Source organism: Halomonas campaniensis, assembly GCF_002211105.1.
In the GTDB taxonomy this organism is placed as follows: domain Bacteria; phylum Pseudomonadota; class Gammaproteobacteria; order Pseudomonadales; family Halomonadaceae; genus Vreelandella; species Vreelandella campaniensis_A.
Map to the genome: position 1 here is coordinate 378,623 of NZ_JPUA01000037.1, position 51,184 is coordinate 429,806.

General features: G+C 55.5%; 44 protein-coding genes. 13 read left to right on the top strand and 31 right to left on the bottom strand.

The features are described 5' to 3' along the window. The 12 genes from JI62_RS19135 to JI62_RS19190 form a co-directional block, all read right to left on the bottom strand. Nucleotides 1-1,211, bottom strand: a 1,211-nt coding sequence (locus JI62_RS19135) for a DUF4347 domain-containing protein (protein WP_205737553.1), incomplete at its 3' end; no start/stop codon positions are given. 337 nt (nt 1,212-1,548) lie between these two features. Then, complete coding sequence (locus JI62_RS19140) at nt 1,549-3,090, bottom strand: class I SAM-dependent methyltransferase (RefSeq protein ID WP_088701685.1); 1,542 nt, start codon at nt 3,088-3,090, stop codon at nt 1,549-1,551. A 58-nt stretch (nt 3,091-3,148) separates the two neighbouring features. Further along, nucleotides 3,149-4,039: a hypothetical protein gene (locus JI62_RS19145; RefSeq protein ID WP_088701686.1), complete on the bottom strand. Its 891-nt coding sequence runs from the start codon at nt 4,037-4,039 to the stop codon at nt 3,149-3,151. A 408-nt stretch (nt 4,040-4,447) separates the two neighbouring features. Beyond that, complete coding sequence (locus JI62_RS19150) at nt 4,448-5,074, bottom strand: glutathione S-transferase family protein (protein WP_088701687.1); 627 nt, start codon at nt 5,072-5,074, stop codon at nt 4,448-4,450. 210 nt (nt 5,075-5,284) lie between these two features. Further along, nucleotides 5,285-6,178, bottom strand: coding sequence for a 3-hydroxyisobutyrate dehydrogenase (gene mmsB, locus JI62_RS19155; protein ID WP_088701688.1), 894 nt, complete (start codon nt 6,176-6,178; stop codon nt 5,285-5,287). Between the two features lie 37 nt (nt 6,179-6,215). Then, nucleotides 6,216-7,331, bottom strand: a complete 1,116-nt coding sequence (locus JI62_RS19160) for an enoyl-CoA hydratase/isomerase family protein (RefSeq protein ID WP_088701689.1) — start codon at nt 7,329-7,331, stop codon at nt 6,216-6,218. A gap of 53 nt (nt 7,332-7,384) precedes the next feature. Then, nucleotides 7,385-8,539, bottom strand: coding sequence for an acyl-CoA dehydrogenase family protein (locus tag JI62_RS19165; protein ID WP_088701690.1), 1,155 nt, complete (start codon nt 8,537-8,539; stop codon nt 7,385-7,387). A gap of 211 nt (nt 8,540-8,750) precedes the next feature. Next, complete coding sequence (locus tag JI62_RS19170) at nt 8,751-9,743, bottom strand: branched-chain amino acid ABC transporter permease (protein ID WP_088701691.1); 993 nt, start codon at nt 9,741-9,743, stop codon at nt 8,751-8,753. A 2-nt stretch (nt 9,744-9,745) separates the two neighbouring features. After that, nucleotides 9,746-10,633, bottom strand: coding sequence for a branched-chain amino acid ABC transporter permease (locus tag JI62_RS19175; protein ID WP_088701692.1), 888 nt, complete (start codon nt 10,631-10,633; stop codon nt 9,746-9,748). A 101-nt stretch (nt 10,634-10,734) separates the two neighbouring features. Then, nucleotides 10,735-11,958 carry an ABC transporter substrate-binding protein gene (locus JI62_RS19180; RefSeq protein WP_088701693.1) on the bottom strand — a complete coding sequence of 408 codons (1,224 nt, stop codon included), beginning with the start codon at nt 11,956-11,958 and terminating at the stop codon, nt 10,735-10,737. A 157-nt stretch (nt 11,959-12,115) separates the two neighbouring features. After that, nucleotides 12,116-12,859, bottom strand: a complete 744-nt coding sequence (locus JI62_RS19185) for an ABC transporter ATP-binding protein (protein WP_088701694.1) — start codon at nt 12,857-12,859, stop codon at nt 12,116-12,118. Further along, on the bottom strand, nt 12,856-13,647 hold the full coding sequence (locus JI62_RS19190) for an ABC transporter ATP-binding protein (RefSeq protein ID WP_088701695.1): 792 nt from the start codon (nt 13,645-13,647) through the stop codon (nt 12,856-12,858). The genes JI62_RS19185 and JI62_RS19190 overlap by 4 nt, the downstream gene beginning before the upstream one ends. A 367-nt stretch (nt 13,648-14,014) precedes the next feature. Here JI62_RS19190 and JI62_RS19195 point away from each other — a divergent pair, with 367 nt between their 5' ends. From JI62_RS19195 to JI62_RS19235, 9 genes are all read left to right on the top strand, one after another. Further along, on the top strand, nt 14,015-14,482 hold the full coding sequence (locus tag JI62_RS19195) for a MerR family transcriptional regulator (RefSeq protein ID WP_088701696.1): 468 nt from the start codon (nt 14,015-14,017) through the stop codon (nt 14,480-14,482). A gap of 97 nt (nt 14,483-14,579) precedes the next feature. Beyond that, a complete protein-coding gene (locus JI62_RS19200) occupies nt 14,580-15,749 on the top strand; it encodes an isovaleryl-CoA dehydrogenase (protein WP_088701697.1) in 1,170 nt (389 codons plus the stop codon). 11 nt (nt 15,750-15,760) lie between these two features. After that, nucleotides 15,761-17,368, top strand: coding sequence for a carboxyl transferase domain-containing protein (locus JI62_RS19205; RefSeq protein WP_088701698.1), 1,608 nt, complete (start codon nt 15,761-15,763; stop codon nt 17,366-17,368). Between the two features lie 12 nt (nt 17,369-17,380). After that, entirely contained in the window at nt 17,381-18,205 is an 825-nt protein-coding gene (locus JI62_RS19210; RefSeq protein ID WP_088701699.1) for an enoyl-CoA hydratase/isomerase family protein, read from the top strand. Further along, on the top strand, nt 18,202-20,265 hold the full coding sequence (locus JI62_RS19215) for an acetyl/propionyl/methylcrotonyl-CoA carboxylase subunit alpha (protein ID WP_088701700.1): 2,064 nt from the start codon (nt 18,202-18,204) through the stop codon (nt 20,263-20,265). Before JI62_RS19210 ends, JI62_RS19215 begins: the two co-directional genes overlap by 4 nt. A gap of 12 nt (nt 20,266-20,277) precedes the next feature. Next, nucleotides 20,278-21,183, top strand: coding sequence for a hydroxymethylglutaryl-CoA lyase (locus JI62_RS19220; RefSeq protein WP_088701701.1), 906 nt, complete (start codon nt 20,278-20,280; stop codon nt 21,181-21,183). A gap of 86 nt (nt 21,184-21,269) precedes the next feature. Next, on the top strand, nt 21,270-22,973 hold the full coding sequence (locus tag JI62_RS19225; protein ID WP_088701702.1) for an AMP-binding protein: 1,704 nt from the start codon (nt 21,270-21,272) through the stop codon (nt 22,971-22,973). Between the two features lie 6 nt (nt 22,974-22,979). Further along, nucleotides 22,980-23,804: a class I SAM-dependent methyltransferase gene (locus JI62_RS19230; protein ID WP_088701703.1), complete on the top strand. Its 825-nt coding sequence runs from the start codon at nt 22,980-22,982 to the stop codon at nt 23,802-23,804. A gap of 79 nt (nt 23,805-23,883) precedes the next feature. Further along, nucleotides 23,884-24,447 (top strand): hypothetical protein, encoded by a 564-nt coding sequence (locus tag JI62_RS19235; protein WP_088701704.1) that lies wholly within the window; start codon nt 23,884-23,886, stop codon nt 24,445-24,447. On the opposite strand, the gene JI62_RS19240 is transcribed toward JI62_RS19235, so the two are convergent. After that, nucleotides 24,444-26,336 carry a monovalent cation:proton antiporter-2 (CPA2) family protein gene (locus JI62_RS19240; protein WP_088701705.1) on the bottom strand — a complete coding sequence of 631 codons (1,893 nt, stop codon included), beginning with the start codon at nt 26,334-26,336 and terminating at the stop codon, nt 24,444-24,446. The two genes, JI62_RS19235 and JI62_RS19240, sit on opposite strands and share 4 nt — an antisense overlap. Nucleotides 26,337-26,432: 96 nt before the next feature. Between JI62_RS19240 and JI62_RS19245 the strand changes: the two genes are divergently transcribed. The 3 genes from JI62_RS19245 to JI62_RS19255 are packed head-to-tail and all read left to right on the top strand — an operon-like array spanning nt 26,433 to nt 28,806. Then, nucleotides 26,433-26,705 (top strand): Trp family transcriptional regulator, encoded by a 273-nt coding sequence (locus JI62_RS19245; RefSeq protein WP_088701706.1) that lies wholly within the window; start codon nt 26,433-26,435, stop codon nt 26,703-26,705. A gap of 2 nt (nt 26,706-26,707) precedes the next feature. After that, entirely contained in the window at nt 26,708-28,129 is a 1,422-nt protein-coding gene (locus JI62_RS19250; RefSeq protein ID WP_088701707.1) for an anthranilate synthase component I family protein, read from the top strand. After that, a complete protein-coding gene (locus tag JI62_RS19255; RefSeq protein WP_088701708.1) occupies nt 28,126-28,806 on the top strand; it encodes an anthranilate synthase component II in 681 nt (226 codons plus the stop codon). The genes JI62_RS19250 and JI62_RS19255 overlap by 4 nt, the downstream gene beginning before the upstream one ends. A gap of 18 nt (nt 28,807-28,824) precedes the next feature. Here JI62_RS19255 and JI62_RS19260 read toward each other — a convergent pair whose 3' ends face one another. The 8 genes from JI62_RS19260 to cysM all read right to left on the bottom strand — a co-directional run bounded on the left by JI62_RS19260 (nt 28,825) and on the right by cysM (nt 39,020). Then, on the bottom strand, nt 28,825-29,100 hold the full coding sequence (locus JI62_RS19260; protein ID WP_088701709.1) for a DUF1294 domain-containing protein: 276 nt from the start codon (nt 29,098-29,100) through the stop codon (nt 28,825-28,827). A 26-nt stretch (nt 29,101-29,126) separates the two neighbouring features. Then, nucleotides 29,127-30,206, bottom strand: a complete 1,080-nt coding sequence (rluF, locus tag JI62_RS19265; RefSeq protein ID WP_088701710.1) for a 23S rRNA pseudouridine(2604) synthase RluF — start codon at nt 30,204-30,206, stop codon at nt 29,127-29,129. 36 nt (nt 30,207-30,242) lie between these two features. Continuing rightward, nucleotides 30,243-30,788, bottom strand: a complete 546-nt coding sequence (locus JI62_RS19270; protein ID WP_088701711.1) for a DUF924 family protein — start codon at nt 30,786-30,788, stop codon at nt 30,243-30,245. Between the two features lie 32 nt (nt 30,789-30,820). Continuing rightward, complete coding sequence (ppc, locus tag JI62_RS19275; RefSeq protein ID WP_088701712.1) at nt 30,821-33,469, bottom strand: phosphoenolpyruvate carboxylase; 2,649 nt, start codon at nt 33,467-33,469, stop codon at nt 30,821-30,823. 38 nt (nt 33,470-33,507) lie between these two features. Further along, on the bottom strand, nt 33,508-34,362 hold the full coding sequence (gene mazG, locus JI62_RS19280) for a nucleoside triphosphate pyrophosphohydrolase (protein ID WP_088701713.1): 855 nt from the start codon (nt 34,360-34,362) through the stop codon (nt 33,508-33,510). Then, nucleotides 34,362-36,638: a GTP diphosphokinase gene (relA, locus tag JI62_RS19285; RefSeq protein WP_088701714.1), complete on the bottom strand. Its 2,277-nt coding sequence runs from the start codon at nt 36,636-36,638 to the stop codon at nt 34,362-34,364. The genes mazG and relA overlap by 1 nt, the downstream gene beginning before the upstream one ends. Nucleotides 36,639-36,711: 73 nt before the next feature. Beyond that, nucleotides 36,712-38,109 carry a TRAM domain-containing protein gene (locus JI62_RS19290; protein WP_088701715.1) on the bottom strand — a complete coding sequence of 466 codons (1,398 nt, stop codon included), beginning with the start codon at nt 38,107-38,109 and terminating at the stop codon, nt 36,712-36,714. A gap of 2 nt (nt 38,110-38,111) precedes the next feature. Continuing rightward, nucleotides 38,112-39,020, bottom strand: coding sequence for a cysteine synthase CysM (cysM, locus tag JI62_RS19295; protein WP_088701716.1), 909 nt, complete (start codon nt 39,018-39,020; stop codon nt 38,112-38,114). A 90-nt stretch (nt 39,021-39,110) separates the two neighbouring features. On the opposite strand from cysM, the gene JI62_RS19300 reads away from it, so the two are divergent. Beyond that, entirely contained in the window at nt 39,111-41,867 is a 2,757-nt protein-coding gene (locus JI62_RS19300) for an ATP-binding protein (RefSeq protein ID WP_088701717.1), read from the top strand. A 13-nt stretch (nt 41,868-41,880) separates the two neighbouring features. Here JI62_RS19300 and acpS read toward each other — a convergent pair whose 3' ends face one another. The 10 genes from acpS to JI62_RS19350 all read right to left on the bottom strand — a co-directional run. After that, nucleotides 41,881-42,270: a holo-ACP synthase gene (acpS, locus tag JI62_RS19305; protein ID WP_088701718.1), complete on the bottom strand. Its 390-nt coding sequence runs from the start codon at nt 42,268-42,270 to the stop codon at nt 41,881-41,883. 33 nt (nt 42,271-42,303) lie between these two features. After that, on the bottom strand, nt 42,304-43,140 hold the full coding sequence (gene pdxJ / locus JI62_RS19310; protein WP_088701719.1) for a pyridoxine 5'-phosphate synthase: 837 nt from the start codon (nt 43,138-43,140) through the stop codon (nt 42,304-42,306). A gap of 44 nt (nt 43,141-43,184) precedes the next feature. Beyond that, nucleotides 43,185-43,880 (bottom strand): DNA repair protein RecO, encoded by a 696-nt coding sequence (gene recO, locus JI62_RS19315; RefSeq protein WP_088701720.1) that lies wholly within the window; start codon nt 43,878-43,880, stop codon nt 43,185-43,187. An 8-nt stretch (nt 43,881-43,888) separates the two neighbouring features. Continuing rightward, on the bottom strand, nt 43,889-44,788 hold the full coding sequence (gene era, locus JI62_RS19320; RefSeq protein WP_035578621.1) for a GTPase Era: 900 nt from the start codon (nt 44,786-44,788) through the stop codon (nt 43,889-43,891). Then, nucleotides 44,785-45,477, bottom strand: coding sequence for a ribonuclease III (gene rnc, locus JI62_RS19325; protein ID WP_088701721.1), 693 nt, complete (start codon nt 45,475-45,477; stop codon nt 44,785-44,787). Before rnc ends, era begins: the two co-directional genes overlap by 4 nt. 67 nt (nt 45,478-45,544) lie before the next feature. After that, on the bottom strand, nt 45,545-46,348 hold the full coding sequence (gene lepB / locus JI62_RS19330; RefSeq protein WP_088701722.1) for a signal peptidase I: 804 nt from the start codon (nt 46,346-46,348) through the stop codon (nt 45,545-45,547). Between the two features lie 15 nt (nt 46,349-46,363). Continuing rightward, on the bottom strand, nt 46,364-48,181 hold the full coding sequence (lepA, locus tag JI62_RS19335; RefSeq protein ID WP_088701723.1) for a translation elongation factor 4: 1,818 nt from the start codon (nt 48,179-48,181) through the stop codon (nt 46,364-46,366). 196 nt (nt 48,182-48,377) lie between these two features. Further along, nucleotides 48,378-49,802 carry a DegQ family serine endoprotease gene (locus tag JI62_RS19340; protein ID WP_088701724.1) on the bottom strand — a complete coding sequence of 475 codons (1,425 nt, stop codon included), beginning with the start codon at nt 49,800-49,802 and terminating at the stop codon, nt 48,378-48,380. A gap of 82 nt (nt 49,803-49,884) precedes the next feature. Then, a complete protein-coding gene (locus JI62_RS19345; RefSeq protein WP_088701725.1) occupies nt 49,885-50,352 on the bottom strand; it encodes a SoxR reducing system RseC family protein in 468 nt (155 codons plus the stop codon). Continuing rightward, nucleotides 50,349-51,184, bottom strand: an 836-nt coding sequence (locus JI62_RS19350) for a MucB/RseB C-terminal domain-containing protein (RefSeq protein WP_088701726.1), incomplete at its 5' end; no start/stop codon positions are given. The genes JI62_RS19345 and JI62_RS19350, both read right to left, overlap by 4 nt.

The window sequence follows — 51,184 nt, forward strand, 5'->3', positions numbered from 1 at the left end:
TTGGCAGTCACTTCCACCGTGTAAGTGTTGTCGCTGTTGCTATCCGCCGGGGCTTCAAAATTGGGCGCACTCTTAAAGCTCAGCGCACCGCTGTTGGCATCCAGCGTGAACAGGGCCTGGTCGGCGCCACCGGTAAGGCTGTAGGTGAGCAGATCGCCGTCCGCATCTGTGGCTACCAGCGTCGTTACCGCGGTGGTGTTTTCGGCCACACTTGCTTTATTGGAGGTGGTAAACACGGGTGTGCTATTTACAGCCGCATCACTGGTAACGAAGTTTAGAAAATCGAGGTTGATTGGCGGCCCCTGCGTAACACCTTGATCCAGAAACCTAACCGTGAAGGAGGTAATGGAATTCAGGTCGACAGATATTATGACTGTTTCATTCGACTGATTTTCAATCGTAGGCGCTGTGACCTTTCTGCCTTCATCTCCATCGGGCAGAATTTCAAGATAATAAGGGTTACTCGTATCGAATGGTCTTACAGTAATACTGTCTAGGTTAAACGGCGTATTGGAAAGGCTTTCGATCGTGAATTCAACAGGGTAAGTAAGCTGCGGATTTTGACTCTCAATATCTATATAAATGGAATCAGGGGTTCCACCCAGATCTCCACCACTCTGATTGTCTGAATAGATCCAATCGTCGGTATTGTCTGTTAACCATGAAGAGTTCAGCGCTACAGTCGAGCCCAGTGTCTGCATAAATTCGCTGCGTACACTCCAAAGCCAATCGCCGACGGGTAAGATATCTCCATGCTGATACTCTAACTCCCAGTCCCCACCCAAATCTCCATGCCCTGTCAAATCATCCGACGCAGCCATATCTGCATTCAGCACTTCGGACAATGCTGCAACAAACTGCTTGCCTTCCTCACTCCCGGCCACATTACAACCATAAATCAGCAGATCACCACCCTCGACCAGGCTGAACTTGATTGTTTCCAGCACATCTGCATATTTATTCAGATTATTGTTATTTAATTGCGCTTGCCCAAGCTGGATTGAACCTTCGCTTCCGTGAGAGAACAGATGTATGCTCTGAATATCTGACCTGCCCGCTATTGCCTGCCCTAATTCAAGAAAGCCGTCGCCTTTGCCAGACAACAGTATCACCTCATGCCCCCCTGCTGTGGCCGCTTCGAGCAGCGACAGGTAACCATTAATGGATTGATCAATCACAACTATGTGGGCGGATTTCATATTAGCAGGCATGAATTCGCTTCCTTTCAGAATAAGCAAGCTTAGAGATAGCAAAATAGGGTTGTTGGGTGTTCAGGTCGCACCAGAAATCCATGATTGGAAGGCGCAAAAAAAGTTGAAGGTGGGCATGTGGCACTCAACCAAAGCGGTATAACGACACTTGTCATGGAGCCACTCGCTTATTGCTGGCGCAGGAATTTCTGCACCTAATAATTGTTATCTTGCGGATAAAAAAGACTTATTACAGAAAAAACTAGAAATGTCAATACATAAAAACGACAAACCTACTTAATTAGTGTTGTTCATCATGGTACTTCTTCGTGGAATAGCAACAACTTCTAAAATACACCTAAACAATCTGCAATTTTTCCAACAGCGGTAGTCGTGCATGCATGAAGTGCCTAGCTTGATCAATGAGAGCTTGGCGATTCTCTTCCTCAGAGGTCAGCGGTTTACCATTCCGCATTAACCGTTGCCCTTGGGTCATGAAAACACTCCATGCAGCCTCTGCCCACTGCTCAGGCTGCACCATCCCCGCACGGCGCGCATCAAGGAAGCGCTGTTCAACTACTCCAACACTTACCCCACCGCCAGTAACAGGACTGGCAAGATAACCCATTTCAGCACCAAGCATCGCCTGACGGCACAGGTGTTCATTAAGACGCTCACATTGATTATGCACGAGCGCAGACATCCTGGGTGATTGCGCTGGCATGACCACCCCCTTGCCGATCAATACCATCAATGCTTCACGTAGCTGGTTAAATGTTACTCCCGACTTATGCAGCTCTTTTTCAAGCTCACCTATAGTTCTAACGCGCTGGTCGCTCAGTACTTCAAGCAGCGGTTGGTAAATAAGTCGCTGCAGCGCCGCAACGCCGTGCACGCCTCTCACCTCTAGGGCTACTTCATCAGCAGGCTGCAATAGCACAATATGTTCACGGCGAATAAAGTCGGCTATTTCCAGGGAATTGAGTCGACGAGCACCTTTTAGCCAGTAATCACGCCGAAAACGTTTATTCGTCATGATGTCCCGGGTGGCGGCCTGAAGTAATGGATGGCTGATCTCTTTTAGCAACGCCTGTTGAGACGAACTAAGCTGCAACCCATCTAGATCATCAAGTGGCTGTGCAGAGCAAGCATAGTTAAGACGCGCTTCACTCAACCAGTTGCCTAGTTGAGTTACGCTCATCGGCGTCCAATCACGATTAAGTAGCTCATGAGCTAGATAACGGCGATCCTGTGATTTGAACTGTGCCAACGCCTGCTGAAGCTGCGGATGAGCACGAGCAAAAACGGGGTCGCTTTGCCACAGCCTTTCAATAAAGGCGAGCGCTTCCTCCAGCTGTGTGGCTGTACTGCCAACAGGTGACCCCATCACATCGGCATGCGCCCTAATCAAATCACGTACTGGCAGCATCGCAGCCCAACCCGGCGAAGTGTTGTAACTGATATACACCGCTCCGCCTGGGTTAAGGCGACGGCTAATAAAGTCAATTATCGTACGCCGGTTAGCATCCCCTACCCAGCTCCAAATACCATGCAACGCTATATAATCAAACATGGGCAGATCATCACGTGCGCAAAATGCAGCAAAGTCGTCGTCCGCCAAATGAATATTTACATCGCCCGCTCTCGACATTTCACGGGCATAGGCTACGTGTGCAGCATTAAAGTCAGTACCCTGCCATGATACTGATGAAGCAGCAGCATGCAGGTTTACACTTACCCCCTGACCAAAACCTAGCTCACAGGCATGTTCAATAACAGGAGGTATCCATCCTGCATTGAGTAGCAGCAAGCGAAGGCGCAATGGATTTAACTCAGCATAATAGCCGCGAGTATATTCCTGATCGGTGACGTAACCTGCATCTGTTGATGTTGATGCCATTTCTGTGCTCCTAGGGAGGTTTCAGCAACAATTATGAGTTGCAGGATTCTGACACCTTCTACTTTATTTTGATTCGGAAACGCGCCAATTCAGCATTTATGTGTAACACTTCCCTCACTGACCTATCGCGCTGCTTCAAAGCTTCAACTTCCCTTTGTTCTCGGTAGCAAGCACACATTGCTAAGGCCTCAGTCTGCCCAATTTTAGGTTCAGCAGCCAGCGTGACAGAAAGCGCGGCCAAACGGCCATGCATAAAATTGAACAGATTCTTCGCCATCAACGCCTGCTTCAGCACAGATTCAGAGGGATAAAAAGCACCTGCCTGCGTGAGAGCAATCATATAGTTGCTAGCAGATTGAACCTGAACAAACCCGTCAGCAGTCAAGCTAATTAACGGAAAGTAAGGTGCCAGCGATGGGATAAGATGATTAGGATAAACGCAAGCTTGCCAATAGCGCGCAGCCACCATTGAGAAATGATAAAAATCGTTAATCGGTGCAAATTTCGCCTCAGCGAAAGGCAGTATTTCAACCGGCTGTTTATAGGGGTTTACAGTATCGTTTGCCACATCCACATACAGCGTGCCAAGCAATAAAGCATTTTGAAAGTATTCACCGCGCAAATCCCCCCACACCTGGCGTACTGAACCTCCCACGCGCACAAAATTCCTCAATGCGTTAAACCCACAGGCGGCTTCAGGTTTGAGCGTGCAAGGATTAAGGTTCCGCAAATGCTGAAAAATAGCCTCGGAAATTTCCAGGCATTGTCCAAGTGGGTAGGGCTTATCCTGCTTTAGCGGTCTCAGTTGACTAAGTTTAGTATCCAGCGATTGGCGCAGATCTACAAACAAAACCATAAGCTCACCAATTGCTGGCATCAGGAACTGTTCCGTCAGCGCTTGCTGCACCGTTTCATCAATTACTCGTGGTTCGTTTGGTAACAGTGGCATTAAGACTCCCACATGGAACATGCACTAAAAACTAAGAGCATATAACAACATCTGCACACTTATAAGTCGCTAAGCGAAGTACATCAAAATTCAAAAGCTACCGCTACTATTATGTCTTTATTCTTTTAAGAAAAGATTGATATAAAGAAAACCACACGCCTGTGACTAGCTTACGCGGCCGCTGGTAGCCCATGCCTGCATCGTAAAAACAAGCAAATATTGATATGTTAGCTTTTCAATATAAAGCCCCACTTTATAATAGAAGCTGACGTATTATACTGGTGGTTAAATAACGTTTTCTGTCAGTCCGCTCTTTTACCCACACTGCAACTTTACCCAATGAGCACCAAAAATCAGGCACGTCAATTTGGGACGTACAGCATGAACTATTACACCGACGCCCAATATTTAAGTAACCGGAATCACCACCACTTTTTGGTAGGCGGGGCGTTCAGCGATTTGTTGGTACCAGCGCTCTAGATTGGGGCGCGGCTGCCAGGTTAGGCCGATATGCCACAAGTTGTAGACAAAGGGTGCAACGGCAATATCGCCCAGGCCAAACTCATTGCCCGAGAAGAACGCTTGTTTCGCCAGCACGTTATCCATCAATTCGAACAGCTCTTCACACGCCTGCATACCCGCTTCAATGGCAGCATTATCGCGTTTTTCGGGTGGGGTTCTGACATAGCCCATCAGGATCGTGCGGTGCCTGGGTGACAGGGTGCTGTTCGACCAATCCATCCACTTTTCTGCCTGCGCCCGTTCGGCGGGGGCTTCGATCCATAGCTTGCTTTGCCCATACTGGGCGGCAAGGTAGCGAATAATCGTATTGGATTCCCACAGCACGCTGTTGGTAGCGTCATCTTTGAGTAGCGGCACTAGTCCGGTGGGGTTCATAGCCAGGTATTCCGGCGTATTGTTAACCCCGTGCTCAAGCCCCGCCTGTATCTGCTCGAACGGCAAATCCAGCTCTTCTAGCACCCAGCGCACTTTTTTGACGTTGGTGGAGTTGTTGCGGCCCCAAAGCGTGATCATGGTAGTCCTTGTATATGAGCAAAGAGAGGAAGTTGAGTTTGCCTCGCTCGGGTTGGAGTGGCAAGTTGAGGCGAGCTTGGTGGCGACTCAGGGGCGGCTGTGCCGCCCTCCCGCGGGTGCCTCGTGTTGCTCGTTCCTCGCAAAACTCGTTACCACGCGCTACATAACCCCGCTCCTCACCACTTACGATTCACACCTCACACCTTACCCTCACTCTTTATCCTGATAAAACTGCATCAGGCTAGAGAAGTCGAGTTTACCGTTGCCTTTGGCTTTATGCAGGGTGAACAGTGAGCGGGCGGCGGAGCCCATGGGGACTGCGGAGGCGCTTTGTTGGCTGACATCCATGGCGAGGCCTAAGTCTTTGACCATCAGGTCGACCTGGAAGCCGCCTTGGTAGTTTTTTGAGGCCGGTGCGTTTTCCATGACGCCTGGGTAGGGATTGTAAACATTTAGCGCCCAGTTACCGCCGGAGCTCTGCTTCATGATTTCTGAAAGCACCGCGGGGTCCAGGCCGTTTTTAACCCCCATATTGATCGCTTCGCAGGTACCCGCCATCAGGATAGAGAGCAGCATGTTGTTGCAGACTTTGGCCACCTGCCCTGCGCCATGGCCTCCAGCATGGAAGATGTTTTTGCCCATGGCTTCCAGCACCGGTTTGGCCAGCCTGAACTCGACCTCGCTGCCCCCCACAATAAAGGTCAAGGTGCCCGCTTGAGCGCCGCCCACGCCACCGGAAACCGGCGCATCGACAAAGCCGATACCCAGCTTCTCGCCCTCTTCAGCAACGCCTCGGGCAGTGGCACCGTCAATGGTAGAGCAGTCGATAACCAGCGCTCCACGTTTGATCACTTCAAACAGTGGCGCATCGTCTTCAATATATAGCCCGCGTACATGCTTTCCGGCGGGCAGCATTGAAATGATAAAGTCGGCGTCGGTGGCAGCTTCCTGGGCCGAGAAAGCCACTTCACAGCCATTCGCTTTGGCGGTCTCTTGCGCCTCTTGAGAAAGATCAAATGCGCGCACGTCAAAGCCTGCTTTTACTAGGTTGGCAGCCATGGGGCCGCCCATATTGCCCAGGCCGATAAATGCGATGGTGTTCATTTTATTATCCTTATTAGCCGGTAATGGGAAGATTATATTAGCGTAGATCCGCCAGCGGATTTTGCGACCATGCAGAAGATAGTAGCTCGTTGATAAAGCCCTCCTCTACCGAGGCCACGTCTGGATACGTCCAGTTCGGTTGACCGTCTTTATCAACCAGCAGTGCGCGCACGCCCTCGGGGAACTCACGGTGGCGGCAGCATTGCACCGAGAGCGACATTTCGGATTGGAACACCTCTGCCAGCGACATATGCTTGGCGCGCTTTAGCTGCTCATCGATTAACTTAACAGAGACAGGGCTGCCGTGGGCCAGCGTTTGTTGGGCTTTGCTAAACCACTTATTGTCGCTTTTTACCGCCGTAATGGCGGCGACAATTTGTTCTACGCTGTCGTGATCCATCAATTCACGGATCAGTGGAGAGTGTTGGTAAACGGGCGCTTCCAGCTCGGCGAATACCGGCTGCGATGTTTGCTCAAGCTCCCGCATAATTCGGTTAACCACACCGCTGGCATCGGTATTTTCACCGGCACCCCAGCGCGCGTCGGTCAACTGCTGCAATAGGGCATCACGGTGGTGGCTGGCGATACAGCGGTCAGCCAAGCCAAGGTGAACAGCATCTGGGGCATTGATTTGGCCGCCGGTCATGGCCAAAAAGCGCCCTGCGCCGTTGGGCAGGCGGTTCAAAAACCAGCTGGCGCCTACATCCGGGTAGAGGCCGATAGTGACTTCCGGCATGGCCAAACGCGAGGTCTCGGTCACGACACGGTGGCTACTGGCGCTTAACAGCCCCATGCCGCCGCCCATCACAATGCCGTTGCCCCAGCAGATCACCGGCTTGGGGTAGGTGTGCAAAAGAAAATCGAGCCGATACTCGGTCTCGAAAAAGCGCTCGGGGAAGCTGGGGTCGCCCTCTCCGGTAATCGTTTTATACAGATTCACCACGTCGCCACCGGCACAAAACGCTTTTTCGCCTGCGCTATCCAACAGCACCGCCACCACCCGATCGTCAGTGGCCCAGGCGCGCAGGCGGGGCAACATCTCTTCACACATCTCAAGCGTTAACGCGTTCAGCGAGCGCTCGGCATTGAGCTTAACCTCAGCAATTACGTGGCCGTCTTGGGTGGCGTGTTCAGTAAACAGTACGCTGCTCATTGGCATTCCTTATCCGTCGCTATCGTTTCCACCGTTACCTTATTCATCGTCATTTACAGCTCGGTGGCGCCGTCTGCCAGCACCCGGCGGGAGATGATCAGCCGCATGATTTCGTTGGTGCCTTCAAGAATCCGGTGTACCCGGGTATCGCGAACGTAGCGCTCCATGGGGTACTCCTTGATATAGCCATTGCCGCCGTAAAGTTGAAGCGCTTCGTCGCACACCTTGAAGCCCACATCGGTAGCAAAGCGCTTGGCCATGGCACAGTAGGTCGGTGCATCGGCGTGGCCTGCGTCCAGCTTGGTAGCGGCCATGCGCACCAGCTGCCGGGCGGCCACCAGCTCGGTGACCATATCCGCCAAGCGGAACTGCAGCGCCTGGAACTCGGCTAAGCGCTTACCGAACTGTTTGCGCTCCAGCATATACTCCCGCGCTTTGTTGATCGCCTGCTGGGCGGTGCCGATAGAGCAGGTAGCAATATTGATACGCCCGCCGTCGAGGCCCTTCATGGCGATTTTAAAACCGTCGCCTTCATTGCCGAGCAGATGATTGGCGGGTACTCGCACGTCTTCAAAGGTGATCATGCGGGTTGGCTGGCTGTTCCAGCCCATTTTCTCTTCCTTGCGCCCATAGCTAATGCCGTCACTCTTGGCATCGACCGCAAACGCCGAGACACCGCTGGCACCCTCGCCGCCGGTGCGGGCCATCACCACCAGAAAGTCGGTACTCCCGGCGCCGGAAATAAACATCTTACTGCCGGTCAGCACGTAGTGATCGCCATCGCGCTTGGCGGTGGTTTTCAGCGAGGCGGCGTCGGAGCCTGAATTGGGCTCGGTTAAACAGTAGGAGCCCAGCAGCTCACCTGTAGCCAGCCTTGCGCCCCACTGCTCGACCGCTTCCGGCGTGCCGAAATCCGCCAACATCCAGGTCACCATATTGTGAATGGTTAGATAAGCGGTGGTAGAGGTGCAACCCATAGAGAGCTGTTCAAAAATGATGCTGGCATCCAGACGTGAAAGGCCCAACCCGCCCACGCTTTCTGGCGCGTAAAGGGAGCAGAAGCCCAGCTCGCCCGCTTTGCGAATCACATCGACGGGGAAAAACGAGGTCTGATCCCATTCGGCGGCGTGGGGCTCCAGCTCGTTTTGGGCAAACGCCCGGGCCATATCGGCAAAGGCGACCTGGTCTTCATTGAGCTCAAAATTCATGGCGTATCTCCGCTAATGTGCGAGCACACAGGGTGTTGTCGTTATAATTGACGTTTACGTTAACTTATCTATTTACCTCACTACAAGCAACATACCAGCGCTTGCGACCTTAGGCGTAGGCCTTATAAAAGAATCAAAAAAAGGGCGCCAAACGGCGCCCAACAGGAAGTATTTATAAGTACGGGACAGAGAGAGTGCTATTAAAAAGCGCTTACTTAAAGTTTTTGCGATACATCTTGTCCAGCTCACCGATGATCCCGCTGCGGAAGCTGAGCACACAGACCACAAAGATGATGCCCAAAATCACGCTGACCCAGTTACCCAGCGGCGACTGCGCCAGGATATGCTGCAAACTGACCACAATACCTGCGCCCATTAACGGGCCCAGCAAGGTGCCCACACCGCCCAGCAAGGTCATCAGTATTACCTCACCGGACATATGCCAGTGCGCATCGGTCAGCGAAGCCAGCTGGAAGACCACGGTTTTGGTGGAACCCGCCAAGCCCGCTAAACCTGCAGAGATCACGAACGCCACTAGCTTGTAGGCGTCGGTGTTGTAGCCCAGCGATACCGCGCGGGGCTCGTTTTCACGAATCGCTTTTAGCACTTGGCCAAACGGCGAGTGCACCGTGCGCTGAATCAGCGCAAAGCCGAAGATGAAAATCGCGAACACAAAGTAGTACATTGCCAGGTTGCTGCTCAGGCTAATAAACCCAAACAGTTCTCCACGGGGCACGCCATGCAAGCCATCCTCACCGCCGGTAAACGGGGCCTGCACAAACATGAAGTACACCAGCTGGGCGATCGCTAAAGTCACCATGGCAAAATAGATGCCCTGACGCCTGATGGAGAGCACCCCAAAAACCACCCCAAGCAGCGTGGCCAGAACAGTCCCGGCGATAATACCCAGCTCCGGGGTTAATCCAGGGTAGCTCGCCAACAGGTAGCCGGTTACGTAACCGCCTGTTGCCAAGAAAGCGGCATGGCCGAAAGACAGCAGACCCGCATAGCCAAGCAATAGGTTGAACGCGCAGGCAAACAGCGCAAAACAGAGCACTTTCATCAAGAATACGGGGTAGGCCAAAAATGGCGCTATCAACCCCACCACGATTAGCGCCAGATAGAACATATTGCGGCGAAACCTGGCCCGCTTCTGACGTTCCAGTACCGCGGATGGCGCCGCCATTGATTGAGATTCTGCCATGTTCATGCCTCCTTACCGAACAGCCCAACGGGGCGCAACATGAGCACGAGGATCATGACAAGAAAGATCACCGTGTTAGCGGCTTCCGGATAGTAGACCTTGGTCAGCCCTTCGATAATCCCCATGGAGAGGCCGGTAATAATGGCGCCTAGAATCGAGCCCATCCCGCCAATGACTACCACTGCAAACACCACGATCAGCAAGCTTGAGCCCATGGTCGGCGAAACCGGATAGAGCGGCGCTGCCAGCACGCCAGCAAAGGCAGCCAGACCCACCCCAAACCCATAGGTGAGCGTAATCAGCAGCGGTACATTAACGCCAAAGGCTTGCATCAGCTGCGAGTTCTCAGTACCCGCGCGAAGGTAAGCACCCAAACGGGTACGCTCGATCATAAACCAGGTAAACAGGCACATCGCCAGCGCTGCCACCAGCACCCAGGCGCGATATGTCGGTAGGAACATAAAGCCCAGGTTCAAACCACCCTGGAAGATTTCCGGTGTCGCGTAGCGCGCCCCGGAAACACCGAAGAAGTTGACCAGCGTGCCCTCGAAAATGAGCGCTAAGCCGAAGGTTAGCAATAGCCCATAAAGGTGATCCAAATGGGCAATACGGCGCAGCAAAAAACGCTCAAGCAGCACCCCAAAAGCACCGACCACTAGAGGTACTAAAAACAGTGCCAGCCAGTAATTAATGCCCAAATAGCGAAAGCCTAACAGTGCAGCGAAGGCTCCCAGCATGTATTGCGCCCCATGGGCAAAGTTGACGATCTTCAACAGGCCGAAGATGACCGCCAGGCCCAGGCTAAGCAGTGCGTAAAAGGCGCCATTCACAAGACCCAGCGTTAGCTGGCCCATGAAGACGGCCATTGGCACGCCGAATATCATCGTCATAACGCGACTCTCCTCGCCCTCAAACAGTTGGCGGCAACTTGCCGCCAACCGGTTCTACACATCACTTGCAATGGCTATCTGGCTCAAGCTCAGCCTGGAAATTAGTTTTGCACCAATTTGCACTGGCTTTCAGATAGCGGGCGGTAGGCTTCTTCGGCGGGAATGGTGCTGAGGATTTCGTAAAGATCCCACTCACCGGTGGACTCATCCGGTGTTTTCACCTGGGCCAGGTACATATCGTGGATCATGCGGCCATCTTCACGAATGGTGCCGTTACGGGCGAAGAAGTCTTCAACCGGCATTTCAGCCATTTGCGCGCGTACGGTTTCAGGGTCGTCAGTGCCCGCAGCCTCAACGGCTTTCAGGTAGTGCATGGTGCTGGAGTAGATGCCCGCTTGTACCATGGTCGGCATGCGGCCCACTTCATCGAAATAGCGCTGCGCCCATTCGCGGGACTGCTCATCCATGTCCCAGTACCAGCCGGTAGTTAGCAGCAGGTTCTGGGTAGCTTCTAGGCCAAGGGCGTGCACGTCATTCAAGAAAATCAACAGGCCTGCTAGCTGCTGCCCGGATTGCGTCAGGCCAAACTGGCTGGCCGTGGTGATGGCATTAACGGTGTCGGCACCGGCGTTGGCAAGACCAACAATTTTCGCGCCAGAGCCTTGGGCTTGAAGGATGTACGATGAGAAATCATTGGTGGGGAACGGGTGGCGTACGCCGCCAACAATTTCACCGCCGCTCTCTTCAACGACTTTGGTTACATCGGCTTCCAGGGCATGGCCAAACGCGTAGTCAGCGGTCAGCATAAACCACGTATCGCCGCCCTGCTCTACAACGGCCTTGGCAGTACCATTAGCCAGCGGGTAGGTGTCGTACACCCAGTGAATATGGTTAGGGGTGCAGTGCTCGTTGGTAATACTGGAAGCCGCGGAGCCTGAGACGATACCCAGGCCGTTGTTCTCTTCCAGCACTTTGGTGACCGCAATCGACACAGAAGACGCTACCAAGCCGCCGACCATATCGACGTTATCCTGGTCGATCCAGCCCCGCACGGTGTTGGCACCCACATCAGCGCTATTGCGATCGTCGGCACTGGAAATAACGATGGATGCACCGTTTACACTGCCGCCAAAATCGGCCACCGCCATCTCCATGGCGGTCAAGCCGCCCGGTCCTGCGAGGTCGCGATAAGTGCCGGACATATCAGCCAGATAGCCAATACGGACTTCACCATCGCTCATATCTGCCTGGGCGGTGGACACAGCGAGGCTTGAAGCTGCCGCCACGGCGATACTGGCAGTCAGCGTTTTTTTCATAAAGGTCATGTTCGACTCCTGGCCCTGAGGGCCTTGTTGTTGTGATATAGCTGTTGTGGTGCAGCTGTTATGGTGTGCTTGAGCGGTTGTGCAACGATCTATCAAGTGAATGATTCATTAATTGTTATTGTGAGCGAGTATGTCATTAGGTGCGTCTGCTGGTGCGTTATACCCCTAGCATTGAGTTGAGGTGTTCCCGTCGCGATGGCAGCTGCGCGGCGCTGATTTCTTCGACAATCTGACCGTGATCCATCACGAAGTGGCGATCCGCCAGCGGCGCCGCAAAGCGAAAGTTCTGCTCTACAAGCACAATGGTCATACCGCGCTCTTTTAGCTGAACCAACACCTCGGCAAGTTTCTGCACAATGACGGGCGCAAGGCCTTCGGTAATCTCATCGAGTAGCAGCATTCTTGCTCCCGTGCGCAAGATACGCGCCATGGCCAGCATCTGCTGCTCGCCACCGGAGAGCCGTGTGCCCTGGCTTTTACGCCGCTCATAGAGGTTCGGAAACATGGCGTAGATTTCGTCCAGACTCATACCGCCGGAACGCACGGTAGGCGGGAGCAGCAGGTTCTCATGCACATCCAAGCTGGCAAAAATGCCGCGCTCCTCAGGGCAGTAACCAATACCTAACCGGGGAATATGGTGCGGCTTCATGTTTAACGTCTCATTGCCGTTAATCACGATAGAACCCGTGCGCCGCCCCACCATGTTCATAATCGATTTCAGCGTGGTGCTTCGGCCTGCACCGTTGCGCCCCAGCAGCGTCACCAGCTCGCCACGCTTCACATCAAAATTGACGCCGTGCAGGATATGCGACTCGCCATAAAAGGCGTGCAGATCCTGAACGCGCAACATTTCCAGGCTTTGCGTGTTTTCAACAGGCGCTTGCGCTTCAGCGGTATTCATACAGCGGCTCCCTCCTCTTCCGCGGCGTCGCTGCCCATATAGGCTTCGCGCACTAGTGGGTTTCGGGAAACAGCATCGTAATCTCCCTCAGCCAGTACCGCCCCCCGCGCCAGTACGGTAATTCGGTCACACAGGCGGCTAACAACGCTCAGGTTGTGCTCCACCATCAATACAGTGCGCCCCTGGGAGACGCGTTTAATCAGCGCCACGATGCGGTCGACGTCTTCCGCGCCCATACCTTGAGTCGGCTCATCAAGCAGCATCATGGTGGGATCGAGCGCAAGCGTAGTGGCCAGTTCAAGCGCTCGTTTACGACCATAGGGCATCTCTACCGTTAGCGTATCGGCATATTCCCGCAGCCCCACTTCTTCCAGAAGTTCAAGGGCACGTTCATTAAGGTGATCCAGGGATTTCTCAGACTTCCAGAAATGAAACGAGGTGCCCAGCTTGCGCTGCAGGGCCACTCGCACATTCTCCAGCGCCGTCATATGCGCGAATACCGCTGAGATCTGAAATGAGCGCACTAGCCCTAATTGGGCAATTTCGTTGGATTTTTTACTGGTAATCGACTTGCCGCGATACAAAATATCGCCATGGGTCGGTGGCAGAAACTTAGTCAAGAGATTGAAGACAGTGGTTTTACCAGCGCCATTAGGCCCTATCAGCGCGTGTATATGTCCTTCCTGCACCTGAAGATTGACGTCATCCACGGCAGTAAAGCCGCGAAACTCTTTGGTCAGCCCTCGGGTTTCGAGGACACATCCCTGAAGGACATCGTTTGCACTCATAGAGTGGCAGCCTCTTATTGTTGTAGTGCTGAATGCGGTACTGGCTAAGGCGGCACCCTTATTATGATTATGGGCTACCAATGCCTTACCTGAACGTAAGGTGTATGTGCAAACTAGCAACTCTCGCTATGGCAATACAATTACAACTTTGGTCTATCGGCGATAGTTTGTAGAATCAACAATCGACTTATAAATATAAATATCAATAACTTAAACCATTTCAACGCTTTTCAACTGCTAGCAACTATTGCTTTACGTTAACGTAAACTTGTTTTAGCCTCAGTGGCAGTGTTCCATAGAAGGCATATCGTAGGAATGATCTTTAGCCATTATTGTTAACAACATGCCTTTTTGAGAGAACGTCACCATGAGCAAAACTTACTCGATCAGTGAACTGGCCAGCGAGTTTGATTTAACTACCCGAAGCATTCGTTTCTATGAGGATCAAGAACTGCTTCACCCCACCCGCCGCGGTCAAACCCGGGTTTATAGCAGTAAAGACCGGGTTCGCCTCAAGCTCACCATTCGCGGTAAGCGGCTGGGATTTTCATTGGCCGAAATTCGCGAGCTCTTCGAGCTTTGGGATGAAACCCGCAGCGGCAGTAAAAAGCAGTTGCATTTAATGCTCAGCAAAATAGCCGAGCGCAGGGCAGCTCTCGACCAGCAGATGAAAGACATCACCATGGTGCAGTTAGAGCTTGAAAGCGCCGAAATTCGCTGCCGCCAAGCGTTAGAAGAACTAAATGAAAAAGGCCCACATGAAACACAAACCGAAGAGGAGCGAGCGGGCAGTTCCGAAAAAGCCGCCCCCTCCTCTTCCGCCACTATGCACTGACTCGGCGCCCGGTCATCTATAACGCCAGCTCGACTCGCCGATAAAGCTAGCCAGCATAGTTAGCAAACACCAATAAATTAGCGACAGGTGATTGACCATGTTTTCACACTACTCAGAACTTAATTTTGGCCTCGATGATGAACTGAACATGCTGCGTGAGCAGGTCAACGCCTTTGCGGCCAGCGAGATTGCCCCCCGTGCGGCCGAAATCGACCGTAACAACGAGTTCCCCAACGACCTGTGGAAGAAGTTTGGCGATATGGGGCTGTTAGGGATTACCGTTCCTGAAGAGGATGGTGGCAGCGGCATGGGTTATCTTGCCCACTGTATCGCCATGGAGGAGATCTCCCGGGCCAGCGCCTCGGTAGCGCTCTCTTACGGCGCCCACTCCAACCTGTGCGTTAACCAGATCAAGATCAACGCCTCCCCCGAACAGAAAGCCAAGTACCTACCCAAGCTGATCAGTGGCGACCACGTGGGCGCCCTGGCCATGTCGGAACCCGGCGCTGGTTCTGACGTGGTGTCGATGCAGCTACGTGCCAAGCAGAGTGGCGATCACTACATCCTTAACGGCAACAAAATGTGGATCACCAATGGTCCGGATGCGGATGTGCTGGTGGTGTACGCCAAAACAGACCCAGACGCCGGTTCCAAAGGCATCACAGCGTTTATTATCGAAAAAGGTATGCCCGGCTTCTCCACCGCCCAGAAACTCGACAAGCTGGGCATGCGCGGCTCCAACACCTGTGAATTGGTATTCCAGGATTGCGCTGTGCCTGCTGAAAATATTCTCGGCGGCGAAGGCAAAGGCGTACGCGTACTAATGAGCGGTTTGGATTACGAGCGAACCGTGCTCGCCGCTGGCCCCATTGGCATTATGCAGGCCGCCATGGATGTGGTGATGCCCTATATCCATGAGCGTAAACAGTTCAACCAGTCGATCGGTGAGTTCCAACTGGTGCAGGGCAAAGTGGCGGATATGTATACCACCCTGAACGCCTGCCGCGCCTATTTATATGCCGTTGCAGGCGCCTGCGACCGCGGCCAAACGTCCCGCAAAGACGCCGCTGGGGTGATTCTCTACTGCGCCGAAAAAGCCACCCAGGTGGCACTGGACTCCATTCAGCTACTCGGCGGCAACGGCTATATCAACGAATACCCCACCGGACGCCTGCTGCGCGATGCCAAATTGTATGAAATTGGCGCGGGCACCAGCGAGATTCGGCGGATGCTGATTGGTCGCGAACTGTTTACTGAAAGCAAATAAAAGGCCGCGCTATGAGCACTGTGAATAGCCAGATCAATCCGCGCAGCGATGTGTTTCAAGCCAACGAAGCCTCCATGCTCGGTGAAGTGAACAAACTGCGTGAGCTGACCGCCGCCGTCGCCCAGGGTGGCGGTGCCAAAGCCCGCGAGCGCCACGAAAGCCGCGGCAAACTGTTTGTGCGTGACCGCATCGATCATTTGATCGATGAAGGTTCGCCGTTTTTAGAATTCTCCGCTCTGGCGGCCCACAACATTTACGATAGCGAGATACCCGCCGCGGGCGTGGTCACCGGTATTGGCCGCGTTTCCGGCGTCGAATGTGTGATCGTTGCCAACGACGCCACGGTCAAAGGCGGCACCTACTTTCCGCTGACAGTGAAAAAACACATCCGCGCCCAGGAGATCGCCCGCAAGCATCGCCTGCCGTGCATCTATTTAGTCGATTCCGGCGGCGCCTTCCTGCCCCGGCAGGATGAAGTCTTCCCCGACCGCGACCACTTTGGGCGCATTTTCTACAACCAGGCGACCATGTCCGCCGAAGGCATTCCGCAAATCGCCGTGGTGATGGGTTCCTGTACCGCAGGCGGCGCTTACGTGCCCGCCATGGCGGATGAGTCGATTATCGTTAAAGAGCAGGGCACGATTTTCCTGGGTGGCCCGCCCTTGGTGAAAGCCGCCACCGGTGAAAGCATTAGCGCCGAAGACCTGGGCGGTGCCGATGTTCACGCCAAGGTCAGCGGTGTCGCCGACCACTACGCCGAAAACGACGCCCATGCGCTGCAGCTGGCTCGCGCCTGTGTGTCGCGGTTGAATTGGCAAAAGCGCGGCAAGCTCGCCATGCAGGCGCCCAAACCACCCAAACTCGACCCTGCTGAGCTGTATGGCATTGTCGGCACCGACCTGAAAAAGCCCTACGACGTGCGGGAAGTGATTGGCCGTATCGTCGACGACTCCGATTTCGACGAGTTCAAACGCTACTACGGCGAAACCCTGGTCACCGGCTTTGCCCATATTCACGGCTACCCGGTGGGTATTGTGGCCAATAACGGCGTGCTGTTTTCCGAAAGCGCGGTGAAAGGCGCGCACTTTATTGAGCTCTGCGCCCAGCGCAAGATTCCGCTGATCTTCCTCCAGAACATTACCGGCTTTATGGTCGGCTCCAAGTACGAGCATGAAGGTATCGCCAAGCACGGCGCCAAACTGGTCACCGCTGTGGCCTGCGCCAAGGTGCCCAAATACACCGTTCTGATTGGCGGCAGCTTCGGCGCCGGTAACTACGGTATGTGTGGCCGCGCCTACGATCCTAACCTGCTGTTTATGTGGCCCAACGCGCGCATTTCAGTGATGGGCGGCGAACAGGCGGCGGGCGTGCTGGCCCAGGTTAAGCGCGAGCAGCACGAACGCGAAGGCCGTGAGTGGAGCAAAGAGGACGAAGAAGCCTTTAAGCAGCCTACCCGCGATCAGTACGAGCATCAGGGCCACCCCTACTACGCCAGCGCCCGCTTATGGGATGACGGCGTGATTGATCCGCTGCAAACCCGCGATGTGTTAGGGCTTTCTTTAGCTGCCGCGATGAACGCAGAAATCGAAGAGACGCGCTTCGGCGTGTTCAGGATGTAAGGGGGTCTTACCATGGCTTACTCAACGCTGACTATAGAAGAGGGTGTGGCGCGCCTGACCTTAAACCGCCCCGAGGTGCATAACGCTTTTGACGACAGCCTGATCGCTGAACTAAACGCGCACCTTGACCAGTTGCATACGTTGGCTGAAGCAGGCGATGTGCGCGCGGTAGTGCTGGGTTCAGAAGGCAAAAGCTTCTCCGCGGGTGCCGATCTGAACTGGATGAAGCGCATGGTCGATTACGACCTGGAAGATAACCTCGCCGACTCCCGCAAGCTTGCCGCCCTCATGCACGGGCTCGATACACTGCCCTGCCCTACGGTTTGCCGCGTTCAAGGGGCTGCCTTTGGCGGCGCGGTGGGCTTGGCCGCCTGCTGCGACATAGCGATCGCCTCGGGTAAAGCCAAATTCTGCCTTTCAGAAGTCAAAATTGGTCTATCGCCCGCGGTCATCAGCCCTTACGTGCAGCGAGCCCTGGGCGAGCGACAGATGCGCCGCTATGCGTTAACCGCAGAAGTCATGGACGCCGAAATAGCGCTCGCGCTGGGTTTAGTCCATCTGGTGGTGGAGCACGATAAGCTAGACGAGGAAGTGGACGCCATGCTGGCAACCCTATTATCCGGCTCGCCCCAAGCCCAGCGCGCCACTAAGGCACTAATGGCCACAGTTGCTCAAGCGCCTGACAGTGACGCCACCCGCGAACATACCTGCCAAGTTATCGCCAAACTACGGGTAAGCCAAGAAGGGCAAGAGGGTTTATCCAGCTTTTTTGAGAAGCGCCGCCCCGTCTGGGCTGATTCTAATAACACACCCCACGCTTCGGAGCGTCGCTCATGAGCTACACATCAGTAACTGAAAACGCCGCTCGCACAACGCCTTTTGATACGCTTTTGGTGGCTAACCGGGGTGAAATCGCCTGCCGTGTAATGCGCACTGCACGCCGTATGGGTCTGAAAACCGTCGCCGTTTACTCCGATGCTGATGCCACAGCCCGCCATGTGCGTGAAGCCGATGAAGCCGTGCGCTTAGGCCCTGCCGCTGCGCGCGAAAGCTATCTGAATATTGATGCGGTCATCGACGCCGCCAAGCGCACCGGCACCGGCGCGATTCACCCCGGCTACGGTTTTCTATCCGAAAATGGCAGCTTCGTTAAGGCCCTTGAAGAAGCGGGCATTACCTTTGTCGGCCCGCCGGCCTCGGCAATTGCCGCCATGGGCGATAAATCTGCTGCTAAAGCCCGCATGGCCAATGCGGGCGTGCCGCTGGTGCCGGGCTATCACGGCGATGAGCAGAACGACGCCTTGCTGCGCAGCGAAGCCGACAAAATTGGCTACCCGGTGATGCTCAAAGCCAGCGCCGGTGGCGGTGGTAAAGGCATGCGCGTGGTGGAATCTGGCGATGGTTTTCAAGCCGCATTAGATGGCTGCCGCCGTGAGTCAAAAGCCGCCTTCGGCGATGACCGCATGCTAATCGAGAAGTATCTGGTGCAACCGCGCCATGTGGAAGTGCAGGTGTTCTGTGACCGTCATGGCAACGGCGTTTACCTGTTCGAACGGGACTGCAGCGTTCAGCGCCGCCATCAAAAAGTCATCGAAGAGGCCCCCGCCCCCGGCATGACGGCGGAGCTGCGCAGCGCCATGGGTGATGCCGCCGTCCGCGCCGCCCAGGAGATCGGCTACGTAGGCGCAGGCACCGTCGAGTTCCTTTTAGACATTGACGGTTCGTTCTACTTTATGGAAATGAACACCCGTCTTCAGGTTGAGCACCCGGTTACCGAAATGATCACCGGTCAGGACTTGGTGGAGTGGCAGTTGCGCGTGGCCATGGGCGAACCGCTGCCTTGCAGCCAAGACGAGCTAACCATTACCGGCCACAGCTTTGAGGCACGCATTTACGCCGAAGACCCGGATCAGGATTTCCTACCCGCTACCGGCCTGCTCACCCGCTTTGCGCTGGATTTAGCAGGCGCGGGCTTGAGCGCTGATCAGGTGCGTCTGGACAGCGGCGTGGAGAGTGGCGATGCGGTGTCGATGCACTACGACCCCATGCTCGCCAAGCTAATCGTGCACGGTGCTGACCGCGATGCGGCACTAGCCACCCTTAACCGCGCCTTGGCGGCGCTGGACGTACAGGGCGTGGTGACCAACCGCGCCTTCTTAATGCGCCTAGCCACTCACCCAGGCTTTAAGAACGTGGAGCTGGACACCCGCTTTATTGAGCGTAATGAAGCGACGCTGTTTGCACCGCGCACCTACAGCATGGAGGCCTACGCCAGCGCCGCGCTGATTGGCCTGAATCAACTCGCCCAGGAGTGCGAAAGCGACTCCCCCTGGGATCGCCACGACGGCTTCCGCCTGAATGCCCCCCACACTATTCGCATTGCGCTGTGTGACCCGGCAGATGTAAAAGCCGCTGATAGTGACGAGGCGGTTGTGATCGTAGAAGGTAAACGCAACGCTGGCGAGGCGCTGTGGAACCTGACTATCGGCAATGACACCCTCACCGCAAGCCTACAGCCGCTCACCGGTGATGCGGTAGCGGTCACGCTAAACGGCCATCGCCGCCGCCTTCAGGCGCGTCGCGATGGTCATGTGGTGGTAATGGCCGACCCCAGCGGTGAAACCCGACTGTTCTGGCGGCGTATCGATGCCATAGATCATGGTCACCACGAAGCGGAATCCACGCTAACAGCGCCTATGAATGGCACCGTAGTGGCGCTACTCGTGGAGCCCGGCGTGGCGGTTGAGAAAGGCATGCCGCTAATGGTGATGGAAGCGATGAAAATGGAGCACACCATGACCGCCCCCGCCGATGGCAGCGTGGCAACCTTCCACTTCCAGGCAGGTGACACGGTCAGCCAGGGCGCCGTTTTACTCGACTTTGCGGCCAACGAATAGGAGTTCACGCTTATGCCACTGCCGACCTCTGTAAAGCTGTTTGAGATGGCCCCCCGGGACGGCCTGCAAAACGAACCGGGGGCCATCGTGCCTACCGCGACTAAAATTGCCCTAGTCGAGCGGCTTGCCAACGCGGGAATCGCGCACATTGAAGCGGCCAGTTTTGTCTCGCCCAAGTGGGTGCCGCAAATGGGTGATGCCATTGAGGTGATGGCGGGCATTCAGCGCCAACCCGGCGTGGTCTACTCCGCGCTGACGCCCAACCTGAAAGGACTGGAAAACGCCCTAACGGTTGGCATTGAGGAGGTGGCGGTCTTTGGTGCAGCGTCTGAAGCCTTTTCGCAGAAGAACATTAACTGCTCCATTGCTGAGTCTCTGACCCGCTTCGAGCCGGTACTGAATCGTGCCCGGGATGCGGGCGTGCGCGTGCGCGGCTACGTCTCCTGCGTATTGGGCTGCCCCTACGAAGGCGAGATTGACCCCAGCAAAGTCGCCGAGGTGGCCAAGGCGCTTTATGAAATGGGCTGCTACGAGGTGTCACTCGGCGACACCATCGGCGTCGGCACCCCCCTGGCCGCCAAACGCATGATTGAAGCCGTTCAGCGGCAGGTGCCGATAGAGTTCCTGGCTGCCCACTTCCATGACACCTACGGCATGGCGATGGCCAACCTCTACGCGGTAATGGAGGAAGGCGTCAGTGTGATTGATGCGGCGACGGCAGGCCTGGGTGGCTGCCCCTATGCCAAAGGCGCCTCCGGCAATGTGGCCACCGAAGATGTCCTCTACCTGCTTGAAGGGCTAGGCATTGAAACGGGCATCGACCTGCAAGCCGTAATCGATACCGGCTACTGGATCACCCATGAACTAGGCCGTACGCCCAGCTCCAAGGTGGCCCTGGCAAAAGGCGCTAGCCGTTAAATGAGACGTTAATAATAAAAATTAAAAGTAGCGAATTATCCTCTGCCTTCCCGCTCGGACAAGAAAAAATATCGGAGAGATACACCATGGCATCACCTGCTCTTACCCTACCCAGCTACTCCAGCAGCATGGCGGACAAGCCGCTGCTGGGTATGACCATTGGCGAAAAATTCGACCAGATCGCCACCCAGTACGCCGATAACGATGCGCTGATTGTGCTGCATCAACATATCCACTGGAGCTATCGCCAGCTCCAGGAAGAGGTCAACCGCTGTGCTCGCGCCCTACTCTCCATTGGGGTTAACAAGGGCGACCGCGTGGCCATCTGGGCACCCAACTGCAGCGAATGGACGTTAACTCAGTTCGCCACTGCCAAAATTGGCGCCATTCTGGTCAACATTAATCCCTCTTACCGCACCCATGAGTTGGAGTACGCGCTGAACCAATCCGGCGCGCGTTTTCTGGTCACCGCCAACAGCTTCAAAAGCTCCGACTACAGCGCCATGCTGTTTGAGCTGGCCCCGGAACTCAACACCTGCGCTGAAGGCCAACTCAAGTCGACTAAACTGCCCGACCTTGAGTGTATTATCAATTTAAGCAGCGAAAAGCTCAGCGGCATGTGGCGCTGGTCTGACCTAATGCAAGAAGCCAGCAAGGTTAGCCAAACCGACGTTGACGACCTACAGGCCACGCTGCAGTTCGACGACGCCATCAATATCCAGTACACCTCCGGCACCACCGGCTTTCCCAAAGGAGCCACACTCTCCCACCATAATATTCTCAACAACGGCTTTTTTGTGGCGGAAAGCATGGGGTTTACCAGCGAAGACCGCCTAGTGATTCCGGTGCCGCTCTACCACTGCTTTGGCATGGTGATGGGCAACCTGGGCTGCATGACCCACGGCGCCACCATGATCTACCCGGACGAGGGCTTCGACCCAGGCAAAGTGCTCAAGGCGGTACACGAACAAAAAGCCACCGCGCTTTACGGCGTGCCGACCATGTTTATCGCCGAGTTGGATCACCCTGATTTTCCTGACACCGACCTCTCTTCCCTCCGCACCGGCATAATGGCGGGCTCGATCTGCCCCGCTGAAATCATGAAGCAGGTCATCAATAAGATGAATATGAAGGGCGTGCAGATCGCCTACGGTATGACCGAAACCAGCCCGGTATCCACTCAAACGGGTGCCAACGACAGCATTGAAAAACGTGTATCCACCGTAGGCCGAACCCAGCCTCACTTAGAGAACAAAATTGTCGATCCCGGCAACGGCGGCATTCTGCCCCGGGGAGAAATCGGAGAGCTGTGTACCCGCGGCTACAGCGTGATGCTGAAGTACTGGAACAACGACAAAGCCACCGCTGAAGCCATCGATGAAGCGGGCTGGATGCACACAGGCGACCTGGCCACCATGGATGAGGAGGGCTACATCCAGATCGTGGGCCGTATTAAAGATATGGTGATTCGCGGCGGTGAGAACGTCTATCCCAAAGAGATCGAAGAGTTCTTATACGCCCACCCGGCGATCTCCGAAGTTCAGGTCACCGGCGTGCCGGATAAGAAGTATGGTGAAGAGCTGATCGCCTGGGTGAAACTCAACAGCACCGCGGGTGAGGTGACCGGCGAAGAGCTGCGCGAGTACTGCAAAGGCAAGATCACCCACTTTAAAATTCCGCGCTACTTCAAGTTCGTTGATGAGTTCCCGATGACCGTCACCGGCAAGATTCAGAAATTCAAGATGCGCGAAATTTCTATCCAAGAGCTCGGTTTGGATCAAGAGTCATAACACGCAATGACCAACGCCAACCGTTTAGCAGGTCACTATCAGCGCGCCCTGCGCGCTGATGAAGTACTGGCGCAGATTGATGCCCACTTCCCCGCTGGCCCCACGCTGCATCAACTGGCTCCTTTGGATCAGCTGCATATTGGCGGCGTGGCGGCATCAGCCCGTTTACTTGAACGACTTGACCCTACAACGCATTTAAACGTACTGGATGTCGGCGCGGGGCTGGGCGGCTTGATGCGTCAGGGCGCGGCGTTAGGCTTTCGAATGACCGGGCTGGATATTACCCATGGCTTCAGCGTGCTAAACAGAGCGCTTTGCTCGCGAGTTAACCAACCTGACGCACCACCACCTGCCTGGGTAACCGGTGATGCGGCCGCACTGCCGTTTGCCGATAACAGCTTTGATGCCGTACTGTTTCAACATAGTCTGCTAAATATGCCCGATGCTACCAGGGTTATCGCACAGAGCCGCCGAGTTCTGCGCCCTGGTGGGCAGCTAGTCATGCATGAGGTGGTCAGTGGCCCCAACGTGGCGCACCTTCGCTACCCTGTTCCGTGGGCAGCCAATTCCGAGCACTCCCATTTACTTAACCTGTCTGAGCTGACTCGGCTGCTTGAAACCGGAGGCTTTCAACTTGAACACGTGGACGACTGGAGTGAAATGGCCTTGGCGTGGCGCCAGCGCCAGCGGCAAAAAGAGCAGACGCCACGACAAGCCGTGCTGTCACCCCAGTGGGTATTTGGCGAACGCTTTCTGACAATGGGTAAAAATTTAGTCGATAATCTGGCTCAGGGCGCAATTAAAGTGGTGGAAATCCAAGCCAGTTGCTAATCTGAATGGCAATAGCTTTTTCCTCCCTACCCATGGGTATTCGGCAATAGTTGGGTATGAAACGATAGGTATATGAGAAATGCCAATCAAACGCTTGGCAAGCACCCTGCTCTGCTGCTCAGTTCCCTGGTTTAGCAGCTACGCCGACGACGCCCCGCCGGTCATGGCGTATACCGCTCCCAATAGCGAACTTATGCAGCTGGATAACGGCGTTATCTTAGAAGGTAGCGACCTTCAAAGCCTTGATAATTATACCAGCGGTTTTCGAGTCACCGCAGGCTACAGCCCTTGGCGACTCCCGCAGCTCGATATTGGCGCTGAGATTGCCTACCGGGAAAGCGAAGAGATCTCCACTTCCTCCGGTGTTAACCCCCTCATCATGGATACACTCAGTTTGGGAGGCGCCATTGTTGCCGGAGTTCGCATGGGTGCTTTCAGCATCTATGCGAAGTCCGGTATCACAGAATGGCGTGGCGAAAGTGATCTGGAAGGCGCCGATGAAAGCGGTACAGCACTGCTGCAAGGCTTCGGCGCCACGGTGACGATTAACCGACTCGTCAGCCGGCTAGAGTACGAACGCATCGACGCTCCCACCCTCAACCACCTCAATATGCTAAGCGCATCGTTGCATATGCCTTTTTAAACGTTATCGCGATGTTGCTCAGGCGGTGTCCAAATAGGCACATCTTCTCGTTGCGGCTCGGGCCAATCCTGCTGCATGGCGCTATTCAACGACTCTTCCAGTTTCATAAATAGCTCACCGTAGCGGGGGCTGAAGCTGATGCCCTCTTCGATCTCTTTCCAGGCTTCAAACAGTTCATCCTCATGGGCATCTTCGTTCTGTACAAAGGCCCAGGTCATCTGCTTAGCTCGCATGGGGTGCACGCCCATGGCTGTCAGTGCGTGGCCGCCCAGTTCCAGCGCTGAATGATAGGTTTCACTGATAACGTCGTCGGCACCCGCGTCACGTAGTTGATAGCCATGCCCACGGTCAAACGCACGAGCCAGCACCCACACTTGGGGGTAGGCATGCTTCACATGCTTAACCATCTGCACGGCACGCTCACGATCGTCTAACGCAATAACCAGTAACCTAGCGTGCTCAATCCCTGCAGTCTCTAGCAAGTCGGAGCGGCTGGCATCGCCAAAGTAGCTCTTGATGTTAATTTTGCGCAGGTTCTCGATCTGCTCAATCTCCAGATCCAGCGCCACGATGGGGATATTATTGGCGCGCAGCAAGCGGCAGATTATTTGTCCAAACCGCCCTACCCCCGCAACGATAACCGGTGCCTGCTCCTCAATAGCATCGGCTTCGCGATCATCGTTTTTAGCGATAAGATAGCGCGGTAGCACCAACCGGTCATAGGCAATAAATAGCAACGGCGTTAAGAACATTGATAGCGCCACCACCAGTGAGAGAATCTGGGAGATATCGGTAGGAATCACGTTGTTTTGAACGCTGTAGGTCAGCAGCACAAAGCCGAATTCACCGGCTTGGGCAAGGCTTAAAGTAAACAGCCAGCCGTTGCTACCATGCACTCGAAATAGCAGCGCCAAGCCCAGCAGAATCACACCTTTAACAACGATAACCGCCACGCCTAGCGATAGCACCGTGCCCCACTCCGCTGCTAACACCGAGAAGTTGATACCTGCCCCTACGGTAATAAAGAACAGCCCCAGGAGTAGCCCTTTGAAGGGCTCAATATTGGCTTCCAGCTCGTGCTTAAATTCACTGTTGGCGAGTACCACGCCCGCCAGAAAAGCGCCCAGGGCGGGAGATAAATTAACCACACTCATCAGAGCGGCAATGCCAATCACCAGCATCAACGCGGTGGCGGTAAATACTTCACGCAGGCCAGAGCCAATCACATAGCGAAACAGCAGCGGCATCAAATAGTAGCCAGCGGCAATAACGCTTGCGATAGCTGCCACGACCACTAAGGCGTGCGCCCAGCCGGGCAAGTGGGCTACCAGGCTTAAGCTGGCGTGGCCATCATCACCGCCCGCCCCCATCAACTCAGGCAGCGCTAAAAGCGGGATCAGCGCCAGCATGGGGATCACCGCAATATCCTGAAACAACAGCACCGAGAAAGCGCTGCGACCACCCTCCGTTTTGGCGAGCCCCTTCTCATTGAGTGTTTGCAGCACAATCGCCGTAGAGGAGAGCGCGAAAATCAGCCCCACTGCCAGCGCCGTCTGCCAAACGAGCCCCAGCCACCAACCGATAGCGCTACCTGCCGCTGCGGTTAGCACGACCTGAAGCCCGCCCAGGCCAATCAGCCGAACCCGCATGGCCCACAGCCCCTTGGGATCAAGCTCCATGCCCACCAAAAATAGCATCATCACCACGCCGAACTCGGCAAAGTGCTGAATGGTGGTGGTCTCCTGCCCCACCAGCCCCAGAATCGGGCCAATCACGACCCCAGCAACCAGATATCCCAGCACAGACCCCAGACCAAAACGCTTGGCTAGCGGTACCGCGATCACCGCGGCGACAAGGTAAATAAAGGCTTGAATAAAATAGCCGGTCATCGTGACTCCTCAAAATTGAACGCTCTGCTTGACTTCCCTGAGTAATCAGGTAGCGTACTAGTACGCTAGTACATTACAGGTTACCTGGTGGCATACATGACAACAGACGAACACTACCAGGCTGAGCTCATTCGCCATTTGCTCGCTATTGACTCACCTAAAGCAATGGACGCAGCACTGGCGAGCCTGCTAACGCCTGCAGAGTATCAAGAAATCAGTAAACGCCTACAAATTTTTAAGCTGCTGCGTGAAGGGCTGCCCCACCGCAAAATTGCCGAAACCCTGGGCGTGGGTATCGCTACGGTGTCCCGGGGCTCCCGCGCGCTTACCACGTTACCCTCTTCAAGCCCTTCTTCACGGACTGATTGATCATGACCACTGCTGACACGCACGCCTCATCAGGCCCGCAGCCTTTTACGCTGCCACGCAAACCTCACTATGTGACCTTGGCGGCGGACTGCGACTTCTTTGCCCTGTTTCAAAAAATCGAACGCCGCTTTGATACCTGCTACATGCTGGAGTCCCTGGGCGAAGATAGCCATATGGCGCGCCACTCGATTATTGGCTTCGACCCCGAGTACACGCTCTACGCCAACGGCAACACGCTGACCATCCAAGAGCGTGACGGCAAAGCCAACCACTACCCAAGCGACAACCCCTACGAACTGCTGCGCAGCCTCATCCCGCAGGATATTATTTCCCGCAAGTACGCTGGCGGGCTAAGCGGCTATCTTGGCTATGACGCCATGCAGTACTTCGAGCCATCGCTTACGTTAAAAGCCAGCGATGATTTCGATACCTTCCGCTTTGGGCTCTACAAAGATGGCCTGATTCTCGACAAGATGACCGGGGAAGTCACCTACTTCTACTACGACAACAGCCGCTATGACTTTCTGCAGACGCTGATCAATGCAGACAATGAACCAGCAGGCCCGCTGCAAATCACCGCGCTGGGCGACACCATGAGCCAGGCAGAACACGCCGAGGCGGTGGCCAAGGTGAAGCAGGATATTATCGACGGTAAGGTGTTCCAGTGTGAAGTCGGCTTTAAAAAGCGTTTTAGTATTAAAGGCGATACCCTGGCGCTGTACGAGCAGCTACGTACCATTAACCCCTCGCCGCAGATGTACTACGTCAAATTTGGTGAACAGAAGCTGATTGGCGCCAGCCCCGAGCTTCTGTTCCGGCTGCGCCAGGGCGAGATGGAGACTTTCCCTCTGGCAGGTACCACCCTGCGCGGCCAAACGCCCCAGGAGGATACCCAGCTCGCCCGGGCGCTGCTCAACGACCCTAAAGAGATCGCCGAGCACAACATGATTGTGGATCTGCACCGCAACGATATTGGCCGGGTAGCGCAGTTTGGTACGGTGAAAGTGCGCAGCTTGATGGATATCAAACGCTTTAGTCACGTGCAGCATATCTCCAGCGAGATCGTCGGCATTATCGCCGAAGGCGAAGATATGTTTACCGCGCTGGCCAGCAACTTCCCCGCGGGCACCCTCACCGGCGCACCCAAAATCGAAGCGATGAAAATCATCGACGACCTGGAGACCGACGGGCGCGGCCCTTACGGCGGCGCGGTGGGCCAATTCTCGTTTAACGGCGACTGTACCTTTGCGATTCCCATTCGTACGGTATTCGTCAACGGCGAGCGCGCTTACGTTCAAACCTGCGGCGGCAACGTGTATGACAGCAACGCCGAAGATGAATATGAAGAGATTCGCCGCAAGTTTGCCGGCACTCGCAAGGCCTTGACCCCCTTTATGAGCACGGAAACGGAGAGCCCCGCATGAAGGTGCTGATCATCGACAACTACGACTCCTTCACCTATAACCTCTACCAGTTCATAGGTGAGATTCTAACCACGGAGAAGAATCGCGGCGGGCTGGCCAATTTCGAGATACTGGTTAAGCGCAATAATCAGATCGATTTCCAGACTATCGAAGCCATGGCCCCGGATCGCATTATCATCTCACCTGGCCCCGGCTCGCCGGATGACCCGCGCTACTTTGGCGTGTGCGCAGAAGTAATAGAGAAACTGGGCAAAACCACGCCGCTGCTGGGCGTTTGCCTGGGCATGCAGGGTATTGTGCACGTGTTTGGCGGCAAGGTAGTGAAGGCGCCGCTGCCGATGCATGGCAAGATCAGCCCGATCAACCACAATAACGCCTCGGTGTTTAACGGCGTGCCCGACCAGCTTGAGGTAATGCGCTACCACTCACTAATTGCCGATGCGACCACCCTGCCCGAGTGCCTGGAAGTAACCGCCACCGTGGGAGCCCTGGAAGCTGACAATTTCGAGCAGCGCAGCGGCTGGCAGGCACTGGGCGAATTCGAACTGATGGGCGTTAAACATCGGGAGTACCCGATTCACGGCATCCAGTTTCACCCGGAATCGTTTGCCACTGAAGGCGGCAAAGAGCTGATCGCTAATTTTCTTTTCGCGCCGGGCAATCACACTAGAACGTAGGCACCCAGCATAGGGTGGCTAAATGAGGTTCAATGAAACCATTAGCCACCCTACACAGACCAGATTTACGACAACCGTTAGCCAGAACGTCACTTGAAAGGCGGTTTTCTGAGTTTTATGCCGCAGCCGCTGTTGGGCCAGGAACGCACCCGGCCAGCCCCCCACTATCCCAAGCAGATGTAGCGACCTTTCACTCACCCGACGGCGGTTGTTAATAGCCGCCTTTTTGTCGATAGCGTAAGTGATATAAGCGATAACGCTAATCAAAGCGTAAAAAGCGACGATTGGAATCACGGTGGAGACTCTTGAAGGGTAAGGCGCTATTTGCGTCGCTGAGAAGGTTTGCCGCCCACCGCTGGCTTACCGCGGCCTTTACCCACGGGCTTACCTTTTGCACTAGGCTTACTTTTAATACCGGGCTTGCCGGGGGCTTTACCGCCCTTGGGGTGCGGTTTACCTGGCGCACTGCCTTTAGGGCCGGTACCTGTTTTTCCACTGACTTTTCCGCTGGCGGCTTTTCTACCTTTGGGAAGCGGTTTAGCCCCGGCCGCTTTGGCACCAGCCGCCTTCGCTCCTGCTTTAGCTGGCCGCCCTTTCGAAGCAGGCGGTTTTGCCTTTCCTGCGCCTGAGCTGTAGTTGGGTCTTTCTGGCTTCGCTTTACTCTTCTTCTCGGGTGCCGCCTCTGAGCGTTCGGTCAGGGCGATAATAGTCTCGATCTCTTTAGGCGTGAGATCGCGCCAGTCGCCCAGGGCCAAGCCTTTGAGGGGTACATTCATAATGCGCGTGCGAATAAGCTGGGTAACCTCGTAGCCGAAGTATTCGCACATACGGCGAATTTGCCGATTGAGCCCCTGCACCAGGGTAATAGTGAACACAAAGGTGGACTCTTTTTGTACCTTGCAGCGCTTGGTCACCTTGCCAAGAATCGGCACGCCACTCTGCATGCCCTCGATAAACTCGTCGGTGATCGGCTTGTTCACCGTCACCTGGTACTCTTTTTCGTGGTTGTTATTGGCACGCAGAATTTTATTAACCAGATCGCCGTTATTGGTTAATAAAATCAGCCCCTGGGAGTCTTTATCGAGCCGCCCAATGGGGAAAATACGCACGCCATGCTTCACAAACTCAACGATATTATCCTTTTCGCTGGATTCGGTGGTGCTGACAATGCCCACCGGTTTATTCAGCGCAATCAGCACCAAATCCTCCTCTTCCTGAGGCTCGATCTCCTGACCGTTGACCTTAACCAAGTCTCCCGCCACCACTTGATCACCAGTAGTCGCGCGGCGACCGTTTATCCACACGTTGCCCTGCTCCACAAAGCGGTCGGCTTCACGGCGAGAGCACATGCCGCTCTCGCTAATATATTTATTGATACGGGTAGATTTTCGAAACGACATAAAACGCCATATGGCTAAAAGAGAGTAAGCAAACAGTTAAAAAGAGGAGCCGGGCTCCTTTAAGAAGGCCAACTCCTCATCGGTAGAGGCCCGCCCCAACAAGGCGTTGCGGTGCGGGTAACGCCCAAAGCGATCGATAATCGCCTTGTGGCGCACTTCAAAGTCGTAGTTCTTCTCTAACCCCGGCTGGTCAAACAGCTGCATCGCCAGCTCATGAATGGCCGCGGATTCGCTATGCATATAGGGCATATACAGAAACGCACGCTGCTCGCTGGTTAGTTCTGCGTCTGCCCCAGCGGCGACGGCCTCTTGCGCTAGCGCCAGCGCTAAAGCATCCGTGGCAAAAGCGCGGGCATCATCGCGGTAAATATTGCGCGAGAACTGATCCAGCACAATGATCTCTGCCAGTCGCCCTTCGGCCGTTTTCCGCCATGGGTAACACTCGCACTGTGAAGCCTGCGTATGCAGTGCGCCAAACCGCTGCAAGATCATCCGATCCATGTCAGGATCTTTTTTAAACCATTGAGCAGGCGTCAACGCCTCAAACCAGAAATCGAGTACCGCTTGAGAATCTGAAGACATTGACGCCTCCTAGTCATTAAATATGGTTATGTCTAGCCGGTATTACGTAATCCCGCCGCAATGCCTGCCATGGTCACCATCAGTGCACGGGAAAGATCGGCGCTAATGGCCCCATCAGCGTCGCGGTTACGCTGCAGCAGCTCCGCCTGCAGGCCATGGAGCGGATCGATATAGGGGTTGCGTACATCAATCGCCTGGCGAATCAGTGGCGTATTCTCCAGCAACTTCTCCTGCTGAAGAATATCCAACACGGCTTCTTCCAAACGCCCAAAGCGTTCACGCAATTTTTTACCCAGCGCCTTCAGCGAGGGCTCATCGACCAAGCGGTGCTCGTAGTAAGCAGCAATGGCGACATCGGCTTTGGCCAGCAGCATCTCCAGCATGTCCAGGTAAGTGCCGAAGAACGGCCACTCATTGCGCATCTCTTGCAGCACATCGCGACCGCCGGGCTGCTCTAAACGCCGCGAGAAGGCTTCGCCGCTGCCCAGCCATGCGGGCAGCATCAGGCGAATCTGCGTCCAGGCGAAAATCCATGGAATGGCGCGCAGGGTTTCCACCCCGCCATCCTGGCGCCGCTTGGTGGGGCGTGAACCCAAGGGCAGCCTACCCAAGGCGCCTTCTGGTGTGACCGCGCGGAAATAGGGCACGAAGTCCGGGTCTTCTCGCACCACGCCCACATAGGCACCATGCGCTACCTTGGCGAGTTGATCCATCTCCTCACGCCAGTGCGGTTCCGGCGCACGGGGCGGCAATAACGTGGCTTCTAGCACCGCGCAGGCATAGATCTCCATGGAGCGCAGGGCAATATCGGGCTGGCCAAACTTGAAGCGGATCATCTCGCCCTGCTCGGTCACTCGCAGGCTGCCGTTTACCGAGCCTGGAGGCTGGGAGAGTATCGCCGCGTGGGCCGGGCCGCCACCACGGCCAACGGTGCCGCCGCGGCCGTGGAACAGGGTTAAATCGACGCCGTGTCGGTTACACACATTCACCAGCGACTCTTGAGCACGGTACTGGGCCCAGGCAGCGGCTAGCTGGCCGGCATCTTTTGCCGAGTCGGAGTAGCCAATCATGACCTCCTGACGGTCATCGATCAGCGAACGATAGCCCGGTATCGCCAGCAGCTGATCCACCACCTCGCCTGCGTGATCCAGGTCGTTAAGGGTTTCAAACAGCGGTGCGATAGGTAGCGTTACCTGCCCCCCGACCTCTTTCATCAGCAGTGCCACGGTAAGCACGTCAGAGGGCTCAGCGGCCATGGAAATAATGTAAGTCCCCAGCGCTTCGGAATGCTCCTGGGCGATGACTTTAAACGTATCCAGCACTTCGCGGGACTCAGCGGAGCACTCCCAGCGGCGCGGAATCAGCGGGCGACGTGAGGCCAGCTCCTCGAGCAAAAATTCCTGCCGTTTGGCTTCGTCCCACTCCTGGTAGTGGCCCAGGCCCAGAGCGCTGGTCAGCTCTTCAATGACCTGGGCATGGCGGCTGGCTTCCTGACGTAGGTCGAGCTTGGTCAGCGTCACTCCAAACACCGCAACCCGACGCAGCGTATCCAGCAGCGCGCCGTTGGCGATGGTGTCGAGGCCCACATCACACAGCGAGCGGTAACAGGCGAGCAGCGGTGAGTAGAGCTGATCGCGGGTTTCAATAATCGGCCCGCCATCGTAGTTACGCCCTTCAAGCTCTGCTTTGGCCCAATCACGGGTTGATTCCATTTTAGCCAGCAGCCGCTTCAGCACTTCGCGGTAGGGCTCAGTGACATCGCCCGCCTCGGCTTTGAGCGCACTATTGGCCTTCCACATGGAGAGCTCGGTTTTGAGCTGTTCAAGGTCGCGCAGATAGAGGTCGGCGGCCATCCAGCGACCTAACAGCAGCACCTCGCGGGTCACTTTAGCCGTTACGTTGGGATTGCCGTCGCGGTCGCCGCCCATCCAGGAGGCGTAACGTATCGGCGCCGCGTCCAGGGGCAGGCGTTCACCGGCAGTATCCAGCAGCAGGTTATCCAAATCTCTATGGAAATCTGGCACTGCCTGCCACAGGGAGTTTTCAATTACCGCAAAGCCCCACTTGGCCTCATCCACCGGGGTGGGCCGCTCGTGGCGGATCTCATCGGTATGCCACGCCTGGCTGATCAGCTCTTCCAGGCGACCCTGGGCACGGGTGCCACGCTCCGGGTAATCTTCGGAACTCTCAATGGCGGTTAAGCACTCATCGATGGCATCATATTTTTGGATCAGGGTGCGGCGGATAACTTCGGTGGGGTGCGCGGTGAGCACTAGCTCAACGCGCATGTTGGCGAGGGTCTCGACCAGTTTACGCGGTGAGTTGCCTGCCTGCTCGGCGCGCTGAAGAAGCTCCCCCAGTACCGGCTGGGAGCCGGGCTTGTAGTCCTCTACCCGGCGAAAGCGCGCCCGGTAGTGCTGCTCGGCAATGTTGGCGAGGTTTAAAAACTGGTTGAATGCCCGGGTGACCGGCAGTAGATCCCGCTCGGGCAGCTCACGCAGGTACTCGATCAATTCGCGCTGCTGCAGCGAGTCGCCCTGGCGCCCTCGCTTGGCGTGGGCGCGAATGGTTTCAATTTTATCGACAAATGCCTGGCCCAAATCGTCGGCAATGGTTCGCCCCAGGCTGTCGCCCAGAATACGCACGTTATCGCGCAGAGATTCGTGTAGGTCGTGACTCATTGGCATGGCCTCCTTGCAGGGGTCGCATCATTATTAGATCAGGAATGGGTAGATTGTTTTTCTTCTGCTTTGGCTGCCTGCCAGTGTGCTTCCATCTCGTCTAGGGAAGCCTCTGTTAATGGCCGCTGGGCAGCGCTAAGCTCGCGCTCGACAAAACGAAAACGACACTCGAACTTGGCATTGGTAGCGCGCAGGCACTGTTCGGGGTCGGCATTCAGCGTGCGGGCAAGGTTGGTGACTGCAAACAGCAGATCGCCGACTTCTTCCTGGGCGTGCTGTTGATCACCGGCGGCAAGCGCCTCTTCTACTTCCGCCAGCTCTTCACGAATTTTAGCCACCACGCCGCGGGCATCGGGCCAATCGAAGCCTACTCGCGCTGCACGCTTGGACAGCTTGGCAGCGCGGCTAAGGGCAGGCAGCGTGCGCGGCACATCGTCGAGCACAGAGGGCTGCTCTACGGCTCTCTCGGCGCGCTTCCTTTTCTCACGTTCTTCGGCTTTCAATGACTCCCAGCGGCTGTTGACCTGCTGAGTTTGCACCTCTTCAGCGCTCACGCCTGGCGGGCGCCGGGAAGCCAGCGTGCCCTCCGGAAATACATGCGGATGGCGACGCAGCATTTTAGTGGTAAGCGTATCAACGATATCGGCAAAGTCGAAGCGCTGCTCTTCCGCGCCGAACTGGGCGTAGTAGACCACTTGAAAGAGCAGATCACCCAGCTCACCAGGCAGTTCGTCAAAAGCGCGCCTCTCAATGGCATCAGCGACCTCGTAGGCCTCTTCCAGGGTATGGGGCACAATGCTGTCCCAATCCTGCTGGAGATCCCAGGGGCAGCCCTGCTCCCGGTCGCGCAGCACCTGCATCAGAGTCAGCAGATCATCGATACCATGGCGCATTATGCTCCTCCCTTGCGAATTTGTTGATCCGGGTCGGCATTGCGCAAACGGCGCACTTCGGTAACGTTGGGCAACTGCTGGATGCGCGAGAACAACCGCCCCAGGGCTTCAAGGCCATCGACTTCCAGAGTAATACGCAGCCGGGCAATGCCTTCATCGGTATCGGTGAGCGTGTTCACGGCGAGTACGTTGACTTTTTCGTTACCCAGCAGGCCCGTGACATCGCGCAGCAGTCCGGAGCGATCCCAGGCCTGAATCTCAATGGTCACCGGATAGCGGGTTTGGGCGCGCTCGCCCCACTCCACTTCGATAATGCGCTGGGGTTCGTCCAGGCGCAATTGCAGAATATTGCTGCAGTCCTGGCGGTGCACGGTGACACCACGCCCCTGGGTAATAAAGCCGATAATCGGCTCGCCAGGCACCGGGCGGCAGCAGTTGGCCATACTGGTTTTAAGGTTGCCAACACCGAGCACCGTGATATCGCTTTTGGTGGCTTTGCTAGATTGACGCTTTGGCTTGGCCAGCAGGCGGTCGAGCTGCTCTTGGTCGTCGGTTTCACCAAATAGCTGTTGGGCCTGGTGCAACACCTGGCCGATACGCAGGTCACCGGCGCCGATGGCGGCGTACATATCGTCGGCATTTTGGTAGTTAACCGCCTTGGCCAGCTTGGGCAGGTCGAGCCCCTCGACATCCAGGCGGCGCATTTCACGGTCAAACAGCACGCGCCCCTCGTCCAGGTTTTGATCCCGGGCCTGGTGCTTAAACCACGCCTGAATTTTGGCCCTTGCCCGGGAAGTGCGCACATAGCCCAGGCTGGGGTTTAACCAGTCGCGGCTTGGCCCACCCTTGGTGGCGGTAAGGATTTCTATCTGCTGGCCGGTCTTTAACTTGTAGGTGAGCGGCACAATGCGCCCATTAATCTTGGCGCCCCGACAGCGGTGACCAATTTCGGTATGCACCCGGTAGGCGAAATCGATTGGTGTGGCAATCCGCGGCAGATCAATCACGTGACCGTCGGGGGTGAATACGTAGATACGATCAGGCGCTACATCGCTGGATAGCCCTTCGCGCAGATCACCAAAGCCACCCACTTCGTCCTGCCACTCCAGTACCTGACGCAGCCAGGCAATTTTCTCTTCGTAGCTACGGCTTTTGGCGTTGGTATCGTGGCCTTTGTAACGCCAGTGGGCGCAAACGCCCAGCTCCGCTTCGTCGTGCATAGCGAAGGTGCGAATCTGGATTTCAAGTACCTTGTTTTCCGGCCCCATAACAGCGGTGTGCAGCGACTGGTAGCCGTTCTTTTTGGGGTTGGCGATGTAGTCGTCGAACTCGTTGGGCACATGGTGCCAACGCGAGTGAATAATCCCCAGCACGGTGTAGCAGTCCGCCACTTCCGGCACCAGAATGCGCACCGCACGGACATCGTGCACCTGCGAGAAGTCGATCCGCTTACGCTTCATTTTGCGCCAGATCGAGTAGATATGTTTGGCCCGACCATCCACATCGTAGCGGTGGATGTGCTGCGCTTCCATCAAGCTCTTGATGGTTTCGACCACATCGTGAATATAGCGGTCACGGTCGAGGCGCTTTTCCGCCAAAAGCTTGGCGATCGCTTTGTACTCATCTTCATGCAAGTAACGAAACGATAGGTCTTCCAGCTCCCATTTAAGTTGCCCAACGCCGAGGCGATGGGCCAGCGGCGCGTAAATATCGGCAACTTCCCGGGCAACCTGTAAGCATTTCTCCAGTGGCGCATCTTTTACTTGGCGCAGCGCACAGGTGCGTTCGGCAATTTTGATTAGCGCCACGCGTACATCACTGACCATATTGACCAGCATCTTGCGCAGGTTTTCCTGCTGATTGTGTTGGCCCATGCCATGGTCAGGCGCCAGCGGGTAGCTGATCGCGGCCATTTGCAGCACCCCATCAATCAGGCTGGCCACTTCTTCGCCAAAGCGCTTTGTCACGGATTCAAGGCTCAGCAGCCCTTCCCGCACCGCGCGGTAGAGAACGGCAGCCTCAAGTGTCGCTTGATCTAGCTTTAACTCGCCAAGAATATCAGCCATTTCCAGGCCCATGCGGAAACTCGAGCCTGGCGATAGCCATACGCGATGGGTGCGCGGGGCCTCAAGCTCCAGCTTCTCGGCGAGTTCACAGGCGTCAACTAAACGCTCCGGCTCACGTAGGCGCACATCCTCCTGCAGGCGCGTTAACCATTGTTGTATGTCCACCGTTCCGCTCGCGGTTAGCGGCTGGTCTTCACGCACTTTCACCATGACAATTACTCATCCTTTCAGGGAGACGGTCTCTACACGGCCGTCACCGTGGCTTGATGCGATGGGGAAACGTCTAGTCCCCGTACTCGAACAGCATCAGCGTTTCCATATGTGCAGTGTGAAGGAACATATCCGCCACTGCTACTTGCTTGACCCGGTACCCCGCATGCACAAGGTGTGCCGCATCCCGGGCAAGCGTCGCCGGATCACAGGAAATATAGACCACCCTGGGCACTGGGTGGCGCGCCAGCGCCTGACAAATCACTTCGGCACCGCTACGCGGTGGATCGAGCACCAGCGCATCACTATCACCATGTACAGTTAATAGCTCATTAACGCCGACAGCGTTGCTTAAATCGGCCTGCTGACCGCTGACCATCAACTGATTGCGCTTAGCGTTAATCGCAATGCGCGCCACCATGGCGGGGTTCCCTTCCACCGCATGCACCTCAGCACCCGCTGCCGCTATGGGCAGGCTAAAATTCCCGATACCGGCAAAAAGGTCGAGTAGTTTTTGCCCTGACTTGGACGCAAGCCACTGGATGACCTGGGCGACCATTTGCTGGTTAACCGGGGCGTTGACCTGTAAAAAATCTCCCGGTGCAAAACTTAAGCTAAGCGGTGGTTGGCCGGTCACGGTTAGCGACTCTTCAAGCGCCGGCGCTGCGCCATGCCAGTGCAGTGTGGGTGTTTCACGCCCCAACCAAGTGCCCAGCGCCACTCCCTGCTGCTGCGCAAAGGCTTGCCAACGCTCAGCGTCTCCGGCGTGCTCTTTTAACTGACGAACTAACACGACCTGCGCGGTTGCCGTTGCCAGTAACTCGATGTGCCCTACCTGGCGTGGCGCCTCTAACGTACTCAGCAGCTCACGCAGAGGTGTTAACAGCCGCTGTAAGGCATCGACCAATACCGGGCAGCGCTCAATATCCACCAGGCGGTGGCTATGGGCGGCACGAAAGCCCAGGCGCGTAGTGCCCTGGCTGTCGACTTTCACCCCCAGCCGCGCACGGCGCCGATAGCCCTGATCGCTGCCTTGAATCGAGCCGATCTCGCTTAGCGTTATACCCTGGCGAGAAAACAGATCGCGCACCACTTCACGTTTATGGTCGCGCTGGGCGTCGACACTTAGGTGCTGCAGATCGCAGCCGCCGCAGTGGCCGAAATGCGGGCAAGGCGGTGTGACGCGCTGCTCCGATGTCGTCAGCAGCGATTTGATGTGCGCTTCGTCAAAGCGTTTGCGGGTGGTATGAATCGCCACTTCGACCTGTTCACCGGGCAGCGCCTGATCGACAAATACGGTTTTCCCGTTGGCTGCGTGGGCAACCCCTCGCCCATCATGAGCCAAACGTTCAATGACCAGCGGCGACGCATCCTCTATAGCAGTATGCGGAGCCTTACCACCCGGCGTGCGCGCCAGCCCAGAATGCCCTGAGGCGGGCCTGGGCGGCCGCCGTTTTCCCAGCATGGCCATGGTTATACTCCTGGGGCAAATAGGCCAGTAGAGAGATAGCGATCACCACGGTCACAGACGATAAACACAATCACCGCATTTTCGGTTTGCTCAGCGATGCGTAGCGCGCCAGCTAGGCTGCCCCCCGATGAGACCCCGGCCAGAATGCCCTCTTCACGAGCCAGACGGCGCATGTGCTCTTCGGCTTCCTGCTGGCCTATATCCAGAGTGACATCCACCCGCGGCGCTTCAAAAATAGCGGGCAGGTACGCTTCTGGCCAGCGGCGAATGCCAGGAATACTGGCGCCATCGGCGGGTTGTAAGCCGACAATTTGAATAGCCGGATTTTGCTCTTTCAAATAGCGCGACACCCCCATAATGGTGCCCGTCGTGCCCATGGAGCTAACGAAGTGGGTCACCTCGCCCCCGGTTTGTTGCCACACCTCAGGGCCGGTGGTGCGATAGTGCGCTAACGGATTATCCGGGTTAGCGAACTGGTTAAGCGGTTTACCTTCGCCTCTAGCAATCATGCCATCGGCAATGTCCCGCGCCTCTTCCATGCCCCCTGATTTGCTGGCAGAGATTAATTTAGCCCCAAAAGCAGCCATCGCCTGCTTACGCTCTTCCGAGGCGTTTTCCGGCATTACCAACACCATCTGATACCCCTTGATCGCCGCCGCCATGGCGAGCGCGATACCGGTATTGCCTGAGGTTGCCTCAATCAGCGTATCGCCGGGGGTAATATCACCCCTGGCTTCAGCTTCATGGATCATGGAGAGCGCCGGGCGGTCTTTGACCGAGCCGGCAGGATTATTGCCTTCAAGCTTGGCCAACAAGGTATTGTTACGCCCAGCGTTAATGCGCTTCAGGCGCACAAGGGGTGTGTTGCCAACTACATCTTCTAGCGTGGGATAGCCCTTGAGATCGTTCATGAATATTCCTTATCGTCACCGTTATGCTGCATTATATCGGTGCTGCCTTGGGCTGGACAGGCAACCTCATTGAATCAACGAGTTCTTTTCATGTCTTTGAACACCCGTCTTCTATTCGCCTTACTCGGTTTTCCGCTACTGGTATACGCCATGATGGCCGTACTACTGGTCATACAGAGTGACACGCAAGCGCGTACGGCACAGCAAGCGCACTTGGAAAGTGCCGCCGAGTTGTTGGCCCCAAGCCTTGCTGATGCGATCGTCAAGGGTGATACCCAGCACCTGGAGATTCTTGCGCGTCAGCTCCGCAATATGCAGGGACTTCGCGGGGTTGCGTTATTTAATCAACAAGGCAGCCTTATCTTACAGTTGGGTCAAGCCCCCTCTTCGTTACTCAACGCCCCCGCTGATCACCAATTGCTCATGGAAGAGGACGTTTGGCGGCTGCGTTTGCCGCTAGAGGCTCCTCAGCTCAGTACAAGCCAGACCAGCACAAGACAAGCCAGCCCAGCAAGCAACAGTAGCGTTGGCTGGCTAGATATCGAAATGGACACGCGAGCGCTCACCCTGGTGCGCTATAAGTTGATCGCTAGCCTCAGCCTAGGCGGCATGTTGCTGGGCCTGCTGCTGTTTTTAGTCGCTTTTGCCATCAGCCGCTACGCCACCCGCCCTATCGAAGAAGCCAACCAAGCGCTTTATCGACTATCCCGCGGTGACTATCGATTGGGTTTGGCACCCTCTAATGCGACAGAACTTCACCACCTGAGCGGTCATATTAACGCCCTGGCAGAGCACTTTCAGCAGGCCCAGCGGAATATGCAAACGCAAATTGAGCAGGCCACCAGCGAGCTGCAAGAGTCGATGGAAACCATTGAAGAGCAGAATATCAAGCTCGATTTGGCTCACCGCAGCGCGCTACGAGCTAACGCCGTGAAGTCTGAATTTTTAGCCAATATGAGCCATGAGATCCGTACACCGCTGAACGGTATTATCGGCTTCTGTCGGTTACTGGGGCGCTCATCACTGGATACACGTCAGCAGGAGTGGCTGCAGCACGTACACCGCGCTTGTGACAACCTGCTGATGCTGGTTAACGACGTACTCGACTTTTCCAAGCTTGAAGCGAACCGCCTCACTCTGGAAGAGACGGATATCGATATTGTTGCACTGGTTGACGAAGTGGTGGGGCTGCATGCTCCCGAAGCCCAACGCAAGCAGCTACACCTGGTGGCCATGGTATACGACGACGTACCGACACCGCTTACCGGTGACCCGCTACGTATACATCAGGTATTGAATAACTTAATTGGCAATGCACTCAAATTCACCCATGAAGGCGAAGTGATCGTGCGCGTCATGCTGGATAACCTTGAAGGCCAGCATGTGGTACTCAATCTCAGCGTCAGTGACACAGGCATTGGCCTAAGCGAGGCCCACAAGGAAGCGCTGTTTAGCGCTTTTTCCCAAGCCGAACCCAGCCATTCACGGCAATTTGGCGGCAGTGGCCTGGGCCTTACTATCTGCCGACAACTAATTGAGCGCATGGGCGGCGAGATAGAGGTGGAAAGCGAGCTGGGTAAAGGCACGACCTTCTCTTTTACCCTTCCCATGCTTGCGCACCAAGCTATCGAGCGGCCACCCGAAGTTCACTTGGACAACCCGACCATTCGCTTATATGAAACGCATGCGCCTACCCGCCATGTGCTCGAACACTTACTGCAGCGCTGGGAGGCACACCCCATCGCGTTTGATGCCGCTGAGCCAGCGAAATTGATGATCTTAGGGTTGGAACACAGCGACTTTAGCCCTGAATGGCACTCCCACTGGCAAACAGTGATCGACCAAACGCCCTACCCCACTCTGATTTTAGCCAATGGCAACAGCTTTGACCTACCACCACTGCACTTAACCCATGGTGGAGAGATCCTTTACAAACCCTTTTCCCGCGCTCAGTTGGTGGCGACGCTAAAGCAATTGTTACTACCCGCACTGATGGCGCATAAAGATGGCCAGGAGCTACTAGCGCTACCAGCAGCCCCCCAGCCACTTAAATTACTGATTGTCGATGATAATGCGCCGAACCGAGAGTTGCTCAAAAGCATGCTTGCAGATCCAACCCTACAGGTCATTACGGTAGAAAGCGGTCACCAGGCGCTAGAGTTCGCACACACCAGTAACGTTGACATGGTGTTAATGGATATTCGTATGCCGGGGATGGATGGCGTGCAGACTACCCAGGCGCTGCGTCGGCTTAGTAGCACCTGGGCCCGCTGCCCCATTATTGCCGTTACGGCCCACGTACTCAGTAGTGAACGCCAGCAGTGGCTAGCGGAAGGCCTTGATGACGTGCTGATAAAACCGATTGATGAGAAACAGTTGGATCAGTTACTCAATCGCTTCTTGGGGGTTACCCACCGACTGACGTCCAGTAGCGCAACGGCGCCCCCTTCACAGCGCGACAGCAACGCCGCCAATACGCAGCGCTTTAGCCACACACCCCCCGCCACCCTACCCGTTATTGATCTTGAGATTGGTGCACGCCTGGCGGGGGGTAAAGAGTTTTTAGCGCGGGAGCAGCTAAAACGTCTAATCGACAGTCTGGATGAGAGTGAACAGCATATGCGCGCTGCGTTTATCCAGCAAAATCTTCCCACACTACTCGACTGGGTGCATGGGCTTAATGGCGCCAGCCGCTACTGCGGCGCACCAGAGCTGGCCTTGCTGGTGGAGACACTGGAAACCCGACTGCGCACCAGCGGCTTAGACCATGTTGAAGGGCTATTGGAAGAGCTCTACCGGGCAATGGCAAGGCTACGTACACAGCGCCCACTGCTGCTTAGGCATTAAGCAAAACTCAACCTTAGTCTGGGGTTTCACGCTCTAGTACAACAAACGCCACCGCGTACTCGGCTTCATCACTCAACGTTACGTGGCTGGTGGTGACACCTGCCGCTTGTAAAAGTCTTCCAGCTTCGCCGTTAAGCAGGAAATAGGGCTTACCCAAGGCATCGTTCAGCACCTGAATATCACACCACTGCAAACCCTGGCGTAGACCTAACCCCAACGCTTTAACAAAGGCCTCTTTGGCGGCGAAGCGTTTGGCCAGGAATGCGGCGGGCTCAGATTTCTGCTGCCAAAGCGCATGCTCTTCGGGGCCTAAAATGCGCTGAGCAAAGCGCGGTCCGTGCCGCTGCATAGCCCGCGTAAAACGCTCAACGCGGGCAATGTCCGAGCCAATTCCCACAATCATCGCCTAAAGAAACCTCTCAATAGAAATCGCAGTTTAATGCCCGCAGCAACCATTATGAACGTGCCCTGAACCGCTTTCATGATCATGGTCGTGCTCATGATCATGGGCATCGAGGGCCGCCATCAAACCTGCTTCCTGGCCAGCAATGATTAAGCGCTTCATCTCCTGCACGGCCTCTTTAAGACCCACAAACAGCGCCCGGGCAATAATGGCATGGCCAATATTGAGCTCGTTAACGCCCGGCAGCGCCGCAATTGCCTCAACGTTATGGTAGTGCAAGCCGTGGCCAGCATTCACCACCAAGCCTGATGAGACCGCGTGAGTTGCGGCAGTCGTTAAGCGCTGATACTCCGCATTGGCGACCTCACTACCAGGACGCGCTTCTGCATAAGCACCTGTGTGCAGCTCAATCGTTGGCGCTCCGGCGCGCAGGGCTGCATCAATCTGCTCTACGTCAGGATCGATAAACAGGGACACGTCGCACCCCGCTGCACTAAGTCGTTGGCAAGCACTGGCAATGGCGTCAAAGCCACCGACCACATCCAGGCCGCCTTCGGTGGTCAGCTCTTCGCGTTTTTCCGGCACTAAACAGACATGGGCGGGACGAATTTCTTCAGCCAGGGCAAGCATCTCTTCAGTCACGGCCATTTCCAGGTTCATACGCGTATTAAGCACTTCGGCCAGAATACGCACATCCCGGGGCTGAATATGCCGCCGGTCTTCACGCAAATGCACCGTAATGCCATCGGCCCCCGCCTCTTCCGCAACTAATGCCGCCTGCACGGGGTCAGGGTAACGAGTACCACGGGCTTGGCGAAGTGTCGCAATGTGATCGATATTGACGCCTAACAGTATCCGAGGGGGGTGCATAGAGCCTCCAGCGCAACGATAAGATAAGAGTTTGAGAACAGTAATTAGGGGCGCTGACGGCGCCGCGCTAAATCGAGCATCAGCTCCCGCGAACGTAACACGGTAGTGCCCAGATGGGGCGCCAAGGCCGCTCGCATCACCGCCTTCAATGCATTGGCAAGGCCTTCATGCTGCCAATCCCCCTGCTCAATATAGCGCAGCGTTCTGCCATCAAGCCCACGCTCTGCAGGCATAAATGCCCGGCTGGCGGTGTCAAAGCGGTAGCGGAGCTGGGGATCCAAGACGCCGCCTTCTGGTGTCGTAAACTGCGGCGTGGCCTCCAGCGCCTCTAACAACGCCCACTCGTAGCGGCGTAACGCCAGCGCTCGCTCCGCTGGCGCCGGTAGTGCTTCAAGCAGCGCGGTGTAAAACGCAAAAACCTCAGGTGCTGGCAGTTCCAGCGGCAACAGCCGGGTGGCAATCTCATTGGCGTAAAGGCCGCATAGCAGTCCTTCCCCGGCCAGCAGCGCTGTCTGGCCGCGGGACTCCATCAGGGTAAGCCGCTTTAGCTCACGGCTGCCCTGCCAGGTCACAAACAGCGGTGTAAACGGCTGCAGCCGCTGGCGGGATTTTGAGCCGGGCCTTTGTCCACCATGGGCGACAGCACGCACTCTGCCGTAATCAAGCGTTAATAGATCCACCAGTGCACTGGTTTCACGATAAGGCCGACGGTGGAGCAGAAAAGCCGGCTCTGGCGACATCGCTACTTTCAATCGAGGTCGTAACCCAAGCTTTTCAGGGCGCGTTCGTCATCCGACCAGCCGCGTTTTACTTTCACCCATAAATTGAGCATCACTTTGGTACCCAGGGCACGCTCCATATCCAGGCGCGCCTCGCGGCCAATACTCTTCAGGCGATCGCCGTTTTCACCAATTAGGATGACTTTTTGCCCCTGACGCTCGACCAGAATCAGTGCGCTGATATGCGTCACACGCTCGGTTTCACGGAACTCTTCAATTTCAACGGTCATCTGGTAGGGCAGCTCGTCGCCCAATTGGCGCATGACTTTTTCACGCACCAGCTCGGCGGCCATGAAGCGCAGGCTTTTGTCGGTAATCTGGTCTTCAGGGAAGAAGTGCACACTCTCCGGCAGGTGTTTGGCGACCTCCTCTTCCAGAGTGTCTACCTGGGTGCCGTGCTTGGCTGAAATCGGCACGATGGCCGCAAAGTCACGGCGGGCACCCACCTCTGCCAACCACGGCAGTAGGTCACCCTTTTCGCCCAGGCGATCAACCTTATTCACCGCCAGAATCACCGGTGCTTTTACATGCTCGAGCCGCTTCAACACCGCCTGATCCTCTTCCGTCCAGCGGGTACGGTCGATAATGAACACCACACAGTCCACATCGCGCAGCGCCTGAGTGGCGGCCTGGTTCATAAAGCGGTTAATGGCTTTATTACGATCCTTGGACATGATGTGCATGCCCGGTGTATCCACGTAGATAAACTGCGTCTCATCGACCGTTTTAATACCCATCACCTGATGGCGCGTCGTTTGCGGACGCCGCGAAGTGATCGATATCTTCTGCCCCAGAATACGGTTCATGAGGGTTGATTTGCCCACGTTGGGTCGGCCAACAATGGCAACGAATCCGCAGGTTTGGCTCATGATTTATCTCCAGGGCTTTTTTCGAGGTACGACAGCGCTTCTTCTGCCGCCTGCTGTTCAGCATGACGGCGGCTAGGGCCTTTACCAGTGGTATGCTCAGCCAGCAGGTCAATGTAGCACTCCACGGTAAAGGTCTGGGCATGCGCCTCGCCCTTTACGCAGACAACTTCATACCGCGGTAGCGCGGCTTGACGCGATTGCAGAAACTCCTGCAGTCGGGTTTTAGGATCTTTCTGGGTATCTTGTAACGAAATATTTTCCAGCCTATTGGCGTACCAATTCAACACACGGTCCCGCACCACATCCATGCCGGCGTCGAGATAAATAGCGCCAATAATGGCTTCTACCGCATCCGCCAAAATAGATTCGCGACGGTGGCCACCGCTTTTCATCTCGCCAGACCCCAGTCGCAAACACTCGCCAAACTCCATTTCACGGGCCAGTTCCGCCAGGGTTTGTCCCTTTACCAGGCGTGCACGCAGGCGTGAAAGCTGCCCTTCCCGGGCCTGGGGAAAGCGCTGAAACAGCGCTTCGGCGATAACAAAATTGACGATGGAGTCACCCAGAAACTCCAGGCGCTCATTGTTACGACCACCGAAGCTGCGGTGGGTCAAGGCCAATTCCAATAGCGTCTCGTCGCCAAAGGTATGGCCGATTCGTCGGCAAAAAGCGTTCAAGGAATTACTCACAGCTCTCCTACGTCATTGACGTTAACTAAAGTGACATGACTGACTAAATTCAGCATAAGCAGCAGATTCATTCTATGCGCCGTACGCTGGTAAAGCTTGGCAACCCACCGTCCCAGTGCATCCATACCGCAAACGCACGCCCGACAATATTCTCTTCCGGTACGAACCCCCAGTAACGGCTGTCGTTGGAGTGGTCACGATTATCCCCCATCATAAAGTAGTGCCCTTCAGGGACTTCCACTTCACGCATTTGCGGGCCAGGGTCACGCGGGTTGTTATAAATAAAGTGCTCGGCATCGCCCAGGCGCTCTTCTAACAATAGCTGTTGAGGCGAACCTTCGGGCCCCTCTTCGATGAGCTCTTTCGCCACCGGCTCACCGTTAACGTAGAGCTGCTTACCTTCATAACGGATGCGATCCCCGGGCATGCCGACGACACGCTTGATGAAGTTCACCGAAGGCTCGTCGGGGAAACGAAACACCATGACATCGCCACGCTCAGGATCACCAACTTCGATAAAGCGGGTGTTCACCACCGGCAAACGTAGTCCGTAGGCGAATTTGTTGACCAGAATAAAGTCGCCGACTTCCAGCGTAGGACGCATTGAACCAGAGGGAATCTGAAAGGGTTCAATGATAAAACTACGCACCACCAGCACTACCAGCAGCACTGGAAAAAAAGAACGCGCATAGTCAACCGGCCAAGGCTCTTTAAGCAGTTTCTCGCTGGTAGCTGGATCCAGCCCCTCCTGGGCATTGGCCTCCGCTGCGGCGAAGCGTTGGCGGCGCTTGGGCTTTAATAGCCAGACGTCCAACAGGTAAATAACGCCCGAAAGCGCAACGGCAAGTACCAGCAGTAATGAAAAATCCATGAGTGGCGTTCTTTCCTAGTCGTTAACCTTGAGCACAGCAAGGAAGGCATCCTGGGGGATTTCCACGCGCCCCACTTGTTTCATGCGTTTCTTACCTGCTTTCTGTTTCTCGAGCAGTTTTTTCTTACGGCTGACATCGCCGCCGTAACACTTAGCCGTCACATTCTTGCGCAGCGCCTTCACGGTGGAGCGAGCTACCACTTGACCACCAATCGCCGCCTGAATCGCCACATCAAACATCTGCCGTGGGATCAGCTCTTTCATTTTCTCGACCAATAGACGACCACGACTATGCGCATGATCACGGTGGATAATCACCGCTAGCGCGTCAACTTTGTCGCCATTGATCAGTACATCAAGACGCACCAGCTTGGCCATCTCAAAACGCTCGAAGTTGTACTCGAGCGACGCGTATCCCTTGGAGATCGATTTCAGACGATCAAAGAAGTCCATGACCACTTCTGACATGGGTAGCTCGTAGGCCAACTGAATCTGATTACCCAAGAACTGCATGTCTCGCTGGGTACCGCGACGCTGCTCACACTCGGCAATGACGTTACCCACGTATTCCTGGGGAACCAATATGCTGGCGCGGACGATCGGTTCACGCATTTCATCTACGTCGGCCATATCGGGCAGCTTGGAAGGGTTGGAGACGTAGTTAACATCACCATTCTTCATCGCCAGTTCGTAGACAACCGTGGGCGCAGTAGTGAGCAGGTCGATGTCATACTCTCGCTCCAGGCGCTCTTGAATGATCTCCATGTGCAGGGTGCCAAGAAAGCCTACCCGGAAACCAAAACCAAGTGCGTCGGAGTTCTCTGGCACATACTCGAGCGAGGCATCGTTAAGCGCCAGTTTTTCAAGTGCATCGCGGAAATCTTCGTAATCATCCGCACTGACCGGGAACATACCGGCATACACCTGCGGCTTTACCTTTTGGAAACCAGGCAGACGCGCTACATCAGGCGTTTTGGTGTGGGTAATCGTATCGCCTACTGGTGCCCCGTGAATCTCTTTGATGCCAGCGACAATAAAGCCGACTTCACCTGCGCGCAGAATATCGGTCTGTTTGCGCTGGGGGGTAAAAATACCCACTTCCGTGGCGCCCCAATCGCGTCCCGTTGATTTAATGCGAATCTTGTCGCCCTTACGCAGCGTGCCGTCGAAAAGACGTACTAACGAGACAACACCAAGGTAGTTATCAAACCAGGAGTCGATAATCAGCGCTTGCAGCGGTGCGTCCGGGTCACCTTTGGGCGGCGGTATATCACGCACCAAACGCTCAAGCAGTGCATCAATGCCAATGCCGCTTTTAGCCGAAACCTGGCAGGCATCAGTGGCATCGAGGCCAATAATCTCTTCGATTTCCTGGGCAACCTTGTCGCAGTCCGCTTGGGGCAAATCGATTTTGTTAAGTACCGGCAGTACTTCCAGACCTTGTTCGATAGCGGTATAACAGTTAGCGACCGACTGAGCCTCCACCCCTTGGGCAGCATCGACCACCAGCAACGCCCCTTCACAGGCGTAGAGCGAGCGCGACACTTCATAAGAGAAGTCGACATGCCCAGGAGTATCGATAAAGTTGAGCTGATAAACCTGCCCATCAGCGGCGGTGTAATCCAGCGTGACCGACTGCGCTTTGATGGTAATACCACGCTCACGCTCAATGTCCATTGAATCGAGCACTTGCTCTTTAAGCTCACGCTCGGTTAGCCCTTCGCAGGTCTGGATCAGGCGATCAGAGAGCGTCGATTTACCATGGTCAATGTGGGCGATAATAGAGAAGTTGCGTATGTGCTTAAGCTTTCCGTTGGGAACGTCTTGGGACATCGAGTCTGTTCTGCCTTAGTGGTACGCAAGCGGCCGCATAAGCAGGCCGCTTCGAGAGTTCAAAGCTCGAAAACAGCTGCCGTTTGAAAATAAGGGCCATTTCCGACAAAAAGATATCCGCTATTGTAGCGATATGCGCAGGCTAGGAACAGCGGTCCGGCGAGAACCGCCGGACCAGGAGTGAAAATTAGGCGAGTTATTCCAGACGAAGCGCTACGAAGAGTGATCGCCCATCGCGGAACAGACGTACTGGAATAGCACGGTCGGTGGGCAACGCCTCGACAATCTCTACCAGCTCATTGGAAGAGGAAACGCTGCGGTGATCAATGCTCACTAACACATCACCTGGGAGAATGCCGGCCTCAGCAGCCACGCTGCCAGACTCAACCTGGCGAACGATCACACCGCCGGGAATATTCAACTGCTCGCGCATGGTGTCATCAATTTCTGCGACCATGACGCCAAGACGCGCTTGATTATTGCTGCTGCCCTGCGCCGTCTGCTGCTCGGCATCTGGCCAGCTACCTAATTCCACTGACTCGGTCAGCTCTTCACCGTCACGCATCAAGGTGAGCTCCACCTCGGTGCCTGGCGCACCTTTACCAATCAGCCGTGGCAGTGAGCTCGAGCGTTCGACCTCTTCACCATTGACCTCAAGGATGACATCGCCAGCCTGAAGCCCACCCTGTGCCGCGGGGCCTTCGGGATCAAGGTCAGCAATCAGCGCGCCAATGGCACTCTCCATGCCGAACGATTCGGCCAGATCGTCAGACACGGGCTGGATCATCACTCCTAACCAACCACGGTTCACGCGACCACCTTCACGCAACTGGTCGGCCACATCCATGGCAACGTTAATGGGAATGGCAAACGAGACGCCCATAAAGCCACCGCTGCGGGTAAAGATTTGCGAGTTAATACCCACCACTTCGCCATCTAGGTTGAACAGCGGGCCACCGGAGTTGCCGGGGTTGATCGCTACATCGGTTTGAATAAACGGCACATACGCATCTCGCGGCAAGGTACGGTTAATGGCACTGACAATACCCGCGGTGACCGAATGATCAAAACCAAAAGGCGAACCAATAGCAGCCACCCACTCACCTACTTTGAGCTCATCAGAATCCCCCAGAGTGAGCGTGGGCAAGTCACTGGCATCAATTTTAAGCAGCGCGACATCAGTTTGTGGATCGCTACCGATCACTTCCGCACTCAATTCACGCCGATCATTGAGCCGCACGAGGATCTCATCAGCATCTTGCACAACGTGTGCATTGGTCATTACATAACCATCCTCACTGATAACGAACCCGGAGCCTAAAGACTGCCGCTCTTCTGTACGCCCCTGCCCGCCGCCAGGCGGTGCAGGAAAGCGATCACCGAACTCCTCTCCAAAAAAGTGGCGGAAAATTTCCGGGATTTCCTGACCACCGAACCCGCCCAAACCCGGCGCGCTACTGCGCTGTACCGTTCGACTGGTCGAGATATTCACTACCCCTGGAGCAGCGTCTTCAACTAAGGCAGTGAAATCAGGCAAATTCTGAGCGTTGGCGACTTGGCCAAACGTTAGCAGTGCCACCACACAGACCCAAAGCGTGGAAGGGAGAATCAAGCGCTTCATGCAAGAGCTCCTACTTAATGTAATAGCAATCAATGACAGATCAACAACTCAAAGCGAGATGCCAGAGAACCAAATTGACGAACTAATTGACCAAGCGTGGGCGAAAGCGTTCCCCACGCCCACGCATTAGGTATTTAATACCTAGCGAACCGCCCACCAAGGCAATAAAAAAACTCAGCGGTGCCAGCCAAACCATGTCACTAACAAACGACACCGCGCCGGATAGCAACAGCGCCAGCATAAGTGGCAATCCATAAACACAAAAAGCCAGCAGCGTGACAGAGGTGCGCGGTAAGCTAATAGTGACTTGACGGCCTAGCGGGTAGTTTCGCTCAGCGTTACTGGTTCTCGTGGGGAGTGCAACAGCAATGCGCTGACTGCGCTGACGCGCCAACAAACGGCCGCCACAACCTCCCCCCTGAGCGCACTGCTCGCAGTTCTGTTGGGCGGAAATTTCTACGATGACACTTTGCGCAACATGATCGACGACCGTGCCAGCACGGTGTAGAGAAGTATCAAACAAAGCGTCACAGGAAGACGAGGTCATCATTCTATCTCCCCAGTCTGATCGTTGCTTTGCGGAGATGGGTCTTCCAGGAGATCGAAAGTGATTGAGCGAACAATGCGCTGCAGCGTCGCTACCGGCAGCTCACCAATCGCCACCAACTGCCAGCGCCCCTCAGCAGTGATGGCATGCTCAATGGCCACCGCCGAAACCCCTAGCTGTTGCACACCTTCTTGCAAGGTAGTGGTTGCATCCTGCGCAAGGGGCTCGACAAAGATACTTACGGTAGCCAAACCATCGCTGTAAACGCGCTGGTAAATATCATCGCCGGCGAAAGTGACGGGTTGTGCAACGAAGCCATCGGGCAACCAAGTGGCGCGCCAAGGTGTACTGCCGATAACGATAGGGGTAGCCGCCCGGACGCTGCCAGTATATTTTTCGGGAGACTGAAGCTGGGTAATTTGAAAGGTTTCAATGATCCTGCCTTGATGATCACTGAGCACATGCTTAAGCAGCAATCCGGTATCACCATCCAGCCACCACTCATGTGAAAAGCGCCACTGGTCGCGGGGTTCAAAAACCAGCTTGATAGCATCACGATCTGCTACCCGGGCGTTGTCCTCAAGCTCGATAGCATAATATTTCTCAAGATGAGCTGCCCATCGTGCTGGAGAAGGTAGCTCACCGTTGCCATGCCCTTCAGTCCAGGCCAACCTGCCCACCGGTGAGCGACGCTCAATGCTTACGGAAGGGCCGTCAAGGTACTGCACCACCTGCTGACGAATGCCGTCTTTAATGCGGTGCGACAGTGCTAGCGTGCGAACATCGACAGAGTCGATAGCCACTGCTCTCGCTTGAAAAGCATAACAGTGGCTGG

Coding starts and splice junctions, on each gene's coding strand:
- recO (WP_088701720.1), bottom strand. CDS start 43,880: ATGTCGCCAGAGCCGGCTTTTCTGCTCCACCGTCGGCCTTATCGTGAA.
- JI62_RS19140 (WP_088701685.1), bottom strand. CDS start 3,090: ATGGCATCAACATCAACAGATGCAGGTTACGTCACCGATCAGGAATAT.
- JI62_RS19160 (WP_088701689.1), bottom strand. CDS start 7,331: ATGAGCAGCGTACTGTTTACTGAACACGCCACCCAAGACGGCCACGTA.
- JI62_RS19185 (WP_088701694.1), bottom strand. CDS start 12,859: ATGAATACCGCTGAAGCGCAAGCGCCTGTTGAAAACACGCAAAGCCTG.
- cysM (WP_088701716.1), bottom strand. CDS start 39,020: ATGAACGATCTCAAGGGCTATCCCACGCTAGAAGATGTAGTTGGCAAC.
- lepB (WP_088701722.1), bottom strand. CDS start 46,348: ATGGATTTTTCATTACTGCTGGTACTTGCCGTTGCGCTTTCGGGCGTT.
- mazG (WP_088701713.1), bottom strand. CDS start 34,362: ATGCGCCATGGTATCGATGATCTGCTGACTCTGATGCAGGTGCTGCGC.
- JI62_RS19165 (WP_088701690.1), bottom strand. CDS start 8,539: ATGAATTTTGAGCTCAATGAAGACCAGGTCGCCTTTGCCGATATGGCC.
- JI62_RS19225 (WP_088701702.1), top strand. CDS start 21,270: ATGGCATCACCTGCTCTTACCCTACCCAGCTACTCCAGCAGCATGGCG.
- JI62_RS19240 (WP_088701705.1), bottom strand. CDS start 26,336: ATGACCGGCTATTTTATTCAAGCCTTTATTTACCTTGTCGCCGCGGTG.
- JI62_RS19205 (WP_088701698.1), top strand. CDS start 15,761: ATGAGCACTGTGAATAGCCAGATCAATCCGCGCAGCGATGTGTTTCAA.
- JI62_RS19300 (WP_088701717.1), top strand. CDS start 39,111: ATGTCTTTGAACACCCGTCTTCTATTCGCCTTACTCGGTTTTCCGCTA.
- JI62_RS19290 (WP_088701715.1), bottom strand. CDS start 38,109: ATGGCCATGCTGGGAAAACGGCGGCCGCCCAGGCCCGCCTCAGGGCAT.
- pdxJ (WP_088701719.1), bottom strand. CDS start 43,140: ATGCACCCCCCTCGGATACTGTTAGGCGTCAATATCGATCACATTGCG.
- JI62_RS19340 (WP_088701724.1), bottom strand. CDS start 49,802: ATGAAGCGCTTGATTCTCCCTTCCACGCTTTGGGTCTGTGTGGTGGCA.
- JI62_RS19170 (WP_088701691.1), bottom strand. CDS start 9,743: ATGGCAGAATCTCAATCAATGGCGGCGCCATCCGCGGTACTGGAACGT.
- JI62_RS19190 (WP_088701695.1), bottom strand. CDS start 13,647: ATGAGTGCAAACGATGTCCTTCAGGGATGTGTCCTCGAAACCCGAGGG.
- era (WP_035578621.1), bottom strand. CDS start 44,788: ATGAGCCAAACCTGCGGATTCGTTGCCATTGTTGGCCGACCCAACGTG.
- JI62_RS19180 (WP_088701693.1), bottom strand. CDS start 11,958: ATGACCTTTATGAAAAAAACGCTGACTGCCAGTATCGCCGTGGCGGCA.
- JI62_RS19215 (WP_088701700.1), top strand. CDS start 18,202: ATGAGCTACACATCAGTAACTGAAAACGCCGCTCGCACAACGCCTTTT.
- lepA (WP_088701723.1), bottom strand. CDS start 48,181: ATGTCCCAAGACGTTCCCAACGGAAAGCTTAAGCACATACGCAACTTC.
- relA (WP_088701714.1), bottom strand. CDS start 36,638: ATGGTGAAAGTGCGTGAAGACCAGCCGCTAACCGCGAGCGGAACGGTG.
- JI62_RS19235 (WP_088701704.1), top strand. CDS start 23,884: ATGCCAATCAAACGCTTGGCAAGCACCCTGCTCTGCTGCTCAGTTCCC.
- JI62_RS19345 (WP_088701725.1), bottom strand. CDS start 50,352: ATGATGACCTCGTCTTCCTGTGACGCTTTGTTTGATACTTCTCTACAC.
- JI62_RS19150 (WP_088701687.1), bottom strand. CDS start 5,074: ATGATCACGCTTTGGGGCCGCAACAACTCCACCAACGTCAAAAAAGTG.
- JI62_RS19210 (WP_088701699.1), top strand. CDS start 17,381: ATGGCTTACTCAACGCTGACTATAGAAGAGGGTGTGGCGCGCCTGACC.
- JI62_RS19175 (WP_088701692.1), bottom strand. CDS start 10,633: ATGACGATGATATTCGGCGTGCCAATGGCCGTCTTCATGGGCCAGCTA.
- ppc (WP_088701712.1), bottom strand. CDS start 33,469: ATGAGTCACGACCTACACGAATCTCTGCGCGATAACGTGCGTATTCTG.
- JI62_RS19200 (WP_088701697.1), top strand. CDS start 14,580: ATGTTTTCACACTACTCAGAACTTAATTTTGGCCTCGATGATGAACTG.
- JI62_RS19145 (WP_088701686.1), bottom strand. CDS start 4,039: ATGCCACTGTTACCAAACGAACCACGAGTAATTGATGAAACGGTGCAG.
- JI62_RS19270 (WP_088701711.1), bottom strand. CDS start 30,788: ATGTCTTCAGATTCTCAAGCGGTACTCGATTTCTGGTTTGAGGCGTTG.
- rluF (WP_088701710.1), bottom strand. CDS start 30,206: ATGTCGTTTCGAAAATCTACCCGTATCAATAAATATATTAGCGAGAGC.
- acpS (WP_088701718.1), bottom strand. CDS start 42,270: ATGATTGTGGGAATTGGCTCGGACATTGCCCGCGTTGAGCGTTTTACG.
- JI62_RS19230 (WP_088701703.1), top strand. CDS start 22,980: ATGACCAACGCCAACCGTTTAGCAGGTCACTATCAGCGCGCCCTGCGC.
- JI62_RS19250 (WP_088701707.1), top strand. CDS start 26,708: ATGACCACTGCTGACACGCACGCCTCATCAGGCCCGCAGCCTTTTACG.
- JI62_RS19255 (WP_088701708.1), top strand. CDS start 28,126: ATGAAGGTGCTGATCATCGACAACTACGACTCCTTCACCTATAACCTC.
- JI62_RS19195 (WP_088701696.1), top strand. CDS start 14,015: ATGAGCAAAACTTACTCGATCAGTGAACTGGCCAGCGAGTTTGATTTA.
- mmsB (WP_088701688.1), bottom strand. CDS start 6,178: ATGAACACCATCGCATTTATCGGCCTGGGCAATATGGGCGGCCCCATG.
- JI62_RS19245 (WP_088701706.1), top strand. CDS start 26,433: ATGACAACAGACGAACACTACCAGGCTGAGCTCATTCGCCATTTGCTC.
- JI62_RS19220 (WP_088701701.1), top strand. CDS start 20,278: ATGCCACTGCCGACCTCTGTAAAGCTGTTTGAGATGGCCCCCCGGGAC.